Source organism: Amaricoccus macauensis, from assembly GCF_049800915.1.
Lineage (GTDB): Bacteria > Pseudomonadota > Alphaproteobacteria > Rhodobacterales > Rhodobacteraceae > Amaricoccus > Amaricoccus macauensis_A.
In genome coordinates, this window is the sequence record NZ_JBNAFY010000004.1 from 513,985 (window position 1) to 569,439 (window position 55,455).

Below are 55,455 nucleotides of genomic sequence, written 5' to 3' on the forward strand. Positions count from 1 at the left end.
CTTTGCCTCGGTGGTCTTCCTGCTCGTCGTGACATTCTGCGCCATCTTCGGCCCAGCGCTTCTGGAGGAAGCGGCGACAAAGCAGAACCTGCGTGGCCGCAACGCACCCCCCTTCGATTTCTCCGCCAACTGGCTGTTCTGGCTCGGCGGTGATGCGCTCGGCCGGCCCCTGCTCGCACGGATCATCGTCGCGGCGCAGAACACGATCTTCGTGGCGGCTGGTGCCGTGGTCTGCTCATTGGTGATCGGCACTGCGCTCGGGCTGATCGCGGGCTACAGCTCGCGGACGGCAAGCCAGGTCATCCTGCGGCTGGCGGACGTGATCATGTCTTTCCCGTCGCTGCTTCTCGCGGTGATCGTGCTCTTCATGCTGCAATCTTCGGCATGGAACCTCGTGCTGGTTCTCGCCATCACCCGCATTCCGGTTTACCTGCGGACCTCACGCGCGGAGGTGCTGGAGGTGCGCGAACGGATGTTCGTTCAGGCCGCGAAGGTGATGGGTGCATCGAACCGGCGCATCGTATTCCGCCATATTCTGCCCGTGGTGCTGCCGACTCTCGTAACGATCGCGACGCTGGATTTCGCCTTCGTGATGCTCGCCGAAAGCTCGCTCTCCTTCCTCGGCATCGGCATCCAGCCGCCCGAGATCACCTGGGGGCTGATGGTCGCGCAGGGCCGGCCGTATCTCACCACCGCCTGGTGGGTCTCTTTCTGGCCCGGCATCGCCATCGTGCTGACCACCATGTCGCTCAATCTTCTGTCGAACTGGATGCGCGTCGCGCTCGACCCCGGCCAGCGCTGGCGTCTCGAGACACGGAGGAAGAGAAATGCCTGAGCATCTGCTCGAAGTTCGCAACCTCTCGGTCGACTTCCACACATCCCACGGGACCGTCAATGCGGTGCGCAACGTGTCGTGGCATCTCGATCGTGGCGAAACTCTGGCCATTCTCGGTGAATCCGGTTCGGGCAAGTCGGTGTCGGCGTCGGCGATCATGGACCTGATCGACTGCCCGCCGGGAGAGATCGTCGCGGGCGAGATCCTTTTCGACGGCCGCAATCTCCTGGAAATGCGCGAGTCGGAGAGGCGTGCGCTCAACGGACACCGGATCGCGATGATCTTCCAGGATCCGCTGAGCCATCTGAACCCGGTTTATACCGTCGGGTTTCAGATCGCCGAGACAATGATCGCACACGGACAGCCGCGTGCCGGCACGCGGGCTCGCACCATAGAACTGCTGGCCCGTGTCGGCATTCCCGAGCCGGAGAAGAAGGTGGATTCCTATCCGCACCAATTCTCCGGAGGGCAACGACAGCGGATCATGATTGCCATGGCGCTCGCCATGGAACCCGAAATCCTGATCGCGGACGAGCCGACGACCGCGCTGGACGTTACCGTGCAGGCGCAGATCCTTGCGCTGCTGGAAGAGCTTCAGCGGGAAACCGGGATGGGGTTGTTGCTCATCACCCATGATCTCGGCGTGGTCGCGGAAGTGGCCGACAGGGTGGTGGTGATGAACGCCGGAGAGATCGTCGAGACCGGCAGTGCGGGGGAGGTTTATCGCAACCCTGTCCATCCCTACACGAAGAAGCTCATCGCCGCAGTGCCCGGATCGGGAGAACTGGCCCTGCCCCTGAGCGAGACAGCGCAGCCCCTGCTCGACATCCGGGGACTCTCGAAATCCTATCTTGCGTTCAAGGCGCTTGATGCGGTCAACCTTACCGTGCTGCCGGGTGAAACCGTAGCAATCGTGGGGGAATCCGGTTCGGGAAAATCGACACTTGCCAAGACGTTGCTTCGGCTCGTCGAGCCCTCGGGCGGACAGGCAATCTTCGAAGGGCGTGATCTGCTGACACTCTCGCCGCGCGAGCTCTTCGAGACGCGGCGCGACATCCAGATGGTTTTTCAGGATCCCACACAATCGCTCAATCCGCGTATGTCGGTCTTCGACATCATTTCGGAAGCCTTCGTCATCCACCCGGACATCTTGCCAAAAACACATTGGCGAATGCGGGTTGCGGAGCTTCTGGAGCAGGTCGGACTCAAGGCCGAACATGCCAACCGCTACCCGCACCAGTTCTCGGGCGGGCAGCGGCAGAGGATCGCCATTGCCCGTGCGCTTGCACTCGAACCGAAGCTCATCATTTGCGACGAGGCGGTTTCGGCGCTCGATGTCTCGATCCAGGCGCAGGTCACCGCGCTCCTGACCCGCCTTCAGGATGAATTGGGCGTGAGCTACCTTTTCATTGCACATGACCTGCCGCTGGTTCGGGATTTCGCTCATCGGGTCGTGGTGATGAAATCGGGGCAGATCGTCGAGCAGGGTCCGGTCGCGCAGATATTCGACGCGCCACGCGATCCCTATACGCGGGCCCTGATGGAAGCGAGCCTCAGCCCGGACCCGGACATTCAGGCCGAAAGGCGCGCGGCGCGGGAGGCACCATGCCTGGCTGTCTAGCGGAAACCGCCGCATCTCGCACAAGAACGTCAAACAGAAGGCACCACCAATTTCAGAGGTAGGTCATGACTCAACCGAACTTGAAGCCCGAGACCCGCAGGAAACTCGAAAAGGTGTCCGTCGCGACGCTGGCCACTGCGCTCTACAAGCGCGGACTTCGCCAGCAGGTCATCCAGGATGTACGGCCTCTTGCGCCGAAGGGACGGAACATGGTCGGTCCCGCCTTTACCCTGCGCTACATGCCCGCGCGGGAAGATCGCAATCAGCTCGCCGAGTTCCGCAACCCCGAGCATCCGCAGCGCAAGGCGGTGGAAATCTGCCCACCCGGCGCCGTTCTGGTGATGGACAGCCGCAAGTCTGCCACGGCGGCTTCTGCCGGTGACATTCTCGTCACACGGCTGATGAAGCGAGGCGTGGCCGGTGTGGTGACCGATGGCGGCTTTCGGGATTCGATGAATATCGCCCGGCTCGAAATCCCCACTTATCACAACCGCCCATCCAGCCCGACCAACCTCACGACCAATGAGGCCATCGACATCAATGTGCCGATCGGTTGTGGCGACGCGCCGATCTTCCCCGGTGATGTGCTCGTGGGTGACGATGACAGTGTGATCGTCATCCCGTCGGAACTGGCCGACGAGGTGGCGGACGAGGCCGTCAGCATGACCGAGTTCGAGACTTTCGTGCTGGAGCGGGTCCAGGCGGGCCAGTCGATTATCGGCCTCTACCCGGCGACGCAGGATGCAACACTTGCCGAGTTCAGCAAATGGCGGAAGACTCTCACAACCGAACAGAGCCGATGAGGGCCGGAACCTGACATGCTGGACTACTTCAAATGGGCCTTCATCGTTACCATCGCGGGCCTTTTGGGCGCGTTCTGGCTGGGTTGGTCCTACTATGGCACCATGTCCGGAGCCATGGGGTTCTTCCTGATTGGCGTCGTTCTGGCCGTGCTCGAGATTTCTCTCAGCTTCGATAACGCCATCGTCAACGCCAACAAGCTCGAACGAATGACGCCCATATGGCAGCAACGGTTCCTGACCTGGGGCATCCTGATTGCCGTCTTCGGAATGCGGATCGTCTTCCCGCTCCTGATCGTGGTGGTCGCGGCCGGGATCGGACCGTTCGAAGCCATTCATCTCGCGGCCACCGATCCCGACCAATACGCGGAGATCATCCACGGCGCGCATCTTTCGATCGCGGCATTCGGAGGCGCCTTCCTGATGATGGTCGCGCTGGGCTATTTTGTCGATCAAGGCAAGGAGGTGGACTGGATTGCGGGTCTCGAACGGCAGCTCAGGCGGGTCGGCTCGGTGAAGGGCACGGAAATTGGACTGGTCCTGCTCGTGATGATCGGCTTCTCTGCGGTTCTGCCCGAGGCGGAGAAGGGGACCTTCCTCTACGCCGCCATTTTCGGTTTGATCGTGTTTCTCGGGCTCGAATTGCTGGGCCAGATCCTCGACAAGACCGATGCTGCGAGCGAAGCGGCCCGCGGCGGTCTGGGCGCGTTCCTGTATCTCGAGGTCCTTGATGCGAGTTTCAGTTTCGATGGTGTGATCGGGGCCTTCGCATTGACCCAGAACCTTTTTCTGATCGCGATCGGTCTCGGCATTGGTGCGATGTATGTCCGCTCGATGACGATCATGCTGGTCGAAAAGAAGACGCTCGCTGAGTTCCGCTATCTCGAGCATGGTGCGTTCTGGTCGATCCTCGTGCTCTCGATCATCATGTTCGCACAGACCCTTGTGCATATTCCCGAGGTTGTCACCGGACTCCTGGGCGCGAGCTTCATCGGCTTCGCGTTGCTGCACTCGATGATGCACAACAGGTCCATCCGAAAGGAAGCCTGACAATTCATGACCCCGTGCCGGGACTTGCCCCCGGCATCGGCAACGTCTCTCCCAGGCCGGGCCCGACTGACGAGAGATCCACACGAACCACGGCCCGACGGGAGGACTGAATGAAACACTTGACGATGAGAAGCATTCTTGCGGCCGCCATAGCGGCGCTATCGCTGGGATCTGCCCAGGCACAGGACATTACCCTGCGCGGCGCGAGCATGTTTGATGAGGAACACGCCTTCACCAAGACCCTGCGCAAGTTCGAGGAGCTGGTGGGCGAGAAGTATGATGGAGACGTCACCTTCGACTTGCGCCTGAACGGCGAGCTCGGAGTCGAATCCGATTACGTGACCTATCTCAACCAGGGCGTCGCGGTCGATTACACGATCATCGCCCCATCCAACATGGCCGTGTTCTCACCCTCGATCCCGCTCATGGATATGCCCTTCCTTTTCCGCGATCAGGAGCACTGGAACGCAGTCCTGTCCTCCGACGCGCTCCAGCCACTCGAGGCGGAATTGCGCGAAACCGCGGGCATCGTGATCCTTGGATACGCGGGCGGAGGCGTGCGCAACCTCGTCTCGGCCGAACCGATCGCAAACATGGACGAACTGTCGGGTCACCGAATGCGCGTCATGGGCGCGCCCATTCAGGCACAGACCTTCGCCGCCGTTGGCGCGGCCCCCTCGGCGATCGCATACAACGAGGTCTACAACGCAATTCAGACCGGCGTGATCGCGGGTTTCGAGAACGAGGCCGCTTCCATTCAGAACCTCAAGTTCTACGAGGTCGCGCCCTATGTGACGTTGACCCAGCATACCATCACGGTGCGGCCCATCGTGATGTCCGCAAAGACTTTCGACGCCCTGCCCGAGGATCTTCAGGCCGCGGTGATGGAAGCCGGTCGCGAAGCCGGTGCGTTCGGGCGCGAGTTGGAAAGCCGCGAAGATGGCGAGAAACTTCAGCAGATGGTGGATGCCGGGCAGATCGAGGTCGTCGAGTTCGAAGGACGCGATTCGATGCTCGAGCTCGTCCGCCCGGTGCAGGACGCCTATGCAGAGGAACTTGGAGCGAGCGAACTGCTCGAGGCAACCCGCGGCATGTAACCTTGTGGCCGGCGGGGCGCTTCCGTCCCTGCCGGCCTGCCTACCCCAATTGAATCGCGACAGGCAGATTGCCCGCGAGTGTCTATCCACCGCACTGGAGCCGTTATGGTCGAACGTGTCCTCGAACGCTTCTGCAATCTGTTGCGGGTCATGCTGGGAGTGCTCATGGCAATCCTTGCCGTCCCAGTCGCGATGCAGGTCCTGTCCCGTTATACCGGGGTCATTCCGAACTACCTTTGGACCGAAGAACTCTCGACCTTCATCTTCGTCTGGATCGTGATGATCGGGTCCATGGTGGCGGTCTGGGACGGCACCCATTTCGATGTGCGTATCTTTCCCGATGCGACGACGCCGTTGGGCAAACTGCTGCAGCAGGGGGTCGTGCTTGTCCTGATTCTGCTCTTCTCGGTGCTCTTCATGATCTATGGCATTGAATACGCGCAGTTCGGCAGCAATCAGCGCTCGGTCATGATGCGTGCCAACCTGGCGATCACCTATGTCTCGGTCCCGATCGCCGGAACGGTCTGGACCCTGTTTGCCGGCTTCCGGCTCTGGAAACTTATCGCCGACTGGCGGGCCGCGAGAGGAGCCGCGTCATGATTGTCGGTACCGGACTAGCCTGCGGCCTTCTCATCGGCGGCTTCATCCTTCTCGTGATCATCCGGGTTCCGGTGGCCTTCGCCCTCGGGATCGCCACCATTCCCGTCGTGCTGCTCGAACTGCGGCTGACGCCTTTCATCGTGCTGGACCGGATGTTCCAGTCCTACAATTCCTTCATTCTTCTTGCGGTCCCGTTCTTCCTGCTGGCGGCGAACCTGATGAACTCCGGGAAGGTGACCGACAGGCTGATCGAGCTTGCCCGCGTCCTGACCGGCTGGATGCCGGGTGGCCTGGGCCATGTGAATGTCGCTGTTTCCATGCTATTCGCGGGCATCTCGGGCTCATCGACGGCTGATGCCGCCGGTTGCGGCAAGATCCTGATCCCGGCCATGCAGCGCGCGGGCTATGACACGCGCTTTGCCGTCGCCATCACCGCCTGCTCCTCGGTGATGGGCGTGATCATTCCACCTTCGATCCTCATGGTTGTCTGGGGAGGCGTGATGCAGGTCTCGGTCGGGGCGCTGTTTCTCGGCGGCGCGATCCCGGGCCTGATGATCGGACTGGCACTGATGGCCACGGTCTACGGCTATGCGAAGGTCTACGACTATCCGGTTGCCGGTCGACCAAGCCTTGCGGAGTTCTGGGCGGCACTCAAGGGGGCGGCACTCGCCATGCTGACCCCGATCCTCGTGATTGGCGGCATCATCGGCGGCATCGTGACGCCTACTGAAAGCGCGATTATCGCTGCCGGTTACGCTCTCATCCTCGGGCTGTTCGTCTATCGAACGGTGAGGCCGCGCGATCTGGGTCGGATCTTCTATGACACGGGCCGCTTCGCCGCCATCTCGCTCTTCGCCATCGGCACAGCCTCTGCCTTCGGATGGATGCTTTCCTTCTACAACGTCCCGCGGCTGATCGTCGGCACGATGACTGCGCTGGAATTCGGCCCCCTCGGCACCGGCCTTGTCATTGCGGCACTGTTCCTGATCTTCGGCCTGTTTATCGACGCCATTCCGACGATCATCATCCTCGGCACGGTTCTCATGCCGGTAGCGCAAGCCGCAGGGCTTGACCCGATTGCTTTCGCGATCATCGGGATCGTGTCTCTGGCCTTCGGGCTGGTCACGCCGCCCTATGGGCTGTGCCTGCTCATTTCAGCTGCGATCGCGGAACTCAATGTGGTGCAAGTCATGCGTGATGTGGCGATCATTCTCCTGCCCATGCTGGTGATCCTGATCCTCATCATTTCCTTCCCCGCACTCTCGCTCTGGCTGCCGCGGGCAGTCATGCCCGGCGCGTTTCCGTAAAGAAGAGCTTATGGAGGCACGCGGCTCCATGAACTAGCGGCAGAAATCGGCGCAGGCGATCATCTCCACCATGCGCCCAATACGCTGGGCAGCAGCGACTATTAATGGTCGCTGTTACCTATTTAGACATAATAGATCTTTATTACAATCGACAGATCGATAAAGTTATTCGTAGTAAATAATAGGATTTCGAACCTTGATAAATTGAATTATCAATTTCGGAAAAATACCGGAGTACATCCATCTGACTTACGAAACAATTACTCCGTAGAACGATCCGGTATTTGTCCCGGCGACATCGCCACCTGCTCCAATGTACCGAATTTGTGGTTGAACCTTATCACCAGCCCCAAGCTGTACTATCGACATCGTTGCTATACTCGTTCTTAGCGAGGCGAACTCGATTCCTCCAAGTAACGTAGTCCGGTCATTTGATGGGTTACCTCCATTCAGCGCCAAGCCAATTTTCACAAAGTTTGGCATTGGACCAGCCTCCTTGTAGACCGCATTCGCTCCGAACATGTAGACGCCGTCGACCGGCGCGGTGAATGCGCCCGTCACCGGGTCGTAGTGGTCGCCGATATTGTGGCGCACATTGTTGAAGACGAGTGACGTCCATTCGTTCTCCGCAACAGACTGCTCATCCGGTGTCGTGGCCGAGAAGCTTGCGTTGCGCGGCAACGAGACTGAACCCGTTGCGTTGTCGATAACCAGCGCCGTGGTGTAGTCCGCCCCGACCTTGATCGTGAAATCCCGCCCGCCAAGCAGTCCCAACAGCGCCTGGGTCGCGTGGCCCGACTGCAGCGCAAAGGACAGATCATCCTCATCGGCACCCTTGTTCATTACAACGTTGAGATCACCCGGATTGGTGAAGAGGCTGTTCCGCCCGGAGACCAGAAGCCGATTGTTCACGTCCGCCCCGGCACCAATGCCGATGTTTCCGTTTTGATGCGAGACGTTCAGCGCGGGAAGAAAAGTTGCACCGTCCGGGCTGACCTTCAGGCTGAAATTATCGCTTCCCATCAGCCCCATCAGCGCGCGCGAGGAATACCCGGTCTGGAAGACGATTCCCGCATCCGCAGAATCAGTCTCCTTGTTGAGCGTCGTGCGCAGGTTTCCGTCTCCGCCTTCGTCCACACCTGCGGCCGTCCAGAGCGCGGCATTCAGCTTGGCAGCGAATGGCGTTGCCGCGTCAGCCGTAGTTCCCACCCCGAGCTCGGTGAGATTCTGGGCCGCGCCTCCCGAAACCGAGCCGCCGGAAATCGAGATCCAGGCAGTGCCCGACCAAACCCGCATTTCCGAACGGTCCTGCACCCAGGCTTGCCAGCCCACCTGCGGAACCATGCGCATCCAGAAGCCGTCAACGAAATAGGCAATGCTCGCATCCCATCCCTGCCAGTCGCCACCGCCGCCTGGCGCGACGATGTATCGCGCCCCGGCATCCGGGGTCTCGGGCGGAACGCTGGCCCCTGCACTCGCGACCGAAAGCTGCACCAGCGCATCAAGAACGCGAATCGCCTCGTTGTGGGTCACATGCTTTTGCGCCTGGTTCGGCATGATGTAGGGAAGTTTGAGGTTCTCGGTTTCATCGGACATCGATTGCTGGCCTTCGGTTCCTGATGTGAGCGGTCTGCGGGCCCGGGCGTGCTGGCGCCGCCACGAACAGCGCGTGATCTTATGCGCGCCAGGCGGGCGTTGCGCCGATGGATCGAGAAGCGATTGCCCGGCTATCGCACGGGCGTTGCGCGTCTGGTCAATCCTGGCGCCGGGCGCTATCTTCCGGGGGTTGCCGATCTGGAGCACGAACGTGACCGCCGAATTCGAGGCACAGACCAGCCGCGATGCGGATCTCGCCATGCTCGCCTGGCTGGTGGAGATGGGCGCGGACGAAGCGATTGAAGACGAACCGATCGACCGGTTCGCTGCGCATATTGCTGCCGAGGAAGAAGCCGCTGCTCGATCACAGCGGCCGGCACGCGCCAAGGCGACCCGCAGCGGCGCAGCAGCGCCCCCATTGCCAGCCCAGCCCACCGCACCTGATACACGCGCAAGAGCCGCGGAATGCGCGACGCTCGATGCTTTGCGGTCCAGTCTCGAGAGCTTCGATGACTGCGCGCTGAAGAAGGGCGCGCGCAACACCGTCTTCGCCGATGGCAACCCGCAAGCCCGGCTCATGATCGTGGGGGAGGCACCGGGCCGGGACGAGGACCGTCAGGGATTGCCCTTCGTGGGTCGGTCTGGCCAGTTGCTGAACAGGATGCTCGCGGCGATCGGGTTCTCCCGCCATGCCGAAGCGCCGGAGCAGGCCGCTTATATCACCAACGTGCTCCCCTGGCGTCCGCCACAGAATCGCGACCCCTCCGCGGATGAGATCTCCATGATGTTGCCCTTCCTCCACCGGCATATCGAACTGGCTGCACCGACGGTCTTGGTGCCAATGGGCAATGCTGCGGCGAAAACGCTTCTGGAGACCACGACCGGCATCACGCGCCTCCGGGGGAACTGGTCGGAATGGCGCGGGATTCCCGTGATGCCAATGTTCCACCCCGCGGCCCTTCTGCGCGGCCCCGAAAAGAAAAGTGTCGCCTGGGCAGATCTGCTGCAAATTCGGGAAAGGCTCGACAGCGCGTGATACTCGGATTGGATATTCTCACGCTGGCCACATTTCTGCCGCTCGGCCTCGCCCTTAATCTCACCCCCGGACCGGACATGATGTTCTGCATCGCCCAGGGAATGCGATCGGGTCCCCGCACCGCCGCTGCCGCGAGCCTGGGCGTGTCGCTTGGCGCCATGGTCCACGTGACGATCGCGGGGCTCGGCCTCGGAGCCCTGTTCGCCCGAAACCCCGCCCTGCTCGACGCTATCCGCTGGATTGGCGCAGGCTATCTGCTTTGGATCGCGTGGAACGCGTTGCGCGCGCCTGCAGCCAGAATGCCCGATACCCGAATGGCCTCCAGAGCGGCGTTCCGACAGGGTCTCGTCGTCAATCTCACCAACCCGAAAGTGATCCTCTTCGTCCTCGCATTCATTCCGCAATTCGTTTCACCGCAGGGCGCGCCGGTATTCGCGCAATTCATAGCTTACGGATTGGTGATTGCTCTTGGCGGGTTTCTCGTGAATGCAGGGCTGGGCGCCGCGGCGGGCCGGGCCGGGATTCGGCTTCAGGCATCCCGTACCGCAGAGCGCTGGGTCCGGCGCTGTGCTGCCACCATTTTCGGCGCACTTGCGCTGCGCCTCGTATTCGCCAAGTCAGGTTGAAGAATGAACGACACGACAGAACCCCGAAGCTTCATTCCGGTCCGAATTGCCGTGCTTACCGTTTCGGATAGCCGGATTCTCGCGGATGACCGCTCGGGCGACACCCTGGTCGAGCGCATTGCACGTGCCGGACACCTGCTGGCCGATCGGGCCATCCTGCGCGACGAGAAGGCGCAGATCGTCGCCAAGCTCAAGGATTGGGTCAGCGACCCCGGGATTGACGCCGTGATCACCACAGGCGGCACCGGGCTCACCGGCCGTGACGTGACTGTCGAGGCGCATGAAGCCGTCTACGAGAAGACGATCACCGGCTTCGCCACACTCTTCGCCATGGTCTCTTTCAAGAAGATCGGCACCTCGGCAATCCAGAGCCGCGCCTGCGCTGGGGTGGCCCATGGAACCTACCTCTTCGCGTTGCCCGGCTCGACGGGGGCCTGCAGAGATGCCTGGGATGAAATCCTCGAACCACAGCTCGATTTCCGCCACCGTCCCTGCAACTTCGTGGAGATCATGCCCCGCCTCGAAGAGCACCGCCGGCGAAAGTGATCACCGGCGGGTTCATCGGCTTCAGTCGATCCGGTCCTTCAGACTCTCGATGACCTGCGCATACAACGCGCGCTTGAACGGGACGATATGCGCCACAAGGTCATCGGGGGACATCCAGCACCAGCGGCTGAATTCGGGATGCTTGGTCTCGATATTGATATCGGCATCGCTGCCTAGGAACCGCATCAGGTACCAGAGCTGCTTCTGACCGCGGAACCGCCCCTTCCAGATCTTCGGCACAAGATCATGGGGCAGATCGTAGGTCAGCCATTCCGGCGTACGCGCGACAATCTCGACAGCCGCCGGAGCGAGCCCGGTCTCCTCGCCAAGTTCACGGAGCGCGGCTTCCTCCGGCTCCTCACCCTTGTCGATCCCGCCCTGCGGCATCTGCCAAGCGGGGCCGGGATTGTCGATGCGCTGGCCAGCAAAGACCAATCCATCGGAATTGAACAGCATCACCCCGACGCAGGGGCGATACGGCAAGGCCAGGACCTCTTCCTCGGTCATGCCAGGCTCACTCCGATGCCCTACTCTTCCGCCTGACGGAAGGACATGCCCCGCAGGATGTCGATCGCGTAGGAAAGCTGGTAATCTTCGTTTCGAAGATCCTCGGTCTGCTCCTGGCGCTCCTGGTCTTCTTCCATCATCGCCTTTTCGTCTTCCGTCAGGCTGTCGTTCTCGAGCGAACCGCGCAGATCGGCTTCCGAGCGAACACCGGGAAGCTGATCCTCTTCGCTCTCCTCCTCGCTGCCATTCGCATCAAGCTGACGCTGTTCGACGATGATATCCGGCGAGACGCCAAGCGCCTGGATCGACCTGCCGGACGGCGTGTAGTAGCGCGCGGTGGTCAGTCGCATTGCCCCATCGTTCTGCACTGGCATGATGGTCTGGACCGATCCCTTTCCGAAGCTCTTCGTACCCACGATGACCGCGCGGCGATGATCCTTGAGTGCACCTGCCACGATCTCGGAGGCACTGGCCGAGCCACCGTTGATCACCACGACCATCGGCTTTCCTTCCGCAAGATCGCCCGGGGTCGCATTGTAGCGTTCGCTGTCGCTCGAATCCCGGCCGCGGGTCGAAACGATCTCACCCGACTCGAGGAAGGCGTCGACGACCGAAATCGCCTGATTGAGCAGTCCACCCGGATTGTTGCGCAAATCGATCACGAACCCGGACACGGCGTCGAAGCCGCCCGCTTCCTCCACCCTTTCCGCGAGTTGCTCCTCGAGATTAGGGAAGGTCTGCTCGTTGAAGGTGGTAATGCGCAGGATAACGACATCATTGACCAACCGCGACCGCACGGCGGAAATCTTGATGGTTTCGCGTGTGATCGTGACGTTGAACGGCTCGGCTTCATCCTCACGTGTAACGGTGATGGTGATGTCGGAGCCCACCGGCCCGCGCATCAGATCGACGGCGTCGTTCAGGTTCAGCCCCAGCACGCTTTCACCGTCCACATGGGTGATGAAGTCGCCGGACTGGATACCGGCCCTATCCGCCGGCGTGCCCTCGATGGGGGCCACAACCTTCACGAAGCCGCTTTCCTGCGTCACCTCTATGCCGAGCCCGCCGAACTCGCCGCGGGTCTGCACCCGCATGTCGTCGAAGTCGTCTGGCGGAAGGTAGCTCGAATGCGGATCAAGGGATGCCAGCATCCCGTCAATCGCGGCCTCGATCAGTTCCTTCTCCTCGACCGGTTCGACATAGGAAGAGCGAATGCGCTCGAAGATGTCCCCGAACAGATCAAGCTGCTCATAGACATCGCTTTCGCGTTCGGCTTCCTGCGCGACAATGGGGCCGGCAAACTGGGTGCTGAAAACCATCCCTGCGACAGCGCCCGTAATTCCGGCCAGCCAGATCTTCTTCATAGATCGTCTTCCTATCCGTTATTTCCGTCGAACCAGGCAACAGGATCGATCGGGCCGCCCCTATCCCTGACTTCTATATACAGTGCCTCGCGCAGGCCAGCGCCAGTTTCTAGATCCGGGATTTTCACATATTCTTCAACACCGGGTGAGCGTCCTCCCAGAACCCCCAGCGGGGCACCCTTCTCGATGCGCTCACCAGTGCTCACGATGAGTTCCGCGAGATTGGCAAGGATGACAAGCTCGGATGCTCCCGTTTCCAGAACGATGATGGCCCGATAGTCCAGAAACGGACCGGCATACCTCACCGTCGCATCGCCCGGTGCGCGGACCAGCGAACTCGGCGCGGCACTCAGCACGATCCCGGGCCAGAGAACCCCGGCCGCGTCCCGCTCATTGAACGCCCTCAGAACACTCTTGTCGACCGGCCAGAGGCGCGCCTCCCGTTCAGTATCCGACACTGTTCGGCCCGCGCTGCTGGGATCAAGCTCCGCGGTCAGATCCGCCAGGCTTTCCGCGCTGGAAAGCGCCTCAGTCAGCCGATGATCTGCCGGTATGCGATATTCCTGACGGAACTGCAGTTGGTCGACGAGTTCCGCCCGTGCGGAGGCAAGTTTGGCCAGCCCATCCTCGAGAAGCGCCAGCCCCTCTTCCTGCTGTCTCCCCGCGAGCTCGATCGCGTCCAGCCGCGCTTTGACTTCAACGGCTTCGTCGCTGATAGCTGGGAGAATGGCGCCGACCATCATGCGCGCACGCGCGGCACCCAGAGGGCCTTCCGGATGCAGGCCGAGCGGCCGCGCCCGGCCAAGCGACAGACTTTCCAGCATTGCGAGGAAAGTGGACATTTCTGCGGATTCACGCAGGATCTGCAACCTCACCTCGTTCTCCAGCGCACCGGCCTGCAACACGACACTGCGCACTTGAGAAAGCGAGCGGTCGTATATCGAAATGCCGTCAGCCAGTTCGACCGGCCCCACCTCGCCATCTCTGAGCTCATCCAGCGCCCGGCCCGCCTGTGCGAGCCGCGCCGCCGCGGCATCCAGATCCTCCGGCGTGGCGGCGTGAAACGGCACGCCACCGGCAAGACCGCAGAAAAGAGCAAGAATTGCGATCCGGAGCCAGTACTTCATGCAGTCTCGATCAAACTCTCGCCGGTCATCTCCGGCGGCTGCTCGAGCCCCATGAGCGCAAGCAGGCTCGGAGCTAGATCGCCCAGCTTTCCGCCCGAGCGCAGGCTCGCCCCCTCTGGGCCACCCACAAGGATGACCGGCACCGGATTGAGCGTATGCGCGGTATGCGGCTCCCCAGATTTCGGATCGACCATGACCTCACAATTCCCGTGGTCGGCCGTGACGATCACTGCACCCCCCATGTCCGAAATGGCATCCAGCGCCTGCCCGAGACCGGTGTCGACCGCCTCGACCGCCTTGATCGCGGCATTCAGATCACCGGTGTGGCCCACCATGTCCGGGTTGGCGAAATTGCAGACAATGAGCCCGTATTCACCGGAACGGATTGCCTTCACGAGATTTTCCGAGACCTCGGCCGCCGACATCTCGGGCCGCATGTCGTACGTCCGAACCCTCGGGCTGGGTGCCATGTAGCGCTCCTCACCCTCTGCCGGCTCCTCGACACCACCATTCAGGAAGAAGGTGACATGCGGGTATTTTTCGGTCTCGGCGATCCGGAACTGCTTGAGCCCCTTGCCCGCCACCCAGGCACCGAGCGTGTTGACGATATCCTCGGAGGGGAAGACCACGTCGAGGAAAGCGTTGAGCTTCGTGGAATATTCGACCATTCCGAGCGTGGCGGACCACTCCGGGCGCGTGCCGGGATCGAAACCATCGAAGGATGGATCGACCAGTGCATGAAGAATTTGCCGCGCACGGTCCGCACGGAAGTTGATGAAGAAGAGCCCGTCGCCGTCCTTGGCACCTGCATAATCGCCGATAACCGTCGGGATTACGAATTCGTCGGTTTCGTCGCGTGCGTATCCGGCCTGGATAGCTTCCGCGGCGCTCGACGCCTTTTCGCCCTGGCCCTGCAGAATGGCGGCGGTTGCCTGGCTTACACGCTCCCAGCGGTTGTCCCGATCCATCGCATAAAACCGGCCAGAAACCGTGGCAATGCTCGCGCCCTCAGGAAGATCCGCCTCAAGCGCGGCAAGCTGCTTTGCCGCGGATTTGGGCGGCACGTCGCGCCCGTCAAGGAAGGCATGGATCAGAACCGGAACGCCCTGTGCGGTAATCTCTCGGGCGGCCGCGGCAATATGGCGCTGATGCGAGTGTACACCGCCCGGAGACGCCAGCCCTGCAAGGTGCACTCGGCCGCCTGCGCTTTTCACGCTCTGAATGAACTTGCCCAGCGCCGCATTGGAGGCAAAGCTGCCGTCCTCGATCGCCTTGTCGATCTTCGGCAGATCCATCCAGACCACCCGACCGGCACCAATATTGGTGTGCCCGACCTCGGAATTCCCGATCTGCCCCTCCGGCAACCCAACGGCATTACCGCAGGCAAGCAGGGTGTTGCGCGGGCAATTCTCCCAGATACGATCGAAATTCGGTGTGCTGCCCTGTGCAACAGCATTCGCTTCGTTCGAGGGGTTCAGGCCCCAACCGTCGAGTATGATGAGAACTACCGGCCGCATGATCACCTCTGAAATGTATTCTTCAGAGCTTTATCGATCCCTAAATCCTTTGGCAAACCGCGTCTGCGCTTGCAGCAAAATACAACCCTTGCCCAACGGCACCCAGAGCCGGTCCTAAGATCCGCTGGTATCAGGCACGGCAGGGGGCAGGCGGCGCGCGGTTTCGGCCCCAGGGGGCGGCGCCTGCGTACGGGCGGAAACCACGGCGACCTTCTGCCGGTTCTGCCACGCAAGATCCTCGGCGATCAGGTCCGCGGCGCGAATACCCTGTGCCGCGACGGTCAACGCCGGTCCGGTCCCGCCGGACGACGGAAAGACCGATGCATCCGCAACCAGAATGTTTGGATGGCCATGCAGCCTGCCCTCCGGCGTCGTGACGGAGGTCGCGGGGTCGTCGCCCATCCGGCAGGTTCCCATGGGGTGCCCCCAATTCGGCAGCCCTGGCTGGGTCACGAAGAACAGCCGATATGGTGCAAAAGCGGCACGCAGTCGCGCACGCATCTCGCGCGCATGCGTGCGCAACCCTTCCGACGGTTTGTAGGACACCACGACCTTTCCGTCTTCTTCGCGCACGTGATTGCGTGCGTAGGGCAGATCCTCGGTGATCGTGGCAACGATGGGATGTTCCCCGGCGAGGCGCACACCTAGCCAGACGAGGGGGCGCAAGGCATCGAGCAGGATCAGTCCGGGGCCCCGTGCCAGCGCGGGGAGCCGCGCACGCAGTTCCGACATGACCAGCCCGGTCGAGGAATTGAACCCGGTCGACTGGATCTCGCCGAGATTGACTTCACCGTCATCGTAGAAATCGCGCAGCGCCAACCACTTCCGAGGTCCCTTATCGCGCCGCATCCCGCCGCGCCGCAGCACGATGAAAAGATCAGAGACATGAAACATCAGTCCCCGGCCCAGCATCGCCGGCTTTGCCACCTTCTCCCACAAACGCTTCGATCGCTCGAGAACAAGGGGTGAATTCAATGCGCCCGCCGCGAGTACGATCCGATGCCCTGTGACTTCCCGTGCCTGGCCGCCCTCCGTAATGTAGACCACCGTGGCAAGTCCATCATCCCGCTGGAAAATCTCGCGGACATCCGCGCCGGTTTCGACCCGGAGCCTACCCGTCTCCTCCGCCACGCGGATAGCGCGGCTGTAGCCGTCAGCCTTGCAACGCCAAGGGCAGCGCGACCCGACGCATTCCTTGCAGCCCTGTACGTAGTCGATCCCCACACGAAGCCGATAGGGGGAGTGCCCGGTGGCCTCCAGCGCCGCGATCATTCCGGCCGCACCCCGCCCGAGCAGAGGCGCCGCAAGCGGCTGGCTGTCGTCGTCCGGATCGCCGGGATCGGCATCGCCTCGGACACGAAACAGGTTCTCGACCCGCCGGTAGTAGCTCCGGAAGGTATCGAAATCGACCGGCCAGTCGTTCGGCAGAGCGTCCGGCTCACCCTCAGGCGCCGGCCGGTTCACCGTGAAATCGGACCGCCGCATTCGGCCAAGCGCTGCGGAGTAGAGTGCCGAGGACCCGCCGAGCCCACGGCCCAGCGCGATCGGAACCTCCCGCACTCCATCCCGACCGTTCGGCGTTTCCGAGAAATACGTCAGGGTTTCGCCCGTGGAAGATGCCTTGGCCCTGCCAAGGCGCTTGGCGAACTGTCGCAGAATCTTCCGGTGGATCGGATCCCGGTCCGTCGAGAGGTCCGAGGAGGGCCCCGCTTCGAGCATCAGGACGGACTTGCCGTATTGCGCAAGCTGCCAAGCGGCAAGCCCACCGCCAAGTCCACCGCCGATAACGATTACATCAACCTCGTCCGACAAAGAGAGCCTCACACACACAAAAGTTCAGGTCGGGTCCCTCTGCCGCAACGGCCCGGCGCGGTATCATGTCTACCCAAGCATCGATCCAATATCTAACTTTCTCAGGCGTTTATGTAAACAGAATGAGGCAACTATCATAATGCGATTATTTTAAATTACTCCAGAACCACAGGTTGTGATCCAGTAATATTTTAATGACAATTTACCATATTTGTTAACTGAATTGTAGCCCCGGCTTTCCTCCATCAGTGATTACATTTGAGCGACAATTTGTTTCCCAGGTATCATCAGTCGGCAGAATTCCGCCGGGTAGTAGGACGCAGCAGGGAGAGCGCATGCCTCAGACGGGCCACCGAAAGAGCCGATTCCCCCGCCATGGTTCGCTCCAGCTCGCCAACGCCCCAATCATCATCGCAAAGAAAGCGATTGGCGGAGTGCGATTCCCTCGGAAGCCATAGCGAGATGACCGTTACTCCCTCGCCTCCTGGCCTTCATGTCACCCTCAATAGAAACGCCCGCGCATCGCGCGGGCGTCGTTGCCTTGATCGGATCTGAGGTTCCTTCGTCGCTACAGGCGGCTCACGAAACATTCGACGCGGCCCGCCATCTCTTCGGCGGTCGCCTCACGGCGGAAGAACTCGACAAAACCGTGCTCGGGCAGGACGAGATACGTATATGTCGTGTGATCCACCAGGTAGTAGTCATCCTCTTCGGGATCATGCGCCTTGTAGTAGGTGCGATAGACCTTCGAGGCCGCGTCTACCTGCTCCGGCGACCCGGTGAGCCCGACCATGTCGGGGTGGAACAGATCGGTGAACTCTCCGACGACCTCAGGCGTGTCGCGCTGAGGATCTATGGAGATGAAAACCGGCTGTGCCTCAACGCCGCGTTCCTCGAGAAGCGTCACGGCTTCGGCATTGCGCCAATTGTCGAGCGGGCAGATATCCGGGCAGAAGGTATACCCGAAATAGACAAGGCTCGGCTTTGTTATCACATCCTCGTCCGTGACCGTCTCTCCGCCTTCATCGACAAGCGTGAATGACCCACCGATTTCCGCGGACCCCGCATTCGAAGCACTGCACCCGGCAAACTGATCCTCCGGTTCGCTGAACTGGGTCAGCCAGACCGCGCCCCCGGCACTTGCGGCGATCAGCACGAGCCCCGCTCCGAGCAACACCTTTTTCATCTCGAAACCATTCCTTTTCCATTCGAGGGCCCGGACTACCCCGCCCCGGCCCATCTCCGTCTCACCTAGTTCAGCACACGACGAAGCGCAGGCACGCGCGCAAGCACCAAGGCATCGAGCGCTAATACGAAAAGCAGCGCCAGCCCTGCCATCGGAAAGGCGAGCGAAACCGCCAATCCCACGAGAACCGCTCCCTGCCAGAGCGGCATGTCCCGCGGCATCGGCGGTGCGCCCAGCCTGCCCGCTCCGGAGGGACGGCGTTTCCACCACATCACAACACCGCTCGCGCAAAGAAAAATCACCGAAACACAAAAGATCGTGTTCAATGCGACGTTCCACACGCCGAGATCGCCCTCGTGAAATGCGATCCCTACAGCCATCGCCTGCCCATAGACCGAATAATCCTCGAACCCCACATCCGCGAGAACCTGCCCGCTGTAACGGTCGATATGGACGAACCGGTCCGAGGTCGGGTCGGCACTGTCATTGGACATCGAGTCGCGTGAAATCGACCAGACCCCCTCCGGCCCGCTTGGCAGGTTCAACTGGTATCGGCTATCGAAACCAAGCTCGCGCGCAAAGTCCGTCACCCTATCAAGCGTGACCGTCGCACCCGTTCCAAGCCCGGTCTCTCCAGCATTGGACCCGGATGCGGGCAAGGGTGTCTGTTCCAGAGCCCAGGGGACCTCCTTCGCGTTCCCAGCATTAAGGCTGGCATGAGTTGCATCGGAAAGCGGCACATCTTCCCACTTTTCTGCCGGAAAGGTGCTCCAGGCCTGCACGAACTTCTCGCCCCAGATTCCGGCCCAGGACAACCCGGAAACCAGAAAGACCGCCAGAAGGAGCGCAACCCAGACCCCGATCGTTGCATGCAGCGTCTTCCAGAGCGCCCGGCCACGCGCGGCGAAATTCGGCACGATCGCGCGCCAGAAACCGCTGTTTCGCGGCCACCAGAGATAGAGACCCGTTGCAATCAGGACCATGGCGAGAGAGGCGGCGATCTCGATCATCCGATCTCCCGTCACACCAAGGAGCAGCGTGCCGTGGATCTCGCTCATGAGATCGTAGAGCCCCTGCCGGCGGGGAAACTCGGCAAGCACCTCCGCAGTGTAGGGATCGACGGCAACCATCGTCGTGCCCTCCGAATCGTCCACGCGAAAGATGGCCGCGAGATCGTCGGCCCGAGGGGCGATATAGCCGCGAAGCTGACCGTCGGGCACTGCGGCCACAGCAACCTGTGACTGCTCCGAAACGGCGAGCGGCGCGCCGGTGGGCTCCACGGGGATCCATTCCCCGTCGCGACCGGAAATCACGCTTGTCCAAAGCATGACCAGCCCGGTCAACGCGAGAAGCGTGAGAAAGGGTATGACATAAAGCCCGGCATAGAAATGCCAGCGCCAGGCCGCGCGATAGAGCGCCCCCAAGCGGGCGGGCGTGTCGTCCTGGGCAACAGGACGGGGCGGGTCGATTGTGACCAATTTGAGTTCCTCCGAAAAAACTTGTCCGATTGACGTTCGTTCAGGAGAAATCTCGGTGGCGCACGCACCGGATGGGCCCGCCGGGGCATGAACCGTGCGGCACGCCGCCGTGGAGAATGGGACCTCTCACGCGCAATCCCGGCAATTCGGCCGGCAACGCCCGGCCCGGCATTCGCCAGCGCGGGCTGCATGTGGATCGACCAGACGCAGTGGTCGGGGGCATCCTCGGCAGGCTCCCCGTCCGCGCCCAGCACCACCTCGACTGGACCATCGCCGGTGCAGAGCACCACGGAAAACCCGCCCCCGGCCTCGGCGGCGGGCATGGCACCTGCCGCAAACAAGCCGGAAAAGAGCGCCGAGAGGAGCGCGATCACGTGGATCACCCCGCCCCTCCTCGCCGAGGGTCTTCCGTGGCGCCGCATGTATCCGCAGCGTCAGTGGTTCATTTCATGTCCGTCATGGCCATGATCGTGGTCGTGATCATGATCGGAATGGCCTACCGCCCCCCGGGCTTCGACATTGAACGTGATATCGAGCTCGCCGGCCTTCTCGAACACGAGCGTGGCCTCGATCTCTTCACCGACCTCGAAGGGGTCACCGTCGAGCCCCATGAACATCACGTGGTAGCCACCCGGCTCGAGCGCGACCGTCTCGCCAGCGGGCAGGTCGATCGCTGCGACATGCACCATCTTCGACACACCGTTCTCCTCGAGGGTCGTGTGAATCTCGACCTTTGGGAATTCGGCGCGAACAGCGATGAGCCGGTCATCTTCATCCCCATCGTTAGCAATGGTCATGAAGCCACCCCCGGCGCGTGCGGAAGGCGCGGTCTCGAAGGCCATCGGGTGATCGACCGTGATCCCGCCCTGGGTGAATTCATGCGCCCCGGCCATCGGCGACAAAGCGAAAAGGGCAACGGCACCAGCCGCTGCAAGGATATGCGTTTTCATGTCAGTGTGTCCCGCAAAAGATTGGATAGTCTGCTTTTTCAACCAATCCGTATCGCGGGCGGAGCACGAGGTCCCTTCGAGGGATCGCGCACGTGCCGGGGCCAATGTCGCGCACCGGCGGCCCTTCCGCTCCGTTCAATCTGAACGAGAACCTGCCGAGACATTCCGGATGGTTCCGGAAGCGGCGCGGCGCCGGCCAATCTGCAGGCATCGCAGACATCTCCCGCGACGTGATGGCCGCCACCCTCTCCGGCACAGAGATCCGAGATGGCACCGCCTGCCGCAATGTAGGCTGCAAGCTGCACATCAGGTGTTGCGATGCCCGGCCGATGCGCGAAACCGATCGCGGCCATCGCCAGCAACAAGAGGCCGACGACGGCAAGCCTTATCCGGTTATGTCCGAGCCCAGGTCGCATGGGCTATGATCTAACCGAAGGGAACGGCGCAGACCAGCGCCGTTCCACCCGAATGAGCCTCGGAGCTTTAGAGACCCATCGATCCGAGTACGATCACGCAGATCGTCGCCAGAACCGGAATGAGCACGGCGCACATGAAGATATCGAAGTAGGACTGCTTGTGCGTCAGGCCACAAATCGCCAGGAGCGTGATCACCGCGCCATTGTGCGGCAGCGCATCGAAGCCTCCCGATGAGAGCGCAGTGACACGGTGCATCAAGGCTTCGCTGATCCCGCTGGTTCGCGCCAGTTCGGCGAATTGATCACCCAGAGTCTGCAGCGCGATCGACATACCGCCCGAAGCTGAGCCGGTGATACCCGCGAGCACGTTGGTCGCCACCGCCACGGAGATCACGGGGTTGGTCGAAACGTTGAGCACAGCATCGCGCACCACGCCGAAGGCCGGAAGCGAGGCAATCACCGCGCCATAGCCCACCTCGGAGGAGGTGTTGAACACGGGCAGAAGCGAGCCCATCGTCCCGGTATTGATCGTGTCCTTGAGATGCTTGAGCCGCTGGTAGTTCAGCACGATGAGCAAGACGATCGCACTCACCAGGGCAACGATGATCGCCCAGATGCCACGCACCTTGCTCACGTCCGTTTCCCCATACTGTGCTTGCGCGAGATAGCTCGTGTCGAGATTGGGGATGATGAGATAGGTCAGCAGCGCATTGAGCACGATCACGAGAATGGTGGGCGCGACCGCGATCCAGAAGCCCGGAAGTTCGGCATCCTGATCAAGATCACTGTCAGCCGAAGTGCGCGGATGATCCCCGAAGCCTTCGCCCGCGCGCCCCGCCATCGCCACGCGGAATTTCAGCCAGTAGACACCGCCGAAGAACATGATCGCCCCGGCCAGCGTCCCCAGGATCGGCGCAGCAAAGGGTGTCGTCCCGAAATAGGGCATCGGAATCGCATTCTGGATCGCCGGCGTGCCCGGAAGCGCGGTCATCGTGAAGGTAAACGAGCCAAGCGCGATTGCCGCCGGAATGAACCGCTTCGGTATGTCCGAGCGCCGAAAGAGCGCGGCTGCGATCGGATAGACCGCGAAGGCGACCACGAAAAGCGAGACACCGCCATAGGTAAGGATCCCGCAGGAAAGAACGATCGCCACGATCGCGTTGCTCGCGCCTAACTTGGACACGCACCATTCCGCGATCGCACGGGCCGAGCCGCTGTCGGCCATCAGCTTGCCGAAGATTGCTCCCAGCATGAACAGCGGAAAGTAGGTGATGAGGTAGTTGCCCAGCGCCTGCATGAAGACCTGGGTGTAAGTAGCGAGCAGCGGGATATCACCCGACAGCAAAACAGCCAGAAGCGCCAGAAGCGGCGCCAGAATGAGCACGTTGATCCCGCGATAGGCGAGGTACATCAACAGTACCAGTGAAAGAATGATCCCAAACAGACCCATGTGTTTCCCCCAATAGAAAGTCCCGCGAGTCGATCGCTCACGGGATTCGCATTGTGGTTAACGCTTAGCACCCATTGTTGGTTACGATGCAAGCGCACATGCAGCAAAACTGCTGCATTGCAACGCTGTCGGTCAGTCGCGATCCGGCTTTCTTCGATCTGCGCCATGCGGTATTGCGAGCGCGCGAGACGGGAAGCAAGTCACGCGAGGGCACAACCGAGGCAGATCGTGACCCCGTATTGGACGAACGGCATGAGGGACTGGATCTGGACCGCGGCATTCTGCGGGTATTTCGCCTTTCACGCGGTCTACAGATGGCTCATCGGCGGAGCACTCGGGCTGGACGAGGCCCAGATGTTTCTCTGGAGCCAGTATCTCGCCTGGGGTTACGGGCCTCAGCCCCCGCTCTACTCCTGGCTCCAGTGGCTTGCGTTCCAGCTCATTGCCGATCCGCTATTGGCTCTCTCGCTCGTCAAGAACCTTTTGCTCTGCATGACGTTCCTTTGCGTCTACGCAGTCTTGCGCACGGCACATTCACCTGTTCGGGCGGGCCTCGCCACCGCCGGGCTGCTGCTCCTGCCCCAGATCGCCTGGGAAAGTCAGCGCGCGCTGAGCCATTCCGTCCTCGCCACAGCGATGGCCGCATTGGCCTGCCTGATCTTCTGGACTCGCACGCTGCCCGGAAAGCGGCTCGGCTACCTGTCTTTTGGCCTCGTTGCGGGGCTTGGGCTCCTGTCCAAGGCGAATTTCGCACTCGTGCCACCGGCGCTGGTTCTGGCGGCTCTTTCGCTACCCGAACTGCGCGCGCGGATCAGGTTCTCCGGGCTGATGTTCTCTGTCTTCGCCTCCGCGCTCATTGCCTTCCTCCCGGTGATCTGGATACTTCGCAACCGGGAGGCCGCACTCGCTTCGACCTACAAGCTTCGGATTGACGAGGAAACCGGGGGGTGGATCACCGCCCTTGAAGGGATCGGCGCAACCGCCGAAGCGGCTTTCCTCTTTCTCGCCCTGCCCTTGATCGCCGGAGCCCTGATCTTCTGGCGCTTCCGCGTAAGATCTTCCCCTGCAGTTCCACCCACGCTTCTGGATCGCTTTCTGCTACGCACCGCCCTGATCGGCGTGATGCTCACGCTTGCGGTCGTCCTCGTCACCGGGACGACCCAGGTCAAGGACCGCTGGATGCTGCCCTCGCTCTATCTGGGCGGCCCGCTTGTCGCGCTCTGGTTCCTGCCTCGAGTGACAGCGGCAGGGCATCGCTGGTATCGTCGCCTCGTTGGAACATGTATTGCGCTCGTGGCGCTCATTCTGCCTATCGAACTGCGCTTCGGCACTCCCGGAAACCCGGTTCGCGGTGGGACACCGGTCGAAGCTCTCGCGCCACAGCTGACGGAGACCTTTCCCGACGCAACGCGCGTCATAGGCGATCCCGAATGGCTCGCCGCAAGCCTCGAGTATCACCACTCCCCGTGGCAGGCCGAACCCGCACATTCCGCGCGGCTGGCTGCAGGTGAAACGGCACTGCTGATCTGGACCGAAGAGTTGGAGAGAGGTGCCAAAATCGCAGCGAGAATTGCGGACCGGTCGGGCAATATCGTGGAAATTGGCGAGCATGCCGAAATTTCCGCACCATACGTCTGGCAGTCGGAAATGTCGTTCACGATCTACGCCGCTCCACTTCTCGCGCGGAAGTCCAGCAAACGGTCCGGCCCTTTGGCCGGACACCATATTCCCCCGCCTGTTGGCGGGGCCCCGTCTGCTCGATAGGAATTCTGCCTATATGAAATCCTTTGCCGGACCGCCCGGGCCCAGCCCGCTTTCTCAAAGGAACGCCGGGATTGCGAGAAAGATGAGCGATGTCAGCGCGCCGTTCAGACCCATGGCAATGCCTGCGAATGTGCCTGCTTCTTCGCTCACCTGAAACGCACGCGCAGTTCCAACCCCATGACTTGCGACACCTGCGGCGAACCCGCGCGCCGCGTAGTCCTTCACCCGCAGTGCATTCATCAGCGGCGTGACCACGATCGAGCCGAATATGCCTGTAATCATGACTGCGACCGCCGCGAGTGATGGAATGCCGCCGATCGTTTCGGTCAGTGCCATGGCGATCGGGCTGGTTACGGACTTGGTCGAAAGGGAGGCCAGAACCGAGGGTGGGGCGCCCAGCATCCAGGCAATGCCGACAGCGGAGATTATAGCGGTCACGCAGCCCGCCACGAGGGCCACACTCATCGGCAGAAGGTTGCGCTTGACCGCCTGCCGGTTTCTCCAGAGCGGCACGGCAAGGGAAACGGTCGCCGGCCCAAGCAGGAAGTGCACGAACTGTGCACCCTCGAAATAGGTCTGGTAGGGCGTATCCGTGACGACGAGCACGACCACGAGAATGATGGCGGCAAAAAGAACTGCGCTTGCTGCCGGATGCCGGCCAAAGTGGTTCGCGATTGCATCACCGATCAGATATGCAACCAGTGTCGCCGTGAGCCAGAGCAGTGGCGTTTCGGACAGGTAGACCCAGATGCTGTAAAGCTCGACACCTTCGGTCATCCGCGGCTCCGTTCCTGAAGGAGTGCCACTGCGCGGAAGGTCATCACCGTCACGAAAAGCACAAGCAACGTCGAGACCAGCAGCGACATGACGATCGCGAGCCAGTGTTCGGCAAACAGCCGGCCTTGCTCCATCACACCGACTGTTGCAGGCACGAAGAGCAGCGTGAGGTTGCGCAGGATCGTGTCCGTCACACTACCGAGTTCCTTGCCCGTATCGCCACGCAGGAGAAGTATCGCGAAAAGGAGCGCCATTCCGAGAACCGGCCCCGGAAAGGTCAGGCCAAGCACCCGCACCGCAGCCTCCCCGGCAAGTTGGCACAGGAAAAGCACCGTCAATGCCTGCAGCATGAATCGAACTCCACGTTAACCGAGATCAGGCGCACCCTGCCCCGCGTCGCTCCCGTCCTGCAAGCTGCAGTGCACAATCAGGATGAGGTTTCTCGGTTTTCAAGCAGATGCGCAACTTTTCCCAGCGCGCCAGGGCGCCAACTGGGCAAGATAAGCCAGCGCTGGACCGCCGCCTCCGATAGCGCCCCGGGGGCCTTCGGCCCCTCTCTGTCCCGGAAGCCGAATGCCACAACCCTGTTGAACAGGTCCGGTTCGCCCGGCAGCGGCGCACCGCAGTTCCGCGCGCTCGCCCAGTTCTCCACCGAAGCTGCGGCAAGCGCCAGCCCGGCCTCTCGCGCCCCCTCCGCCACCCAGAAGAGCGCGTCGTTCGAAAGCAGATCGGAATCCGCCCCACCACCTACGCCCCCATGATCGCCAGGAAACCAGATCTGGCGATAGGGCGTGCCATCACGTCCCTCGTTGCGTGTCTCGAGATTGCTCCAGAGCGTCGGCTCGTAGGTGCGGCGTCGCTCGTCTATGGCCACCGCATGGCGTGCCGCGCGCACCGACCCCGACAAGGCAGTATCGTGAAAGGCGAGCCCCCGATTGAACAGTGACGCCAGGACCAGATGCTTCGGAATACCCAGCGAGCCGACCGTATCCCATACCCCGATGTAGGCGATCGGCGTGCGGTCCTCGACGGCATATTTCGCGCGAAAGGCCTCCGATTTCCCGGAATCCGGGTGGTCCTTTCGAGACCTGTAGAGGCGCAGGGCATCGGAAAGCTTGTGCAGGGCGTCCCGCCTCAGAACACCGCAGTTTCGGATGAGGCCAACCAGCGACCGGGCGGTGAAGGCTCCCCGCGAATAGCCGAAGATGAAGATCTCGTCGCCGGGAGAATAGTTGAAGGCGAGAAACCGGTAGGCGTCGGCAATGTTCTGCATGAGACCAAGCCCCAATGCACCGCCCAGCGCCCTGTCGATGGTCCGGGACAAACGGCCCGTTCCGCGCCCGGTCCCGACCCCATCCACCTGGCACAGGATCTGCGCCACCCCGTCCGCATCCGCAGGTTCAACCGCGCAGGCAAGCTTCTGTGCATTTGTCTGTCTTTTGGCGTCAGCCCTGTTCCAGGTGCCATCGCAGGAAATCACGATACGCTTCATCGCCCCTCCACTCGGGAACGCTCCGCACAGGGAGCGTCCCTCGGAGCGACCGCAAGTTGCAGTTTCTCGGAGAATCAATCGCGCGACGAATGGGCGCGCTTGGTGAAGCTACTCGGTATGAGTGAATTAACGATCAACGCCGGCAGCGCGTATCGGTTGCTCGAGCCCTGCGGCCAGCGCCAAAAGCCGTCGGTCGTCTCCGCTTCGCCCCATCAGCATGAAACCCACGGGCAGTTTCTCCTCTTCCTGGCAGGGAATGGAGACCGCAGGCGTATCGAGGAAATTCGCAAGCGCCGTATTCCGCAGGCAAAGCCGGTTGATGGCAACCGCGCGGTCCGGATCGTCGAGGTCGGCGATGGCCGGCGCGACGACCGCAACGGTGGGCATCACCAGCGCATCGAGCCCCTCCATCCGGGCGGCAACACTATCCCGGATGCGGGCCCGGGCCTCGAGAAGCGCGATATACTCGGCCGCTGTGACATTCTCCGAGAACGCGATCCGATCACGCACGAACGGATCGAAGCGGTCCCCGACCTCACGCAGCCTGATTCGGTGCAGGGCATGGGCCTCGATGCCGACGATCCCGCCACTGGCGTTGAGGCTTGGCAGATCGCCGAGCTCCGGGATCTCCACCTGGACCAATCGCACTCCTGCCCGGGACAAACGCCCCAAAGCCGCATCGAAGGCACTCAGGACATCGTCATCCACACCTTCGGTCACATAGTTGGACAGGACACCAAGCCGCGCCCCTTCTAGCGGCAGTGAGACCGGCTCCCCGGTTCTCTCGCCGGCCATGACGGCGTCGAGCCAGGCGACGCAGCCAACACTTCGCCCAATGGGTCCAATGGAATCGAGCGTCCTGGACAGCGGAAAGACGCCGTCTCGCGGAATACGTCGAGTGGTCGGCTTGAAACCGACCACACCACAGAACGCGGCCGGGATGCGGCAGGATCCGCCCGTATCCGTCCCGATTGCAGCCGCCGCCATACCCGTCGCGACGCTGACCGCAGCCCCGGAAGAGGACCCGCCCGGAATGCGCGCCACAACCGCATCCGCGGGGTTTCGCGGTGTGCCGAAATGTGGATTCACCCCGAGGCCGGAGAAAGCAAACTCCGTCATGTTCGTCTTCCCGATGACGATCAGCCCCGCCTGGCGGAGCCGTCGCACGATTTCCGCATCCACTCCCGCCGGCGGTTCAGAGCCAAGCACCCTTGACGCGGCGCGCGTGACCTCGCCTGCCACATCGAAGAGGTCCTTGACGGATATCGGGATTCCGGCCAGCGGTGGCAGGTCCATACCGGCGGCGCGCGCGGCGTCGAAGGCATCGGCCTCGGCGCGCGCCCGCTCCGCATAAAGGCTCAGGTAGACGCGCGCTCCCTCGCCACCGGGCGCGGAAACCCTTTCGAGGGCGGTCTCGACCAGCCCCCGGCTCGTCACCTCACCGCGTCCGAGTTGACCGGATAGTGCCGTCAGACTTTCCATTTTCTACGCCATTCTTCTTGCCAGAGCGCGCAAGACTGACAGCAGCAAACACCGATCACAACGAAAACCACCCGGGGCGCGGAGCCACCGGGCGGTTCGAATTCAAACGATGATCGTTCAGGCCAGAACGCGGTTCTGATAAGATCCTTGTGGGCGAACCTTCCAGTGCTCGGCAGGCTGGCGGCTTGCCACCTTCTCCGCTACCTCGATCTCGTCGAAGCCTACGCGGAACGCGGCGCGAAGCTGGTCCGAGACGATCGGCCCGGAGCCCCGCAAGCGCCCCTGGTAGCCGAGCGTCCGCAAACGCCGCGCCTGTGAGAAGGCGCGGCCGTCACCCATGGCCGGAAAATCCAGCCGCAAAAGCACGATCCGGTCGAGAAACGGCACCAGATCATCCACCTTCGCAGAATTCGGGACGCAAACGGCAAGGGCCGCGCCCTCTGCGCCGGGAAGGTCTTCCAGTTCGACGAACTCTATGGCGCCGGTATGCTCGGTTACACCCTCAGGGGTCACGATGAAAGTCATGTGGTCCTCGTCTCTCAGCTTGCCCGCAGGATGCGGCCGTCGGCACCGAAATGGATGCCACATTCAACCTTGTTCGATCCGCGCCAACGACCGGCGCGCGGATCCTCGCCTTCCCGAACCCGCGTGGTGCAGGGGGCGCACCCGATGGATGGATACCCCTTCGCCACCAGCGGGTGCCGCGGCAGATCGTGCCGGTCCATGTAGTCCTTGAGATCCTGCGCATTCCAGTGGGCGAGCGGATTGACCTTCAGCCGGTCGCCATCCGCCTCGAATATCTCGAGTGCGGAGCGCGTGCTGGCCTGATACCGCTTGCGCCCCGAAACCACCACCGACCAGGTATCCAGCGCACGTTCGAGCGGCCGGACCTTGCGGATGTGGCAGCAAGCATCCGGATCACGCTTGTGCAGCGTCCAGTCCGGATCCTGCTCTTCCAAGTCCTCGGAGTCGGTCCGCAGGTGGATAACGTTCGTCAGTCCGAATGCCTTGGAAAGCGTCTTCTGATACTCGAGCGTCTCCTCGAACAGCATCAGCGTGTCGATGAAGAGAACCGGCAGGCCCGTATCGACCCGCGAAGCGAGGTGTAGCAGCACGGCGGCCTCGGCGCCGAATGACGACACCAAAGCCACCTCATTGCCGAACTCGGCGCGCACTCCGGCGATCACATCCTCCGCAGACGCGTCCCTGAACCGGAGGTTTAGCATCTCGACAGCGTCGAACGGGCGCGACCGCTTCGGATCTGCCGCCTCAAGCCGCATTCGATCGGGCCTCCTGCTCCGGATAGAGCGCCGCCTTGAACGGTGCCATGCCGACCCGCCGGAAAGCCTCGATGAAGCTCTCGTCCGCGTCGGTTCGGACATCGAGATAGGCATCGACGATCCGCTCGACCGCCGGAACCACGTCCTCGGCACCGAACCCCGGCCCGGCCCGCTCGCCTATGGCCGCGTTTTCCGACCCGTCACCGCCCAGCGTGATCTGGTAGTTCTCCACACCGGCACGATCGAGGCCGAGAATGCCGATATGGCCCACATGGTGGTGCCCGCAGGCATTGATGCAGCCTGAGATCTTGATCTTCATCCCACCGATGTCGCGCTGGCGCTCCATGTCGGCGAATGCCTTCGAGATGTCCTGCGCGATCGGGATCGAACGCGCCGTCGCCAGCGCACAGTAGTCCATGCCCGGGCAGGCAATGATGTCGGAGATCAGGCCGACATTCGCGGTCGCGAGCCCTGCGTCCTTCAGCTTGGCGTAGATCGTGGCCAGATGACGCCGCGGCACATGCGGCAGGATGATGTTCTGCTCGTGGCTGACGCGGAGTTCATCATGTCCGAACTCCTCGGCCAGATCCGCCATCACCCGCATCTGCTCGGAAGTCGCATCTCCCGGCGTCTCTCCGATGCCCTTGAGCGAAATCGTCACGATCGCGTAGTGCGGCAGCTTGTGCTCGGCCACATTGGTATCGATCCAGGATTGCAGCCCCGCACCAACGCTTGGCATGATATCCGAGGCCGGTTCGAACGCGGGGTCCTTGAAGCCTTCCTCGATCCGCGCCAGCAGCGCGGCGTTCACGCCCGGAAAGACCGCGAGGTTCTCCGCGAACTTCTGTTCGACACGGTCGCGGATCTCCTCGATCCCGGCTTCGTGCACGAGGATCTTGATACGCGCCTTGTATTTGTTGTCCCGACGGCCATCGAGGTTGTAGGTCTGCAGGATCGCCTCGAGATAGGGCAGCAGATGAGCGCGCGGAAGGAAGTCGCGGATCACCTTGCCGATCATTGGCGTACGCCCCAGGCCACCACCCACGAGAACCTTGTAACCGGCCTCGCCCTCTTCGTTGCGGACGATCTGGATGCCGATGTCATGCGCCTTGATCACCGCACGGTCATGCTCCGCGCCGGTGACGGCGATCTTGAACTTGCGGCCGAGCCAGGTGAATTCCGGATGGTCAGTGGACCACTGGCGCAGAAGCTCGGCGGTCTTGCGCGGGTCCTCGATCTCTTCGGGCGTCGCGCCGGCGAAATGATCCGCGGTTACGTTCCGGATGCAGTTTCCCGACGTCTGGATCGCATGCATCTGCACATCCGCGAGCGCATCGAGAATGTCCGGAACATCCTTCAGCTTCGGCCAGTTGAACTGGATGTTCTGCCGCGTGGTGAAATGGCCGTAGCCCTTGTCCCACTTGTCCGCGATCATCGCGAACTGCCGCATCTGCCGGGAAGACAGCGTGCCGTAAGGCACGGCGATCCGCAGCATGTAGGCGTGGAGCTGAAGGTAAAGGCCGTTCATGAGCCGCAGCGGCTTGAACTCATCCTCGCTGAGCGTGCCGTCAATGCGACGCTCCACCTGGTCGCGAAACTCGGCAACACGCTCGCGCACGAAATCCTGGTCGAAATCGGTATACTGATACATTGATATCTCCTCAGGCCTGCGCAGTCGCGGAGCGACCATGCTCGGGGTAATTGCTCGGCCCCTTCAGGCGGAATTCCTCGCGGAAATGCACGGGCACCGGACGATCCGCGTCATCGAGGGCAACATTGGTCAGATAGGCGCCGACGACCTGATTCGGGAATTCTTCCGCACGCTCCAGAAGCGACGCGGCCTCATCCTTCGTGCGGGCGACGGCCGCCTCAGCCAGAACACGCGTCCAGCCGCCCTGGACCGTGAAATACACCACATCGCCTTCGAAAAGGTCGTTTCCCGTGGCGATCTGCGGAACGAAAGCCTTGGCCATTAGAAAGCCCTCCGGGGCTCGCGAGCCGGGCCACGACGAACAGCATCACACATCACGCCCCGCAATCCCACCGGCGCGGACGCCCCGCGGTTGCGAGAAACAGGGGTGAAAAGCTGGGTTGGCATGGCCGGTCCTTGCTGTTTACAGTTAGCCCTAAAGATAGGACAATATTCCTGATCCTCTCAATAACACCCTTCAAATAAGAAGAATCTTCGACTAGCTTCCGCCGCGACGGAAAAATTGACCTGGATTTCGGAGGTGCCGGGAATGGCTGTCCCCCTAGACGATCTAGACCGGAAAATCCTCTCGCTTCTGCAGCAAGATGCGGGGCTCTCGCTCGATGAAATCGCGCGCAAACTGAGTGCATCCAAGACCCCCGTCTGGAACCGGATCCGAAAGATGCGCGAAGCCGGGGTGATCAAATCGGAGGTGGCGATTCTCGACCCGGACAAGATCGGGCTGGAGACATGCTTCTTCGTCCTGATCCGCACGTCCGAACATGATGCCGAATGGCTCGAGCGCTTTCTCAAGACCGTGCGGGCCCGGCCCGAAGTGCTGGAGGCCCACCGCCTCGCCGGGGATATCGACTACATCCTCAAGGTCCGGGTGCCCAACGCCCGCGCGTTCGATACATTCTACCAGTCGCTGATCCGCGAAGTCAGCATCTTCAACGTGACGTCCAGTCTCTCTATGGAAGAGATCAAATACACCACCGCCCTGCCGCTGCCCTGACCGCACACTTACCGAAGAACCAAGGATACCCCCTCATGAACATCACCGAGATCACGCCCAGCTACTCCGTCTCGCCGCAGATCACCGTCGGCGATGTGGCAACCATCGCCGAGAAGGGGTTCAACTCCATCATGTGCAACCGTCCCAACGGTGAAGACCCGGGTCAGACCGACGTGGAGGAAATCCGCGCCGAGGCCGAACGCCTGGGGCTGACCTTTGCCTTCGTTCCTGTGGTATCCGGCAGCATCACGCCCGAGAATGTGATCGAATTCAAGGATGAGCTGGCAAAGCTGCCCACACCCGTCTTCGCCTACTGCCGCTCCGGCGGGCGCTGCCAGAATCTCTGGCTTCTCGCCGGCAACGCGCGCTGAAACCAGCTGCGCGGCAGGCCGGGCAAGGATCTCGCCCGCCCGCCGCACCGATGGAAGGATGATGATGCCTGATCTCCTCAAGCTTGCCGCCGTTGCGTCGCTCCTCACCGGGGCCAGTGCCTCCGCACCCCTCGCGCATGAGGATCACTGCACGGCCGTCAAGGCCTCCGTCGAAGAGGCCGGCTTTGCCGAGAGCGTGACAGTGGCCTGCACCCCGGATCACGCCATCATCAGTTCCGACACCTACCCGGACCATGAAATCATGACCGGCATAACCGCCACCAACGAGCAGACGGCTGTTCCGGGCCAATACGATGCGCCGATCATCTTGTCGCCGACCCTGCAAGGCACACCACTCACACGGGATGCCGCGCTTGGCGTCGCGCTCAACGGGGTTCCGATCTATGACTACACAGCCGGCGGCGAAATGAGCCTCGAGGATCTGGCGCACCACCAGGCCCAGCATGACACCTTCCAGACAGGCCAGCTCGACATTTGCGGCGGCCATGCCGGGCGCGGCGACGACTACCACTATCACGTCAAGCCGGTCTGCATGATCGAACAGATGGACAATGCCGCCGAAAACCCGATCATCGGCTGGGCCTTCGACGGGTTCCCGATCTACGGCGACGACAATCCGGACGGTTCGGAAATCGCCGCAGGCGCACTGGATGTCTGCAATGGACAGCCGGATCCGACCTTCGGCTATCGCTACCACACCTCGCAGGATGCACCCTATATCGTGCAATGCCTGATGGGCGAAGTGCCTGACTTCGACGACCTGCCCCGTGTCCGCCCCCTTGAGGCTTCGGGCAGCAGCCGAGGCACCGAGCCGGGTCGCCCACCGGAGGGAGGCGTCGAGGATCTCGTCTTCACACAGGAGACAACCGGAGAGCGCAGTCTGGATTACACTTATCGCGGTGAAGCCTACTACATCCGCTACGCCCCTTCCGACACGGCGGGCTGCTATGATTTCGTCAAGCGAACCGTGACCAGCGGCGGCGAAATCGAAACCGGCGAATACTGCCGGTAACCTGCGTTTTCCCAAGCGCCCCAGCACGGACCACGCGCAATCAACCATCCGCAATGCATTCATTTATTGAAATGTGTAGGATAATGGTCTATCTAATCTTGTGAGATCGGCCCCGCACCGCAGGCGCGATGGGTTGCCGACCTGCTGCTTGAAAGGACCCCCGAGATGACCAAGAACATCGGCACTACGGACCGTGCCATCCGCTTCGCCGTCGGCGCGCTGCTGATCCTGCTCGCGCTCACGGGCGTGATCGGAGCCTGGGGCTGGATCGGCGTCGTTCCTCTCGCCACCGCCTTTGTCAGTTTCTGCCCCGCCTACCGCCTTCTGGGCATGAACACCTGCGGGATCAAGAAAGCCGACTGATCGGCCCCATCCCCTATCGGTGCAGGCCTGCCCTTCGCCACCAAGAATGCCCTTGAGCGGGTCCGCCACGAGCGTGCTACCCTGACGCGAACTGCCCTGCGTTTTCTGAACGCAGGTTTTGCATTCGAGGGGGAGCAGAATGCTCGCAAGGACAATCGCCGCAATCTGTCTGGCTGCGGCCACATCAGCATCGGCCCAGACAGACCTTCCGGAAAGTTTCGACTATATGGGCCCCACGGTCAGCACGCTGGACGTCGCCGGCCGCACCGTGGCCTATGTCGATACCGGGCCGGACGATGCCATTCCCGTGCTCTTTCTCGGTGGGACCGGAACCAGTGCGGCAGTTGTCGGTTTGGCGGACTTCCTGCGCACCATGCGCGAGGATCTCGGGCTGCGTCTTGTGTCCGTCGGGCGCGCCGGATTCGGGCAAAGCGCTCCAGCCGAGAACTGGACATTCTCGGACTACCCCGCCGACGCGGTCGCGGTGCTCGATGAACTCGGCATCACCGGTGAGGTGAGCGTCATGGCAATCTCGGGCGGTGGTCCCTATGCCGCAGCCTTCGCCGCCGCATACCCGGACAGGATCCGCTCGGTGCATCTCGCGGCGGCGCTCGCCCTCGCCACACGTTCGCCCCTTTGCGACGATCCGGCCCGGATGAAACAGATCATGGACGACTACGCAGCCCACCCGCTCAAGTGGTGGGGTTTCCCCGAAGACAGCCCGACCCATGACATCCCCGGTTTCGGCACGGCGGCCGCGGACGATGGGGCACGAACATTCGGCATCGCAGGCCAACGGGGCAGCGGCGCGGCAGAAGTGGCGGAATACATGCGCTACTGCAAAGAGGATCTTCCGGATGTCTCCTCCGTCAACGCGCCCGTCTACATCTATCAGGGCCTTCGGGACATGACTGTTCCCCCGGCGAATGCCGACAAATGGGAAGAGGCGTTCCCGAATATCGCCGTGCGGCGCAACTACGAAAATGGCGCCCATGACGTGCAGTACCGCCATTGGGACCAGATCCTCGTCGATATGGCCCATCTGGTTGACCGGATCGTCATCTGCCACGACGGGTCCTCGATGCAGGCCGCAAGAGAAGACGCGGACGCCGCAATCGATGAGGGCGCCCGGCTCGGAATTTGTGCCTGGCCCGAATAGGCCCGTCCCGCGGATCCCGACCCCTTGCGCCCGCAGCTCTCGCGGCATGGATCGTGTCGGCGCGGCACTCGGGGCACGACAGCTGCGAGAATGGCACGAAATTGCCAACTTTCTGCGCCTAATGGCCCTGTTTCAAAAGGAATGGGACGGAAATCGCTTCTCACGATTTCGTTGCCGTTCTACACTTGCGCAGGAGCGAACGGTATTACTTGAGGAACATCAAATGAGCGTCCAACTCGAAGAACAGATCCGCGCACGAGCTCACGCCATCTGGGAACAGGAAGGCCGGCCGGACGGCAAGTCCGAGGAACATTGGCTCCGGGCCTGCGACGAGGTTTCCTTCGAGGCTGAAGCGCTGAAAAAGGCGGCTCCGAAGAAGGCGGCCCCCAGGAAGACCACTGCCCGCAAGACCGCGGCTCCGAAGAAACCTGCCGCCCCGCGCAAGTCTGGGAAGACTACGGCGAAGGCGGAAACGGCAGCTGCCGCGGAGACCACGACCGAGGCCCCAAAGCCCAAGCGCGCCACACGCGCCCGCAAGGCCGCAGCCCCTTCGGACGGAAAGACCGCCTGAACAGGCACGGATCGATGCATGGCGCGCTTATCTCCGCCGCCGTCGCGCGCCCGGCACCTTTGAGCGGAATCCGGGAGGGCGCTTCGCCACCCACGAGATGAAGCGCTCGAGTCGCGGATGCGTCCGGAGCGCTTCAAGCGTATTGTAGCTGCGGGCCAGTTCCGCCTCGCTCAGCGTGGCATGGATCTCGCTGTGGCAGATCTGGTGCAGAAGCACGACCGGCCCACCCTTGCCGCCCTTCAGCTTCGGGATCAGGTGATGCAGGCTCTGGGGTACGTCGGGCGGGATCGGCCGCCCGCACAGGCCACAGATCGGAAGATCATCCTCATACCCCGCCATATGCGAACCCGCCTCCTTCCCGACTGAATCCCGCGCCGCTCGCCGTCTGCGCGGATTGCAGGGGAAAACTAGCATTCCGGCCCGAAACCTCGAGCCTCCAGCGACACCAAACTGATCGATTTGCCGGCAGGCAATCCTGGCACAGCATGCCTCATGCGCAGTGAAGCGCCATCACGAGCTCGCACACCGCCAATCCCCTTGCGAAAGCCGCCGCCCCGACAAAGGCTGGCGCCTCCCCCACAACAAGGAGCATCAGGGTGAACAGATTTCTCTTGGCCGCCGCAATCGTCTCGACCGCGAGCCTCGCCTTGGCCGACGACGCCAGCTACATGAACTCCGGCGCGGTGTTGCCCACGACCCTGCCCTTCTCGGAACTGGTCAAAGCCGATGACACGCTCTACCTCTCAGGTCAGATCGGCAATGTTCCCGGCACGCTCGACCTCGCCGAAGGTGGTATCGCCGCTGAAAGCGAGCAGGTGATGGAGAATATCAAGACCTCGCTCGAGGCCCATGGCTACTCCCTGTCCAACCTCGTGAAATGCACGGTCATGCTCGCCGACATCGGCGAATGGGCCGCCTTCAACGAGGTCTATGCCGGGTATTTCGAAGAAGGCCGCTACCCCGCCCGCGCGGCCTTTGGAGCAAACGGTCTCGCACTCGGCGCACGCGTCGAAGTGGACTGCATCGGCACGGCCGACTGACCCGCATAAGCTGAACATCCTGCTAACGGCTCAGTCTGCAGCCGCGTGATCACAGCCAAGCCCCCCTTGCGGAAGACATGCAGTGGGGGCGGGCACACGCCTCTCGGGCGCACGAGCGCCACTTCTCAACCACATCGAAGCCGAGACGCGCCCTCCGAGCATGTTTGTGAAACTTTCATAAAGATTGAATGCCTTGCGCGTCACGAACGCACAAAAAAGTTGACAGTTCGCTTTTTCATCAACCATTCAAACACCGTGAGCCAGGTGGGAGACAGCCGCGGCACCGGCCCTCGGTTTCGCGGTCTGCCGGAAAGGGGAAGCGGTTCCGTCACGCATCGATCACACCTGCGCCTGCTCGCCCTGCAAATGTTCGGAGACGTCATGACCTACCTCAAACCCGCCCTCTCAGCGCTCGCCCTCTCGGCAGCCTTCGCCGCCCCCGCCTTCGCCGAATTCCAGCTCGGCGACCGCTACACCGATGCGGACGGCGACCTGATCGCCGACATTCCGAGCGACGAATCCGAGCTGGTCGATCCCGATACGCTCATCTTCGCCTATACCCCCGTGGAGGACCCGGCCGTCTATGCCGAGGTCTGGCAGGGCTTCCTCGATCACATGAGCGAGGTCACCGGCAAGAACGTGCAGTTCTTCCCGGTCCAGTCCAACGCCGCCCAGATCGAAGCCATGCGCGCCGGCCGCCTCCATGTCGCGGGCTTCAACACCGGCTCCAACCCGCTCGCCGTGGCCTGCGCGGGCCTGCGTCCGTTCGCGATGATGGCCGCTGCCGATGGCTCCTTCGGTTACGAGATGGAGATCATCACCTATCCCGGCTCCGGCATCGAGGAAGTCGAGGACATCAAGGGCAACCAGATGGCCTTCACCTCCGAGACCTCGAACTCCGGCTTCAAGGCTCCCTCGGCCATCCTGCGCGCCGAATTCGGCATGGAAGCGGGCACCGATTTCGACCCGGTCTTCTCCGGAAAGCACGACAACTCGATCCTCGGCGTCGCCAACAAGGACTACGCCGCCGCCGCAATCGCCAACTCGGTCAAGGGCCGCATGATCGAGCGCGAGGTCGTGACCGAAGACCAGCTCAAAGTGATCTACACCTCGCAGACCTTCCCCACCACCGGCTACGGCGTGGCGCACAATCTCACGCCCGAACTTCAGGACAAGATCAAGGAAGCGTTCTTCTCCTTCGAATGGGAAGACACCGCACTGGCAGAGGAATTCGGCAAGAGCGGTGAGGAGCAGTTCATCGAGATCACCTTCAAGGACGACTGGGAGGTGATCCGCACCATCGACGAAGCCAATGGAGTCGAATACAGCTGCCAGTAAGCAGTAGATAGACCTCGAGCACAGGCGGGCCGGCGGCTCGCCTGTGGCATATTCCGGGAATACGACCATGCTGAGACTGAGCGGCCTCTCGAAGACCTACAAGACGGGGGACGCCGCGCTGAGCGCCGTGTCGCTCGATGTGCCAAAGGGCCAGATCCTCGGCCTCATCGGCCCCTCGGGCGCGGGCAAGTCCACCCTGATCCGCTGCATCAACCGCCTCGTCGAGCCGACCGCGGGCGAAGTGCGGCTCGGGGAGATCGACCTTGTGACTCTGGGCAGCGCAGATCTGCGCCGCCAGCGCCGGCGGATCGGCATGATCTTCCAGGAATACGCCCTCGTCGAGCGCCTGACGGTGATGGAGAACGTGCTCTCAGGCCGTTTGGGCTACGTTTCGTTCTGGCGCAGCTGGCTGCGCCGCTACCCGGGCCAGGATATTCGCCGCGCCTACGAGCTTCTCGACCGGGTGGGCCTCCTGGAACACGCCGACAAGCGCGCCGATGCGCTCTCGGGCGGCCAGCGGCAACGGGTGGGCATCGCCCGCGCGCTCGCCCAGGAACCCGAGCTGCTGCTGGTGGACGAGCCCACCGCGAGCCTCGACCCGAAAACCAGCCGCCAGATCATGCGCCTCCTGACCGAGATCTGCGCCGAGCGCGGCCTGCCCGCAATCGTGAACATCCATGATGTCCCGCTGGCCCAGCAGTTCATGCAACGCATCGTCGGTCTCCGCGCGGGTCGCGTGGTCTTCGACGGCGCACCCGACCAGCTCACGGAAAGCGCGCTCACCGAGATCTACGGGGCCGAGGACTGGAACGCCATGCGCAAGGGTGACGAGGAACAGGCCGAAGCCGAGGCGGACGCCGCCCGCAGGCTTGCCCAGGTATCGTCATGAGTGCGCGCGTCGAAACCGTCAAAGCCTACCCCGACAGGTGGCGCCGCCCCCCGCAGATCGTCCGCGACCGCCGCTGGCGCGTGGCGCTCCAGATCGGCATCCTTGTCTATCTCGTGCTCGCGTTCGGTTCGATCGAGGTGAACTGGGCGCGCGTGGCCGAGGGGATGGAGCGCGGCCAGCGCTTCGTCATGGGCTTCCTGCAACCCGATTTCACCAGCCGTTGGAAGGATATCGCCCAGGGGCTGGAGGAAAGCCTCACCATGACGCTCACCTCCACCGTGGTGGGGGTGCTGATCTCCGTGCCCATCGGCATCGGGGCAGCGCGCAATCTCGTGCCGCGCCCGGTCTACATGGTCTGCCGCGCGATCATCGCCGTCAGCCGCGCGCTTCAGGAAGTGATCGTCGCGATCTTCCTCGTGGCCATGTTCGGCTTTGGCCCCTTCGCGGGCTTCCTGACGCTCTCCTTCGCCACCATCGGTTTCATCGCCAAACTGCTGGCCGACGACATCGAGGAGGTCGACGCGACCCAGGTCGAGGCGATCCGCGCCACCGGCGCCTCCTGGCTCCAGATGGTCAACTACGGCGTTCAGCCGCAGGTCATCTCGCGCCTCATCGGTCTCTCGCTCTACCGGCTCGACATCAATTTCCGCGAAAGCGCGGTGATCGGCATCGTCGGGGCGGGCGGGATCGGAGCCACGCTGAACACGGCCATCGATCGCTACGAATATGACAGCGCCGGGGCGATCCTTCTCATCATCATCGGCATCGTGATGGTGGCCGAATACAGCTCCAGCTACCTGAGGAAGTTCCTGCAATGAGCGGCCCGACGCATTATTCCGAGGTCTGGACCTTCCGCACGCCCCGCGCCCGTCTCCTGCTCTGGGCCGGCTGGCTGGCGTTGGTGGCGCTCTTCGTCTGGTGCTGGGGCATCATGACGGAGAACACCATCTGGATCTTCGTCACCGACGCCCCTCGGCAGGCGGCCGACATCGGCGGCCGGATGCTGCCCCCCGAGTGGGGCTATCTGCCCGAATTGATGCTGCCGCTTTGGGACACGATCAACATCGCCACCCTCGGCACCATCGGCGGTGTGCTCATGGCCATCCCGGTGGCCTTTCTCGCCGCGAGGAACACGACGCCCTCGGTGATGGTGCTGCGCCCCATCGCGCTCTTCATCATCGTGGCCTCGCGCTCGATCAACTCGCTGATCTGGGCGCTTCTTCTGGTGGCGATCATAGGCCCGGGCCTTCTGGCAGGGATCGTGGCCATCGCCCTGCGTTCGATCGGTTTCGTGGGCAAGCTGCTATACGAGGCCATCGAGGAGACCGATACCCGACAGATCGAGGCCGTCACCGCCACCGGCGCGAGCCCCGGACAGGTCCTGACCTACGGCATCGTGCCCCAGGTCATGCCGGCCTTCTGGGGGATCTCCGTCTTCCGCTGGGACATTAATATCCGCGAGAGCACCATCCTTGGCCTCGTGGGCGCGGGCGGCATCGGGCTCAAGATGAACGCCTCGCTCGCCATCCTCGCCTGGGATCAGGTCGCGGTGATCCTGCTCCTGATCCTCGCGACCGTTGTGCTCAGCGAATGGGTTTCCGCCCGAATTCGCCACGCGATCATCTGATCCCCGCCACACGCCGGGGCATCCCCCTCTCCGATCAGCGAGACTGGACGCCCCGCCGCGGCCCGCGTATTCCTGCGAACCCGACCGCGCCCGAGGATCTCCGATGCCCGCCAATACTGTGACCGACGCCCACAAGACCCGCGCCAGCGACTGGTTCACAGAGTTGCGCGACCGGATCTGCGCGGCCTTCGAGGCCATCGAGGATACGCAGGACTGGGGGCCCTTCGCGGGCCTCCCTGCCGGCCGCTTCACCCGCAAGGAAACCCGGCGCGCCAGCCCCGGCGAGGAGGATGCAGGCGGTGGCGTGATGTCGGTGATGCGCGAGGGCCGGGTCTTCGAGAAGGTCGGCGTCAACATCTCCACCGTCTACGGAAACCTCGGCGAGCGCGCGCAGAAGAGCCTCACCGCGCGCAAGGAAATCCCCGGCCTTGATGCCGATCCCCGCTTTTGGGCCGCCGGCATCAGTCTCGTCGCGCACATGCGTTCGCCCAAGTGCCCCGCCGTCCACATGAACACCCGCATGTTCTGGACGCCCGGCGCCTGGTGGTTCGGCGGCGGTGCGGATCTCAACCCGATGATCGAGGATGACGCCGACACCGCCGCCTTCCACGCCACGCTTCAGGCCGCCTGCGACACCCACGATCCGGACTACTACCCCCGCTTCAAGGCCTGGGCAGATGACTACTTCATGATCCGCCACTGGAACGAACCGCGCGGGGTCGGCGGCATCTTTTACGACGACCTCTGCACCGGCGACTGGGAGGCGGATTTCGCCTTCACCCGATCGGTGGGCCGCGCCTTCCTCGACGCCTTCCTCCCCATCACCGAACGCCACCTGAAGGAACCCTGGACCGACGCCGACCGCGAGATCCAGCTCGTCAAACGCGGCCGCTACGCCGAGTTCAACCTGGTCTACGACCGCGGCACCCAGTTCGGCCTCCACACCGGCCACAACCCCGAGGCCGTGCTGATGTCCCTGCCCCCGGTCGCGAAATGGCCGTGACGCCCCGAGCCGGAACCGCCTGAACTCCGGCGAGCAACCTAGAGCCGCTTCTCCATCCAATCGCAACTCAGGCGGCCATCGCAGCGCGACCCGCAGCCGCCCGAAGCCACATACCCGCGACGCTCGTAGAACCGCCGCGCCGTCGCCGTGCTCTCGAGCCGACAGACACCCCGCCCCGCGGCCCGCGCCTCGGCCTCAAGCGCATCCATCAGCGCGCCGCTCACCCCCCGGAACCGCGCCTCGGGATGCACGTAGTTCAGCAGCACCTCGCCATCGGTGCGAACCATCCCCACCCCGGCCAGTTTGCCGCCGACCTCGGCCACGAACACCGCCCCTGCGGGATCTCCGATCCACCGCAGGACGTTCTCCTCGGTCTTGTTCTCGATCCAGCCCGAAACGAGCGCCGGCTCGCCGCGATGGTCCGCCGCGCAGAGCTCCACGATGGAACGCCTGAGCAGAAGCGCCGCCTCCGCCGCATCGCCCGAAGACGCACGCCGCACCGTCACCTTGATTGCCTCACCCATGGCCATCCGCTCTGATGTGTAGAATCGGCCCGTTCCGCCCGGCGCCACCAACGAGGCTAGGCCAGCCACGGCACCCCCGCAAGCGCCGCGGACTGGACGACGCCCCGCCCCTGCCCTATCCCCGACCCCATGACCACCCGCATCGCCATCCTCGGCTGGGGCTCGCTCCTCTGGGATCTCGACGATCTCGCCCCCCGCGTCACCGGGCCCTGGGCCATGCGCGCCGGGCCCCGCCTGCCGATGGAATTCAGCCGCATCAGCATCAAGCGCAAGATGGGCCTCGTGCTCTGCCTTGACCCCGCCGTGGGCAGCAATTGCGCTACCCATGCCATCCCCTCGATCCGCCAGACTATTGCCGCCGCCCGCACGGATCTCGCCGCCCGGGAACGCGCGCCCGTGGACCGGATCGGCTGGGCCTCGGCTGATGGCACCGGCGAGAGCCGCCTCGGCCCCGTTCCGCCCCTCATCGCCGCCTGGTGCCGGGAGAATGGATGGGCCGGGGCGGTCTGGACCGATCTCGAACCGAATTTCCTGGAAACGACGGGCACGCCCTTCAGCATCGACGCAGGCCGCGCCTACCTGCGCACGCTTGAAGGCGAAAGCCTCGAAGAAGCCCATCGCTACATCCGCAATGCGCCTTGGACCACCCGCACGCCGCTCCGCCGGGCGCTCTCCCGCGATCCCTGGTGGCGGGGCCTGCGCGCGGGAAGCCGCTGAGGGGCATTCCGTCCCGATCCACCACACACTATATCTCCGGGCAACAGCCGACACGGAGCCACGATGGTTGATGAAAAGGTCCGACTGGATCGCCAGATCGATGCCATGCTGCGCGGGTTTCCCGCCGCGCGCCGGATCGCCGATCCCCTCCTGCACGGAAAACTGCGCAAGGCCCGCCTGCCCATCGCCATCGCGCTGATCCTCGGAAGCTTTCTCGCGATCCTGCCGGTCTTCGGCGTCTGGATGCTGCCGCTCGGCCTGCTTTTGCTCGCACTCGACGTGCCGCGCCTCAGGCCGATGGTCTCCGGATCACTGATCCGCGCACGCCGCCGGATCGCCCTCTGGCGCCGACGGAGCCGCAGGGACTGAGCGGCGTCGGTATGCCTCAATACCAGGTGGCAGGGATCACGAAGTTGACGCCGAAATTGATCGCATGGGTGAAAAGATCGGATTCAAGCGAGCCGCCGCCATCCATGTCCACGTCGAGCGCCGCGTAATTGCCCTCATACTCGGCGAAAGCCTGCCAGCGATCATTGAACGCGTAGGCCGCCCCGGCCCGGATTTCCGCCGCAAACCCACCGAACTGATACCCGAACGTATCCTCGCTTGCCGCCGGAGAGCGCGTCTCCACATGCGGATAGGTAAAGCCGAGGCCACCGCCGAGATAGGGCACGAGGCCGTTCTGCATGGGAAAGCGCTTTTGCACCCCCACGGTCAGGACGTTCAGGCCGTCGGTGAATTCGAGCCGGTCGAAGCCCGCGTCCTCCATCGATCCGTCGTCGGCATAGAGCTTCACATGGGTGAAATCGACATACCCACCCCAGTCGTCCTGCCGCCAATAGGCATAGCGCACTCCCCAGTAGGGCGGCGCATCGAAGGACTTGCCCTCCCAGTCCACGTCGAAATCGAGGTCGGTGCCATCGGTATCCTCGCCGGTCATGTCGCCGGTCTGGGCGAACTGATAGCCGCCATAGACACTCACGACATGTTCGGCGAACACGGGCGCGGGCAGGAGAACGAGGGTGAGGGCGGCAGACAGGGCTCTGGTCATGACGGCTCTCCAGTGAGCTGACGGAACGCATCCGTTTCCCCGTCAGAACTAGGCCCACCGCCACGTGAAGTTAAGGCCCCGTGATCAGCCGGGCAGGACATGTGCTCCCGACGCCACGCGAGGCGCGCACCCGGTAAGGCCTCAGGAGTGTTCCTTCATGATCCGCGCCTTCTGCCGTTGCCAGTCGCGTTTGGCGGCGGTGGCGCGCTTGTCGGCCATCTTCTTGCCCTTCGCGAGGCCGAGCTGGAGCTTCGCGCGTCCGCGCTCGTTGAAATAGAGCTTCAGCGGAACCACCGTCATGCCCTCGCGCGCCGTGGCATTCCAGAGCTTCGCCAGCTCGCGCTTGTTCACCAGAAGCTTGCGCCGGCGCCGCTCGTCATGCCCGAAGGTCTTCGCTTGGGCATAGGCCGGGATGTAGCCGTTGATCAGCCACAACTCTCCCTCCTCGACCGAAGCATAGCTCTCGGCGATATTGGCCTTGCCGTTGCGCAGCGACTTCACCTCCGAGCCTTCAAGCATGATGCCCGCTTCGAGATCATCCTCGATGAAGTAGTCGTGCCGTGCGCGCCGGTTCTCGGCGACAATCTTCTGAGTGGGTCCGGTATTCTTTGCCATGATCGAACCCAGATAATGCTCCCGCCGGTCCGCGTCCAGTCACGCGCGGCGTCATTAACGAAACACTAACGACGTACTTCCCGAAGACGTAAATGAGAGGTTAAAACTCTCGTCATGCGGGTGGCCCTGCTCGATGAGCAAGAATGCCACTTTCATGGGGTTTGGCGATGGCGGAGGGGCTCGATGGATGTAGTGATAAGTTTTCCGGTGGAGCGCGCGCGCAGACCCGGCGAGGATGTACCTGCCATCGTGGCCGTGCGCGGCTGCGAGATCCACACGCTCGGTGAACATCTCGCCGCCCGGCGGACACCGCTCTCCCAGGAACCCGTCGCCGAACCGGCCTCCTCGCTCGATTTTCCCGGCTTCTCCGAAAACCCGCCGCGCCCGCGGCGTCGCATGCGCTCCCTGCCGCCACTCTCTCCCGTCCTGCCCGACGAACAGAAGGCCGAGCCGCTTGCACGGGTGAACAACCTCACCGCCGAGGAAACCCGATTCGAGATCGCCCGCCTCATCGAGGGCCATGACCACGATCATATCATCCAAACCCTCGTGCAGCTCATCGGCGCCAGCAACACGCACAAGCCGCTGCCCTACGGCTGGCCCAAGATGATGTATGCGATCCGCGGCCGACTCAGCCTCTTCGTCGCCTGCAACCGGACCGACACCGACCAGCTGATCGATGCCATCCGGCGCATCCTCTCCGAGGAAGGCACCACGGCCTGGGCATAGCTCCCGCGGCACTCTCCATGGATCTGCCTGGCGGTAGCCCCCTTGGCGGGGCTTCCCATAGCGGTCGCCCGATCTTTCCCGTGAGCCAGCAGATCCGTGGCGGCAATCGGTCGAGTTCTTGAACGCAACTGCACAATCGCTGCCACCCTCCCTTTGAAACTGCGTAAAATTTCCGCGAAATCCGTGAACACAGCCAATTTCGTATTTTGCATGAATAATTATATCTTGAGTTCACCTCGCCTCCGCCGAACATCGCACCGGAATAGACGGGAGCGAGAAAATGAATTCCACCGGGCCGAACTGGCTGGCCGAAATCGTCGATACGGATGAGAGTCTGAAGGCGTTCGTCCGAACCGCCGACGACCTGCCGGAAGAGAAACCGGCGATCCGCCTCGGCGTCAAGGACATCATCGACGTGGCGGGGCTCCCAACCGAATGCGGTTCTCCGATCTGCACCGGAGCCATGCCAACCCGAACCGCGCCCTGCGTCGAACGCCTGATCCAGGCCGGGGCGACAGTGGTCGGCAAGACGGTGACCACGGAGTTCGCCACCACCTATCCCGGCCCGACGCGCAACCCGCTCCTGCCCAGCCATTCGCCGGGCGGATCCTCCTCCGGATCGGCGGCCGCCGTTTCCTCGGGTGCACTCGACTGGGCAATCGGCACCCAGACCGCGGGATCGGTCATTCGCCCCGCGGCCTTCTGCGGGATCATCGGCATCCTGCCTTCCGCCGGCATCGTGCCGCGCGAGGGTGTCCGCATCATGTCGCCCACTCTCGACCGTGTCGGCTTCTTTGCCCGCGACATGAGCGGCATCGAGGCCATGATGGCAGCCTTCGGCGACTGGATTCCCCTCCCCGCCCCGGAACGGCCCATGCGCATCGCGCTGATGCCCGAGGCGGTCTGGGGCGAGGCCGACCCCGCGACCCGCTCCGGGATCGTCCAGGCCGTGGAAGTCATCCGGCAGACCGGCGACAAGGTGATCGAACTGACCGATCCCGAACCCTTCATCTCGGCGCTGGAAGCCCAGAAACTGGTGATGGGATACGAAATCCCCCGTTCCCTCGCGCATGAACTTTCCGAACACGCCGATCTGCTCTCGGACGAATTGCGCGCCTTCTGCGACGAAGCGATGCATATCACCCGCGACGCTTATGCCACCGCGCTCGAAACCGGCGACCGCTTCCGCAGATGGGCCGCCCGATTGTTCCAGGACGGCGCCGATGCCGTGCTCGGCCCCTCCGCGGCGGCGCTGGCACCCGAAGGCCTGTCATGGACCGGCGACCCGTTCGTGAACCGCATCTGGTCGCTCTCCAAGCTCCCGGCGATCAGCCTGCCCACGGGCGCGACATCGAACGGCCTCAAATCCGCCATCCAGCTCAATTCCGGGCTTGGCCGCGACGAGATGCTCTGCGCCATCGCCCGCCGCTACGCCCCCCTCATTGCCGGGATCAGACCCTGACCCGGCCGAACCGGGCACACGCCCCGGTTCCCCGCATCCTTCCCCCCAGACGCAACAGAAAGCGAGGTTGCCCCATGACATGCCTGCCGAAACTGCCCAATCCGATCAAGGCCGCGGCCCTGTGCTCCGCCATGGCCCTCTCCGCGCTGCCGGCCGCCGCCCAGGACTTCAAGTGGACGGTCCAGACCGCCTACGCCGCCGGTGACGACCTGCACATGTCCTTCGTGACCCTCGCCGAAATGGTCGAGGCCATGTCCGGCGGCCGGCTGGTGATGGAAGTCAGCCCTGGTGGTGCCTTCGTTCCGGCCTTCGACGTGCTCGACGCGGTGAATGACGGCGTGATCGACGCCGCCGGCGGCGATGCCGACTACTGGGTCGGCAAACACCCCGCAGGCAGCCTCTTTGCCTCCGCGCCCGGCTTCGGCATGCCCTCGATCGACCTCATGGGCTGGATGGAATACGGCGGCGGCAAGGAGCTCTTCGCCGAATACATCAACGACACGCTCCAGTATGACAACGTCACGTCATTCCTGCTCAGCCCCGCTCAGGCGCAACCCTTCGGCTGGTTCGAGGAACCCGTCACCTCGGTCGAGGATATCCAGGGCATGAAATATCGCACCCCCGGCCTGCCGGTGGACGTGATGCGCGAGATGGGCGCCGCGGTGGTGACGGTGCCCGGCTCCGAAGTGGTGCCCTCGCTCGAACAGGGCGTGATCGAGGCCGCCGAATATTTCGGCCCCAAGGCCGACATGATCCTGGGCCTGCCGGACGTGCGCAAGACCTACATGATGCCCAGCTACCTCCAGCTCGGCCTCATCCAGAACTTCTTCATCAGCAAGGAGCGCTGGGATGAACTGCCCGACGACCTCCAGGCAATCGTGACCTATGCGGTGATGGCCGAATCCGCCGACTTCTACTGGAAGGGCCTCGACGAGAACTCCAAGGCGCTCAAGCAGATGGAAGAGGAAATGGGCGTGACCGTCGCCGAGACCCCGCGTGACGTGATGACCGCCCAGCTCGAAGCCTGGTCGGCGGTGCTCGACCGCTACGCCGCGGAAGATGAATTCTTCGCCAAGGTTCTCGACAGCCAGCGGACCTTCGCGGAGCGCGTCGTTCCGCTCAAGGCGCGCCTCAACCCGCCTGCCGATATCGCGCTGGAGCATTTCGGCTTCGAATAACCCCCGACCATACCACAAGGCGCGGCCCCCTCCGGCCGCGCCCCACTTCCCGAATTCACCAGCCGGCCCGTGGGCCGAAGGATCGCTCATGGCACCAGACAAGGATGACGACCTGCTGAAGGCCCTCGCCCAGGACGAGGACCTCCCCGACATTACCCGCGCGCGCCAGACCATCCCGAACATCCCCCGCCCCTGGCAGGGCGTGGTTATGCGCATCGACCGGTTCGCCGATCTCTACGGCTACGCCCTCTCCTGGCTGGTGCTGGCACTGGTCGCGATCGTGGTGATGGAAGCGATCCGGCGCTACGCCTTCAACAACCCCAGCATCTGGGCCTACGACCTGAGCTACATGCTCTACGGCACGATCTTCATGCTCGGCGCGGGAACGACGCTGCGGTTCGGCGGGCATATCCGCACCGACCTCTTCTTCAAGGACTGGTCCCCCCGAACCCAGGCGGGCGTCGATCTCGCCTTCTACGTGGTGCTGTTCTTTCCCGGCATGGTGTTCTTCTTCTGGGCCGGCTTCGACAAGGCCCTGAGTTCCTTCATGATCTCCGAGCGCGCCGCGGCCAGCTTCTGGCGCCCGATCCTCTGGCCCTACCGCGCGGTCATTCCGGCCACCGCGCTTCTCCTGATGATCCAGGGCGTCTCCGAAGTCATCAAGGCCTGGTTCCAGTTCAAGACCGGAGAACCCGCATGAGCATGGGCGTCATTCTCGGCTTTCTTCAGCTCGCCGCGCTGCTGACCGGCATCTTCGCGGGCTTTCCCATCGCCTTCACCCTGATCGTACTCACCGTCTTCTTCGGCTATATCGGCCTGGGCGAGCGCGCCTTCGATCTCATGGTATACCAGGCCTGGGGCGTGATGACGACGGAGACGCTCGCGGCCGTGTCTCTCTTCGTCTTCATGGGCTACATCCTCGAACAGGCCGGCATCATGGAACGCCTGTTCCGCGGCTTCCAGTTCACCCTCGCCCGCGTGCCCGGCGCGCTCTACATCGGCGTACTTCTGACCTCGACGATCTTCGCCACCGCCACGGGCATCATCGGTGCCTCCGTCACCCTGATCGGAATGCTCGCCGCCCCGGTGATGACGCGCTCGAACTACGACCCCGCCCTTTCGGCCGGAACCATCACTGCGGGAGGAACCCTCGGCATCCTGATCCCGCCTTCGGTCATGCTGGTGGTGCTGGGTCCGGTCGTGGGCGTTTCGATTCCCAAGCTGTTCGCGGCCTGCATCATTCCCGGCCTCCTGATCACCGCGCTCTTTCTGGGCTACACCCTCTTCCGCTGCTGGCTCAACCCGAAGCTCGGCCCCCCCATGCCGGAGGAGGAACGCCCGGAGAACTGGCGGATCGCCGTGCGCGAACTGCTCGTGGGCATGGTGCCGATGATGGTGCTGATCGGCGCAACCCTGGGCAGCATCCTCACCGGTGTCGCCACCCCGACCGAGGGCGCGGGCATGGGGGCGGCCGGTGCCTTCCTGCTCACCATCCTCTACGGGCGGTTCTCCTTCCCGCGGCTGCAGATGGCGCTCTACCAGACCGTGATCGTCTCGAGCATGATCCTCTTCCTGCTTCTGGCCTCCAACATGTTCGGCGCGGTCTTCAACCGGCTCGGCACCGGCCCCTGGATCGCCAACACGCTGGTGGACATGAACCTGCCCCCCATGGGCGTGGTCCTCGCCCTCATGGTGGTCGTGTTCCTCTTGGGCTGGCCACTGGAATGGGCGCCGATCGTCTTCATCTTCCTGCCGATCTTCCTTCCCATCGTGCAGCAGGCCGAGTTGGACCTGCTCTGGATCAGCACGCTCGTGGCGGTGAACCTTCAAACCGCCTTCCTGTCGCCCCCCGTGGCGATGGCGGCCTACTATCTCAAGGCCGTCGCGCCCCAATGGGAGCTGCGGCAGATCTACAGTGGCATGTTCCAGTTCGTCGGATTGCAGGTCGTGGCGCTCATCCTCGTCCTGCTCTTCCCCGAAATCGCGCTATGGCTGCCGAGGGTGATGTTCGGGTGAACTCCCGCATTCCCTGCCTGCGGGAGGATACGGCCGGGGCCTTAGGGTCCCGGCCGTTTTCAGTTGGCGGCACCTTCAACGGAACGGTCGAGGGCATTCAGCGCCCCGATGCGCGCGGTGGCTTCCGCATGATGTCGAAGAAGCGCCCCGGTGCGCTCTCCGTCGCCCGCCCGGATCGCCTCGATGATCATCCGGTGATCCTGCATCGCAAGCTGCCAGTCCTCTTCGGACTTTTCCACGAGGAAGCGGCCCATGTGCATCCGGGCCAGCACGATACGATAGATCTCCAGGAGCGAGCCATTGCCACCGAACGCGATGAGCTGTTCGTGGAAGGTTTTGTTCGCTTTGCGATAGCGCGCGGGGTCCCGCGCCTCGTAGCCCGCCGCGATTTCCTCGTGAAGGGCCTCGAGATCGCGCAGGATCGCGTCCCGATCGGGCGCGTCGGCGATCGACTTGCACAGCAGCAGACCGCCAAGCTGTTCGAGCGCCCCCATGACGGGCAGCAGTTCGTCGATCTGCTCCTTGGTCACCACCGCCACGCAGGCGCCACGGTTGGGCCGCAACGTCACGAGCCCTTCGACCGAAAGCGCCTTGAGCGCCTCGCGCAGCGGGGTTCGTGACACGTCCAGTCTCTCGCAGAGTTCGGGTTCGGCAATCTTGGAACCCGGCTTGAGTTCACCGTCCAGAATCAGGTTTCGAATTTCCCCGACAATTTCCTCGTGCAGCGAACGCCGTCCCATGAACTCAATACCTTTCATTTTTAATACATTATGCAAACTTCAAAACGCTTGTCCATAATGCGTCTCGACGGCCGGGCCCGGCTTCAGACCCGGAACAACGACATGTTCCACGCCAAGGCGGGCATTTGCCATACTTTAGCCATATCGAATCCATACGTTTTCCATACGGATTCCATACGTCGGAATTTCGCTCGAAATGTGTTCTGAAGGCGCCGGAGCCCCGGCGTGGGGGCTGCCTATTTCGGCAGCGACAGTTGGCCGTCTTCGCCCAGCGCGAGGCCCGGCGCATCGTCCTTGAGACCCGTACCGGTGAGCTTCAGGCGGAGCGCTTCCCGCGCCAGCCAGGCGATCTTCGCCGCCGCCTGATCGTAGCTCAGCCCGCCATTACCGTGGATGTTCGAGATGCAGTTTCTCTCGCTGTCCCGTCGTCCCGCTCGCGGCCCGAATGTCAGATATGCGCCGAGGCTGTCGGCAACTGTGAGGCCCGGACGCTCCCCGATCAGCATGACGACCAGCGCCGCACCGAGGCACGCGCCGACCTCATCTCCGATTGCCACACGCCCTTGAAGTACAAGGAAAATCGGCCCGATCGACAGCCCCGCCAGCGCGGGCTCGCAGGCCTGGATCACCGCGGCGGCATGTGCCTGAACCGCATCGGCCGAGAGCCCATCTGCCACCACGAATACGATGTCGGGGGGCTCGCCGCCTGCGATCTTTTCCGCCTCCCCGGACGCAAGCTTGCGCCCCAGGTCCGGGCGGCGAAGGTAGGTCGCGCGATCCCCGGCGGCGCTTTCAAGAACGTGCGTCTCGCGGGGCGACAGTTCGGCAACGAGGGCATCGAAATTCACGGCCCGGTGAACGGCATCGCGCGCACGGGCATGTGCGAACTGGAACTCCAGATTGGCTGATGTCGGCAAACCCGCACCGGATCGCCCAAGCCCGATGCGTGCCGGAGTCGCGGCACGCAAACGCGCCCAAAGATCCTTCGCCGGCGTGTCGTTCATGCCGCTCCCTCGAGGAGCTTGAGCGATGCCGCATCTCCCTCCGGCAGCCGCCCCTGCGCGTCGGTAAGGCCATGTTTTTCAAGCCAGATTTCAAACTCTGGGGCAGCACGCAGGCCAAAACTATTGCGCAGATAGGCAATGTCGTGAAAGCTGAGACTCTGGTAATTCAGCATGATGTCGTCCGCCCCGGGCACCGCGATCAGGAAGGTGCAGCCCGCATCCGCGAGCACCGTCATCAAGACGTCCATGTCGTTCTGATCGGCTTCGGCATGGTTGGTGTAACAAACATCCACTCCCATCGGCAGCCCCATGAGCTTGCCGCAGAAATGGTCCTCAAGCCCCGCCCGTATGATCTGTTTGCCATCGTAGAGATACTCCGGACCGATGAAGCCCACGACCGTATTAACGAGAAGCGGCTTGTAGCGTCGCGCCACCGCATAGGCACGCACCTCGAGCGTCTGCTGGTCCACGCCGTGGTGCGCGTCGGCCGACAGCGCTGAACCCTGCCCCGTTTCGAAATACATCACGTTCTGGCCAACTGTGCCCCGGCCGAGCGAAAGGCCCGCGTCATACGCCTCATCGAGGATCGACAGGTTGACCCCGAACCCGTCGTTGGCGGCCTCGGTTCCGGCCACGGACTGGAAAACAAGATCGACGGGGGCGCCACGCGCAATCATCTCGATGGAATTGGTCACATGCGTCAGCACGCAGGTCTGGGTCGGAATCTCATAACGCGCGCGCAGATCGTCGAGCATTTCGAGGAGCGCGATCGCGTTTGGAATATTGTCGGTCGCGGGATTTACGCCGATTACCGCATCGCCCACCGCGAAGCTCAACCCGTCAAGCGTACTGGCGGCGATTCCCCGCAGATCATCGGTCGGATGGTTCGGCTGAAGTCGGCTTCCCATACGTCCGGGCAGGCCGAGGGTCGATCGAAATGCGCTGATGACGCGGATCTTGCGAGCAACCGAGATCAGGTCACGGTTGCGCATCAGTTTTGACACGGCGGCGACCATCTCAGGCGTAAGGCCGGGGCCCAGCGCCGCCAACCGCTTATGGCTCGCCTCGTTCGAGAGAAGCCAGTCCCGGAACCCTCCGACGGTGAGGTGACGGATCGGCGCGAAGGCCTCTGCGTCATGCCTCTCAAGGATAAGCCGCGTGACCTCATCCGTCTCACCTGGGATCACCGGCTCTTCAAGGAAGACGCCAAGCGGAAGATCAGCAAGCACAGATTGCGCCGCGACGCGCACGGCTTCGGAGGACGCGGCAACGCCAGCGAGTTCATCACCGGATCGCTGCGGGGAGGCGGCGGCTAAGGTCTCGCGCAGGCTTCCAAAACCGAAACGCTCGCCACCAATGGTCGTGCGATACATTGCCACCGGAAACGCCCTCCCCTTAGTTGCGGCGGTGAAGGCCGGACCTGCAGCGGCACGGTCCGGCGTTCTTTTTTAGCGGTAAGGATAGCCCGCCTTTTCCATTGTCGCGGCATAATCCTTGAAGATCTGGACTACGCGCCCGGCACGATCCGATGAAGCCGCGATCTCGTCCCAGAACTCCTCGGCATCGCCGGTCACCTGCGCCCATTCCTCGGGTGGTATCGAGGTGAGTTCCATCTTCTCGCCTTCGACGCGCAGCTTTGCTTCTCCACCCCAGTACCAGATATTCCGGTAGTAGTGGGACTGGTCGATGGTGGAGAGATAGAGCTGTTGGAGATCGGCGGGCACCTTCTCCCAGCTTTCGGTATTGGCGAAATAGGAGCCGAACCATGCCCCCGTAACCGAGTTCGTAAGCGCGTAGTTGCACAGGTCGGCCCAGCCGACCTCGTAGGCTTCGGTGAAGCCGCACCAGGCAACGCCGTCGAGTTCACCGGTTTGAAGCGCCACTTCCACGTCATCCCAAGGCACTGTCACCGGAATGAGGCCGTAGCGGGAAAGGAACCGGCCAGCCGTCGGCACTCCGAAAACACGCTTGCCTCGCATGTCTTCGAGAGAACGGATCGGTTCCTTTGTGAAGATGTGAAGCGGGTCCCAGGCACCGGCAGAAAGCCAGGTGACATTGTCCACTTCCCCGTAGGCTTCCTTCCAGATCTCGTCGAGACCGTAGTACATGAACATCGCGCCCACATCGAGCGAGTAGCGGGTCGCAAACGGGAAATAGCCACCGAAGACCGAGATATCGACCGGCGAGGCCATGGTGGCCTCATCGGATTGAACGGCGTCGATTGTGCCGTTCTGCAGCGAGCGGAACAGTTCGGCCGTGGGGACGAGTTGGTCCGCGTAGTAGAGTTCGATCTCCATCTCGCCGCCAGCTGCCGCATTGAAAGCATCGATCTGCGGCTTGATCACATGTGCGCCAAGCGGCGCACCCGAATAGGTCTGAAGCCGCCAACGGATCGGGCCGGATTGGGCAATTACGGCAGGAGCTGCGAGCGTGGCCGCCGCACCGACGGTCGTTCCGGTCAGGAACTTGCGACGCGAGGCGAGGATCTTCTCGGACGGGCTCTGCTTGGAATTGTCGGTCATCGTGTCACCTTCTGATCGATCGGATTGAAGTCGTTCGGGTCTCAGCCACGGGCCAGCTCCGGCAGCCAGAGCGCGATCTGCGGAAAGATCATCACCAGCGCGATGGTGAGCGCCATCATCAGCACGAATGGCCAGATCGAGCGGTATATGTCGGGAAGCGTCACGCCATCCGGGGCCATGGCCCGCATCAGGAACAGGTTATAGCCGAATGGCGGCGTGATGTAGGCGATCTGGCAGGTGATCGTGTACAGCACGCCGAACCAGATGAGCTGATTGTCGAAGCCCAGGTCCAGCAGGCGCACGAGCGGCACGTAGAGCGGCGCGACGATGACCAGCATGGCCGTGTCGTCGAGAAACGTTCCCATCACGATGAAGCTGAGTTGCATCATGATGATGACCTGCCAGGGCCCCATCTGCCAGTTGTTAATGAACAGGTTCTCGATCGCCCGCACCGCCCCCAGCCCGTCGAAAACCGCACCGAATGCCAGTGCCGCGAGAATGAGCCAGAGGAACATGCAGGAAATCGCGAGCGTCTTCCGCGCGGTTTCGTGGATGAGGCTGAAGGTAAAGCGCCCCTTGAGGATGGCGGCAAGTGTCGCCGACGTCGCGCCTACAGCAGAGCTCTCTACGAGGCTGGTGTAGCCCATCACGAAGAGCCCGGTCATCAGGAAGAAGATCAGGAAGGGAATGATGCCAAAGCGCAGGAGCTTGAGCTTTTCGCTCATCGGCATATTCAATTCTTCTTCGGAAACGAGAGGCGCAAGCTTCGGGTTCATCCGGGCGCGCACGATCACGTAGACGATGAAGAATGCCGCCATCATGAGGCCAGGAATGACACCCGCGAGCCAGAGTTGGCTTACCGGCTGGCGGGCGATCATGCCGTAGAGCACCATTACGACCGAAGGCGGCACGAGAATTCCGAGCGACGACCCGCCCTGCACCACCCCAGTGATGAGGATCTTGTCATAGCCCCGTCGCAGCATCTCGGGCAGGGCAATTGTCGCCCCGATTGCCATTCCCGCTACGGAGAGTCCGTTCATCGCGGAGATGATGACCATAAGGAAGATCGTGCCGATGGCGAG

Annotated in this window: 58 protein-coding genes (2 of these 58 cut by a window edge); 31 read left to right on the plus strand and 27 right to left on the minus strand. The window is 62.8% G+C overall.

Annotated elements, in window-relative coordinates; all coding sequences use genetic code 11:
* From ACP15W_RS13010 to ACP15W_RS13040, 7 genes are all read left to right on the plus strand, one after another.
* On the plus strand, positions 1-835 hold the 3' portion of the coding sequence (locus tag ACP15W_RS13010) for an ABC transporter permease (protein ID WP_424933326.1). It extends 95 nt beyond the left edge of the window; the window shows 835 of its 930 coding nt (coding positions 96-930); the start codon falls outside the window, past its left edge; the stop codon is at positions 833-835.
* Complete coding sequence (locus ACP15W_RS13015; RefSeq protein ID WP_424933327.1) at positions 828-2,456, plus strand: ABC transporter ATP-binding protein; 1,629 nt, start codon at positions 828-830, stop codon at positions 2,454-2,456. The genes ACP15W_RS13010 and ACP15W_RS13015 overlap by 8 nt, the downstream gene beginning before the upstream one ends.
* A 65-nt stretch (positions 2,457-2,521) precedes the next feature.
* Positions 2,522-3,259 (plus strand): ribonuclease activity regulator RraA, encoded by a 738-nt coding sequence (locus ACP15W_RS13020; RefSeq protein WP_424933328.1) that lies wholly within the window; start codon positions 2,522-2,524, stop codon positions 3,257-3,259.
* A 15-nt stretch (positions 3,260-3,274) separates the two neighbouring features.
* Positions 3,275-4,306, plus strand: a complete 1,032-nt coding sequence (locus ACP15W_RS13025; RefSeq protein ID WP_424933329.1) for a DUF475 domain-containing protein — start codon at positions 3,275-3,277, stop codon at positions 4,304-4,306.
* 110 nt (positions 4,307-4,416) lie between these two features.
* The gene (locus tag ACP15W_RS13030) at positions 4,417-5,403 is read left to right on the plus strand and encodes a TRAP transporter substrate-binding protein (RefSeq protein WP_424933330.1); all 987 of its coding nucleotides are present in this window, start codon (positions 4,417-4,419) and stop codon (positions 5,401-5,403) included.
* Positions 5,404-5,508: 105 nt separating this feature from the next.
* The gene (locus ACP15W_RS13035; protein WP_424933331.1) at positions 5,509-6,003 is read left to right on the plus strand and encodes a TRAP transporter small permease; all 495 of its coding nucleotides are present in this window, start codon (positions 5,509-5,511) and stop codon (positions 6,001-6,003) included.
* Positions 6,000-7,310: a TRAP transporter large permease gene (locus ACP15W_RS13040; protein ID WP_424933332.1), complete on the plus strand. Its 1,311-nt coding sequence runs from the start codon at positions 6,000-6,002 to the stop codon at positions 7,308-7,310. The genes ACP15W_RS13035 and ACP15W_RS13040 overlap by 4 nt, the downstream gene beginning before the upstream one ends.
* 249 nt (positions 7,311-7,559) lie before the next feature.
* On the opposite strand, the gene ACP15W_RS13045 is transcribed toward ACP15W_RS13040, so the two are convergent.
* Entirely contained in the window at positions 7,560-8,906 is a 1,347-nt protein-coding gene (locus ACP15W_RS13045; RefSeq protein ID WP_424933333.1) for a DUF2793 domain-containing protein, read from the minus strand.
* A gap of 259 nt (positions 8,907-9,165) precedes the next feature.
* Between ACP15W_RS13045 and ACP15W_RS13050 the strand changes: the two genes are divergently transcribed.
* From ACP15W_RS13050 to moaB, 3 genes are read left to right on the plus strand one after another with little or no spacing between them, the layout of a single operon-like run.
* On the plus strand, positions 9,166-9,942 hold the full coding sequence (locus ACP15W_RS13050; RefSeq protein WP_424933412.1) for a uracil-DNA glycosylase: 777 nt from the start codon (positions 9,166-9,168) through the stop codon (positions 9,940-9,942).
* An 8-nt stretch (positions 9,943-9,950) separates the two neighbouring features.
* Positions 9,951-10,568: a LysE family translocator gene (locus tag ACP15W_RS13055; RefSeq protein WP_424933334.1), complete on the plus strand. Its 618-nt coding sequence runs from the start codon at positions 9,951-9,953 to the stop codon at positions 10,566-10,568.
* 3 nt (positions 10,569-10,571) lie between these two features.
* Positions 10,572-11,114: a molybdenum cofactor biosynthesis protein B gene (moaB, locus tag ACP15W_RS13060; protein WP_424933335.1), complete on the plus strand. Its 543-nt coding sequence runs from the start codon at positions 10,572-10,574 to the stop codon at positions 11,112-11,114.
* 21 nt (positions 11,115-11,135) lie between these two features.
* Here moaB and ACP15W_RS13065 read toward each other — a convergent pair whose 3' ends face one another.
* From ACP15W_RS13065 to ACP15W_RS13100, 8 genes are all read right to left on the minus strand, one after another.
* Complete coding sequence (locus tag ACP15W_RS13065; RefSeq protein WP_424933336.1) at positions 11,136-11,621, minus strand: RNA pyrophosphohydrolase; 486 nt, start codon at positions 11,619-11,621, stop codon at positions 11,136-11,138.
* A gap of 20 nt (positions 11,622-11,641) precedes the next feature.
* The gene (locus tag ACP15W_RS13070; RefSeq protein ID WP_424933337.1) at positions 11,642-12,985 is read right to left on the minus strand and encodes a S41 family peptidase; all 1,344 of its coding nucleotides are present in this window, start codon (positions 12,983-12,985) and stop codon (positions 11,642-11,644) included.
* A gap of 11 nt (positions 12,986-12,996) precedes the next feature.
* Entirely contained in the window at positions 12,997-14,112 is a 1,116-nt protein-coding gene (locus ACP15W_RS13075) for a murein hydrolase activator EnvC family protein (RefSeq protein WP_424933338.1), read from the minus strand.
* Positions 14,109-15,629: a 2,3-bisphosphoglycerate-independent phosphoglycerate mutase gene (gene gpmI / locus ACP15W_RS13080; protein WP_424933339.1), complete on the minus strand. Its 1,521-nt coding sequence runs from the start codon at positions 15,627-15,629 to the stop codon at positions 14,109-14,111. The genes ACP15W_RS13075 and gpmI overlap by 4 nt, the downstream gene beginning before the upstream one ends.
* Positions 15,630-15,743: 114 nt before the next feature.
* The gene (locus ACP15W_RS13085) at positions 15,744-17,441 is read right to left on the minus strand and encodes a GMC oxidoreductase (RefSeq protein ID WP_424933340.1); all 1,698 of its coding nucleotides are present in this window, start codon (positions 17,439-17,441) and stop codon (positions 15,744-15,746) included.
* A gap of 568 nt (positions 17,442-18,009) precedes the next feature.
* Positions 18,010-18,627, minus strand: coding sequence for an SCO family protein (locus ACP15W_RS13090; protein ID WP_424933341.1), 618 nt, complete (start codon positions 18,625-18,627; stop codon positions 18,010-18,012).
* 65 nt (positions 18,628-18,692) lie between these two features.
* Positions 18,693-20,096: a PepSY-associated TM helix domain-containing protein gene (locus ACP15W_RS13095; RefSeq protein WP_424933413.1), complete on the minus strand. Its 1,404-nt coding sequence runs from the start codon at positions 20,094-20,096 to the stop codon at positions 18,693-18,695.
* Between the two features lie 443 nt (positions 20,097-20,539).
* Complete coding sequence (locus ACP15W_RS13100; protein ID WP_424933342.1) at positions 20,540-21,055, minus strand: copper chaperone PCu(A)C; 516 nt, start codon at positions 21,053-21,055, stop codon at positions 20,540-20,542.
* 104 nt (positions 21,056-21,159) lie between these two features.
* Between ACP15W_RS13100 and ACP15W_RS13105 the strand changes: the two genes are divergently transcribed.
* Positions 21,160-21,480, plus strand: a complete 321-nt coding sequence (locus ACP15W_RS13105) for a hypothetical protein (RefSeq protein WP_424933343.1) — start codon at positions 21,160-21,162, stop codon at positions 21,478-21,480.
* A gap of 58 nt (positions 21,481-21,538) precedes the next feature.
* Here the strand turns inward: ACP15W_RS13105 and ACP15W_RS13110 are convergent, their stop codons facing one another.
* Positions 21,539-22,921, minus strand: coding sequence for a GntP family permease (locus tag ACP15W_RS13110; protein ID WP_424933344.1), 1,383 nt, complete (start codon positions 22,919-22,921; stop codon positions 21,539-21,541).
* 252 nt (positions 22,922-23,173) lie between these two features.
* Between ACP15W_RS13110 and ACP15W_RS13115 the strand changes: the two genes are divergently transcribed.
* Positions 23,174-24,685, plus strand: coding sequence for an ArnT family glycosyltransferase (locus ACP15W_RS13115; RefSeq protein WP_424933345.1), 1,512 nt, complete (start codon positions 23,174-23,176; stop codon positions 24,683-24,685).
* A 54-nt stretch (positions 24,686-24,739) separates the two neighbouring features.
* On the opposite strand, the gene ACP15W_RS13120 is transcribed toward ACP15W_RS13115, so the two are convergent.
* From ACP15W_RS13120 to ACP15W_RS13155, 8 genes are all read right to left on the minus strand, one after another.
* Entirely contained in the window at positions 24,740-25,462 is a 723-nt protein-coding gene (locus ACP15W_RS13120) for an LrgB family protein (RefSeq protein ID WP_424933346.1), read from the minus strand.
* The gene (locus ACP15W_RS13125; RefSeq protein ID WP_424933347.1) at positions 25,459-25,812 is read right to left on the minus strand and encodes a CidA/LrgA family protein; all 354 of its coding nucleotides are present in this window, start codon (positions 25,810-25,812) and stop codon (positions 25,459-25,461) included. Before ACP15W_RS13125 ends, ACP15W_RS13120 begins: the two co-directional genes overlap by 4 nt.
* Positions 25,813-25,889: 77 nt before the next feature.
* Positions 25,890-26,954, minus strand: a complete 1,065-nt coding sequence (locus ACP15W_RS13130) for a DUF2235 domain-containing protein (RefSeq protein ID WP_424933348.1) — start codon at positions 26,952-26,954, stop codon at positions 25,890-25,892.
* Positions 26,955-27,080: 126 nt separating this feature from the next.
* Positions 27,081-28,436 carry an amidase gene (locus tag ACP15W_RS13135; RefSeq protein ID WP_424933349.1) on the minus strand — a complete coding sequence of 452 codons (1,356 nt, stop codon included), beginning with the start codon at positions 28,434-28,436 and terminating at the stop codon, positions 27,081-27,083.
* 117 nt (positions 28,437-28,553) lie between these two features.
* A complete protein-coding gene (locus tag ACP15W_RS13140) occupies positions 28,554-28,961 on the minus strand; it encodes a DUF934 domain-containing protein (RefSeq protein ID WP_424933350.1) in 408 nt (135 codons plus the stop codon).
* A gap of 14 nt (positions 28,962-28,975) precedes the next feature.
* A complete protein-coding gene (locus ACP15W_RS13145; RefSeq protein WP_424933351.1) occupies positions 28,976-29,716 on the minus strand; it encodes a phosphoadenylyl-sulfate reductase in 741 nt (246 codons plus the stop codon).
* Positions 29,706-31,367: a nitrite/sulfite reductase gene (locus tag ACP15W_RS13150; protein WP_424933352.1), complete on the minus strand. Its 1,662-nt coding sequence runs from the start codon at positions 31,365-31,367 to the stop codon at positions 29,706-29,708. Before ACP15W_RS13150 ends, ACP15W_RS13145 begins: the two co-directional genes overlap by 11 nt.
* 10 nt (positions 31,368-31,377) lie before the next feature.
* Positions 31,378-31,689: a DUF2849 domain-containing protein gene (locus tag ACP15W_RS13155; RefSeq protein ID WP_424933353.1), complete on the minus strand. Its 312-nt coding sequence runs from the start codon at positions 31,687-31,689 to the stop codon at positions 31,378-31,380.
* A gap of 267 nt (positions 31,690-31,956) precedes the next feature.
* On the opposite strand from ACP15W_RS13155, the gene ACP15W_RS13160 reads away from it, so the two are divergent.
* The 6 genes from ACP15W_RS13160 (at position 31,957) to ACP15W_RS13185 (ending at position 35,918) form a co-directional block, all read left to right on the plus strand.
* Positions 31,957-32,421 (plus strand): Lrp/AsnC family transcriptional regulator, encoded by a 465-nt coding sequence (locus ACP15W_RS13160; protein WP_424933354.1) that lies wholly within the window; start codon positions 31,957-31,959, stop codon positions 32,419-32,421.
* Between the two features lie 35 nt (positions 32,422-32,456).
* Entirely contained in the window at positions 32,457-32,792 is a 336-nt protein-coding gene (locus ACP15W_RS13165; protein ID WP_424933355.1) for a TIGR01244 family sulfur transferase, read from the plus strand.
* Between the two features lie 58 nt (positions 32,793-32,850).
* Complete coding sequence (locus ACP15W_RS13170) at positions 32,851-33,825, plus strand: YHYH protein (protein WP_424933356.1); 975 nt, start codon at positions 32,851-32,853, stop codon at positions 33,823-33,825.
* Between the two features lie 165 nt (positions 33,826-33,990).
* Entirely contained in the window at positions 33,991-34,188 is a 198-nt protein-coding gene (locus tag ACP15W_RS13175; protein ID WP_424933357.1) for a YgaP family membrane protein, read from the plus strand.
* A gap of 139 nt (positions 34,189-34,327) precedes the next feature.
* On the plus strand, positions 34,328-35,347 hold the full coding sequence (locus ACP15W_RS13180) for an alpha/beta fold hydrolase (protein WP_424933358.1): 1,020 nt from the start codon (positions 34,328-34,330) through the stop codon (positions 35,345-35,347).
* Positions 35,348-35,570: 223 nt separating this feature from the next.
* Positions 35,571-35,918: a DUF2934 domain-containing protein gene (locus ACP15W_RS13185; RefSeq protein WP_424933359.1), complete on the plus strand. Its 348-nt coding sequence runs from the start codon at positions 35,571-35,573 to the stop codon at positions 35,916-35,918.
* Between the two features lie 27 nt (positions 35,919-35,945).
* Here ACP15W_RS13185 and ACP15W_RS13190 read toward each other — a convergent pair whose 3' ends face one another.
* Positions 35,946-36,257 carry an HNH endonuclease gene (locus ACP15W_RS13190; protein WP_424933360.1) on the minus strand — a complete coding sequence of 104 codons (312 nt, stop codon included), beginning with the start codon at positions 36,255-36,257 and terminating at the stop codon, positions 35,946-35,948.
* Positions 36,258-36,514: 257 nt separating this feature from the next.
* Here ACP15W_RS13190 and ACP15W_RS13195 point away from each other — a divergent pair, with 257 nt between their 5' ends.
* The 6 genes from ACP15W_RS13195 (at position 36,515) to hemF (ending at position 41,815) form a co-directional block, all read left to right on the plus strand.
* Entirely contained in the window at positions 36,515-36,958 is a 444-nt protein-coding gene (locus ACP15W_RS13195; RefSeq protein WP_424933361.1) for a Rid family hydrolase, read from the plus strand.
* 381 nt (positions 36,959-37,339) lie between these two features.
* Positions 37,340-38,296 carry a phosphate/phosphite/phosphonate ABC transporter substrate-binding protein gene (gene phnD / locus ACP15W_RS13200; RefSeq protein WP_424933362.1) on the plus strand — a complete coding sequence of 319 codons (957 nt, stop codon included), beginning with the start codon at positions 37,340-37,342 and terminating at the stop codon, positions 38,294-38,296.
* Positions 38,297-38,363: 67 nt separating this feature from the next.
* On the plus strand, positions 38,364-39,185 hold the full coding sequence (gene phnC / locus ACP15W_RS13205; protein ID WP_424933363.1) for a phosphonate ABC transporter ATP-binding protein: 822 nt from the start codon (positions 38,364-38,366) through the stop codon (positions 39,183-39,185).
* Positions 39,182-40,003 (plus strand): phosphonate ABC transporter, permease protein PhnE, encoded by an 822-nt coding sequence (gene phnE / locus ACP15W_RS13210; protein ID WP_424933364.1) that lies wholly within the window; start codon positions 39,182-39,184, stop codon positions 40,001-40,003. The genes phnC and phnE (ACP15W_RS13210) overlap by 4 nt, the downstream gene beginning before the upstream one ends.
* Positions 40,000-40,812: a phosphonate ABC transporter, permease protein PhnE gene (gene phnE, locus ACP15W_RS13215; RefSeq protein WP_424933365.1), complete on the plus strand. Its 813-nt coding sequence runs from the start codon at positions 40,000-40,002 to the stop codon at positions 40,810-40,812. The genes phnE (ACP15W_RS13210) and phnE (ACP15W_RS13215) overlap by 4 nt, the downstream gene beginning before the upstream one ends.
* Before the next feature lie 103 nt (positions 40,813-40,915).
* Positions 40,916-41,815: an oxygen-dependent coproporphyrinogen oxidase gene (gene hemF / locus ACP15W_RS13220; RefSeq protein WP_424933366.1), complete on the plus strand. Its 900-nt coding sequence runs from the start codon at positions 40,916-40,918 to the stop codon at positions 41,813-41,815.
* Positions 41,816-41,853: 38 nt separating this feature from the next.
* Here the strand turns inward: hemF and ACP15W_RS13225 are convergent, their stop codons facing one another.
* Positions 41,854-42,408 carry a GNAT family N-acetyltransferase gene (locus ACP15W_RS13225; protein WP_424933367.1) on the minus strand — a complete coding sequence of 185 codons (555 nt, stop codon included), beginning with the start codon at positions 42,406-42,408 and terminating at the stop codon, positions 41,854-41,856.
* A 60-nt stretch (positions 42,409-42,468) separates the two neighbouring features.
* Between ACP15W_RS13225 and ACP15W_RS13230 the strand changes: the two genes are divergently transcribed.
* Both ACP15W_RS13230 and ACP15W_RS13235 read left to right on the plus strand, forming a co-directional pair.
* Positions 42,469-43,056 carry a hypothetical protein gene (locus tag ACP15W_RS13230; protein ID WP_424933368.1) on the plus strand — a complete coding sequence of 196 codons (588 nt, stop codon included), beginning with the start codon at positions 42,469-42,471 and terminating at the stop codon, positions 43,054-43,056.
* A gap of 63 nt (positions 43,057-43,119) precedes the next feature.
* Positions 43,120-43,425 (plus strand): tryptophan synthase subunit beta, encoded by a 306-nt coding sequence (locus ACP15W_RS13235; protein ID WP_424933369.1) that lies wholly within the window; start codon positions 43,120-43,122, stop codon positions 43,423-43,425.
* Between the two features lie 16 nt (positions 43,426-43,441).
* Here the strand turns inward: ACP15W_RS13235 and ACP15W_RS13240 are convergent, their stop codons facing one another.
* Together ACP15W_RS13240 and smpB are read right to left on the minus strand one after the other, a co-directional pair.
* Positions 43,442-44,107: an outer membrane protein gene (locus ACP15W_RS13240; RefSeq protein ID WP_424933370.1), complete on the minus strand. Its 666-nt coding sequence runs from the start codon at positions 44,105-44,107 to the stop codon at positions 43,442-43,444.
* 141 nt (positions 44,108-44,248) lie between these two features.
* Positions 44,249-44,722, minus strand: coding sequence for an SsrA-binding protein SmpB (smpB, locus tag ACP15W_RS13245; protein ID WP_424933371.1), 474 nt, complete (start codon positions 44,720-44,722; stop codon positions 44,249-44,251).
* 183 nt (positions 44,723-44,905) lie between these two features.
* Between smpB and ACP15W_RS13250 the strand changes: the two genes are divergently transcribed.
* The 5 genes from ACP15W_RS13250 to ACP15W_RS13270 all read left to right on the plus strand — a co-directional run bounded on the left by ACP15W_RS13250 (position 44,906) and on the right by ACP15W_RS13270 (position 50,107).
* On the plus strand, positions 44,906-45,451 hold the full coding sequence (locus tag ACP15W_RS13250; RefSeq protein WP_424933372.1) for a hypothetical protein: 546 nt from the start codon (positions 44,906-44,908) through the stop codon (positions 45,449-45,451).
* A 280-nt stretch (positions 45,452-45,731) separates the two neighbouring features.
* On the plus strand, positions 45,732-46,913 hold the full coding sequence (locus tag ACP15W_RS13255; RefSeq protein WP_424933373.1) for an amidase family protein: 1,182 nt from the start codon (positions 45,732-45,734) through the stop codon (positions 46,911-46,913).
* Positions 46,914-46,987: 74 nt separating this feature from the next.
* On the plus strand, positions 46,988-48,091 hold the full coding sequence (locus ACP15W_RS13260; RefSeq protein ID WP_424933374.1) for a TRAP transporter substrate-binding protein: 1,104 nt from the start codon (positions 46,988-46,990) through the stop codon (positions 48,089-48,091).
* A gap of 88 nt (positions 48,092-48,179) precedes the next feature.
* Positions 48,180-48,791, plus strand: a complete 612-nt coding sequence (locus ACP15W_RS13265; protein ID WP_424933375.1) for a TRAP transporter small permease subunit — start codon at positions 48,180-48,182, stop codon at positions 48,789-48,791.
* Positions 48,788-50,107 (plus strand): TRAP transporter large permease, encoded by a 1,320-nt coding sequence (locus ACP15W_RS13270; RefSeq protein ID WP_424933376.1) that lies wholly within the window; start codon positions 48,788-48,790, stop codon positions 50,105-50,107. The genes ACP15W_RS13265 and ACP15W_RS13270 overlap by 4 nt, the downstream gene beginning before the upstream one ends.
* Before the next feature lie 59 nt (positions 50,108-50,166).
* On the opposite strand, the gene ACP15W_RS13275 is transcribed toward ACP15W_RS13270, so the two are convergent.
* The 5 genes from ACP15W_RS13275 to ACP15W_RS13295 form a co-directional block, all read right to left on the minus strand.
* The gene (locus tag ACP15W_RS13275) at positions 50,167-50,847 is read right to left on the minus strand and encodes a GntR family transcriptional regulator (RefSeq protein ID WP_424933377.1); all 681 of its coding nucleotides are present in this window, start codon (positions 50,845-50,847) and stop codon (positions 50,167-50,169) included.
* Between the two features lie 236 nt (positions 50,848-51,083).
* Positions 51,084-51,851, minus strand: a complete 768-nt coding sequence (gene eutC, locus ACP15W_RS13280) for an ethanolamine ammonia-lyase subunit EutC (protein WP_424933378.1) — start codon at positions 51,849-51,851, stop codon at positions 51,084-51,086.
* Entirely contained in the window at positions 51,848-53,224 is a 1,377-nt protein-coding gene (locus tag ACP15W_RS13285; protein ID WP_424933414.1) for an ethanolamine ammonia-lyase subunit EutB, read from the minus strand. The genes eutC and ACP15W_RS13285 overlap by 4 nt, the downstream gene beginning before the upstream one ends.
* 75 nt (positions 53,225-53,299) lie before the next feature.
* The gene (locus tag ACP15W_RS13290) at positions 53,300-54,373 is read right to left on the minus strand and encodes a C4-dicarboxylate ABC transporter (protein WP_424933379.1); all 1,074 of its coding nucleotides are present in this window, start codon (positions 54,371-54,373) and stop codon (positions 53,300-53,302) included.
* A gap of 41 nt (positions 54,374-54,414) precedes the next feature.
* Positions 54,415-55,455 carry the 3' portion of a TRAP transporter large permease gene (locus ACP15W_RS13295; protein ID WP_424933380.1) on the minus strand. The gene runs 291 nt beyond the window's last position, so the window shows 1,041 of its 1,332 coding nt (coding positions 292-1,332); the start codon falls outside the window, past its right edge — the gene reads right to left on this strand; the stop codon is at positions 54,415-54,417.

Excerpts from the sequence above, each read along its gene's own strand:
- ACP15W_RS13090 (WP_424933341.1), bottom strand. The coding sequence starts at position 18,627 with ATGAAAAAGGTGTTGCTCGGAGCGGGGCTCGTGCTGATCGCCGCAAGT.
- ACP15W_RS13145 (WP_424933351.1), bottom strand. The coding sequence starts at position 29,716 with ATGCGGCTTGAGGCGGCAGATCCGAAGCGGTCGCGCCCGTTCGACGCT.
- ACP15W_RS13050 (WP_424933412.1), top strand. The coding sequence starts at position 9,166 with ATGCTCGCCTGGCTGGTGGAGATGGGCGCGGACGAAGCGATTGAAGAC.
- ACP15W_RS13070 (WP_424933337.1), bottom strand. The coding sequence starts at position 12,985 with ATGAAGAAGATCTGGCTGGCCGGAATTACGGGCGCTGTCGCAGGGATG.
- ACP15W_RS13255 (WP_424933373.1), top strand. The coding sequence starts at position 45,732 with ATGAATTCCACCGGGCCGAACTGGCTGGCCGAAATCGTCGATACGGAT.
- ACP15W_RS13020 (WP_424933328.1), top strand. The coding sequence starts at position 2,522 with ATGACTCAACCGAACTTGAAGCCCGAGACCCGCAGGAAACTCGAAAAG.
- ACP15W_RS13075 (WP_424933338.1), bottom strand. The coding sequence starts at position 14,112 with ATGAAGTACTGGCTCCGGATCGCAATTCTTGCTCTTTTCTGCGGTCTT.
- ACP15W_RS13270 (WP_424933376.1), top strand. The coding sequence starts at position 48,788 with ATGAGCATGGGCGTCATTCTCGGCTTTCTTCAGCTCGCCGCGCTGCTG.
- ACP15W_RS13290 (WP_424933379.1), bottom strand. The coding sequence starts at position 54,373 with ATGACCGACAATTCCAAGCAGAGCCCGTCCGAGAAGATCCTCGCCTCG.
- ACP15W_RS13045 (WP_424933333.1), bottom strand. The coding sequence starts at position 8,906 with ATGTCCGATGAAACCGAGAACCTCAAACTTCCCTACATCATGCCGAAC.
- eutC (WP_424933378.1), bottom strand. The coding sequence starts at position 51,851 with ATGAACGACACGCCGGCGAAGGATCTTTGGGCGCGTTTGCGTGCCGCG.
- ACP15W_RS13150 (WP_424933352.1), bottom strand. The coding sequence starts at position 31,367 with ATGTATCAGTATACCGATTTCGACCAGGATTTCGTGCGCGAGCGTGTT.
- phnC (WP_424933363.1), top strand. The coding sequence starts at position 38,364 with ATGCTGAGACTGAGCGGCCTCTCGAAGACCTACAAGACGGGGGACGCC.
- gpmI (WP_424933339.1), bottom strand. The coding sequence starts at position 15,629 with ATGCGGCCGGTAGTTCTCATCATACTCGACGGTTGGGGCCTGAACCCC.
- ACP15W_RS13275 (WP_424933377.1), bottom strand. The coding sequence starts at position 50,847 with ATGGGACGGCGTTCGCTGCACGAGGAAATTGTCGGGGAAATTCGAAAC.
- ACP15W_RS13260 (WP_424933374.1), top strand. The coding sequence starts at position 46,988 with ATGACATGCCTGCCGAAACTGCCCAATCCGATCAAGGCCGCGGCCCTG.
- ACP15W_RS13185 (WP_424933359.1), top strand. The coding sequence starts at position 35,571 with ATGAGCGTCCAACTCGAAGAACAGATCCGCGCACGAGCTCACGCCATC.
- ACP15W_RS13105 (WP_424933343.1), top strand. The coding sequence starts at position 21,160 with ATGTCGCGCACCGGCGGCCCTTCCGCTCCGTTCAATCTGAACGAGAAC.
- ACP15W_RS13160 (WP_424933354.1), top strand. The coding sequence starts at position 31,957 with ATGGCTGTCCCCCTAGACGATCTAGACCGGAAAATCCTCTCGCTTCTG.
- phnE (WP_424933365.1), top strand. The coding sequence starts at position 40,000 with ATGAGCGGCCCGACGCATTATTCCGAGGTCTGGACCTTCCGCACGCCC.
- ACP15W_RS13125 (WP_424933347.1), bottom strand. The coding sequence starts at position 25,812 with ATGCTGCAGGCATTGACGGTGCTTTTCCTGTGCCAACTTGCCGGGGAG.
- moaB (WP_424933335.1), top strand. The coding sequence starts at position 10,572 with ATGAACGACACGACAGAACCCCGAAGCTTCATTCCGGTCCGAATTGCC.
- ACP15W_RS13115 (WP_424933345.1), top strand. The coding sequence starts at position 23,174 with ATGAGGGACTGGATCTGGACCGCGGCATTCTGCGGGTATTTCGCCTTT.
- ACP15W_RS13155 (WP_424933353.1), bottom strand. The coding sequence starts at position 31,689 with ATGGCCAAGGCTTTCGTTCCGCAGATCGCCACGGGAAACGACCTTTTC.
- ACP15W_RS13030 (WP_424933330.1), top strand. The coding sequence starts at position 4,417 with ATGAAACACTTGACGATGAGAAGCATTCTTGCGGCCGCCATAGCGGCG.
- ACP15W_RS13035 (WP_424933331.1), top strand. The coding sequence starts at position 5,509 with ATGGTCGAACGTGTCCTCGAACGCTTCTGCAATCTGTTGCGGGTCATG.
- ACP15W_RS13015 (WP_424933327.1), top strand. The coding sequence starts at position 828 with ATGCCTGAGCATCTGCTCGAAGTTCGCAACCTCTCGGTCGACTTCCAC.
- phnD (WP_424933362.1), top strand. The coding sequence starts at position 37,340 with ATGACCTACCTCAAACCCGCCCTCTCAGCGCTCGCCCTCTCGGCAGCC.
- ACP15W_RS13040 (WP_424933332.1), top strand. The coding sequence starts at position 6,000 with ATGATTGTCGGTACCGGACTAGCCTGCGGCCTTCTCATCGGCGGCTTC.
- ACP15W_RS13065 (WP_424933336.1), bottom strand. The coding sequence starts at position 11,621 with ATGACCGAGGAAGAGGTCCTGGCCTTGCCGTATCGCCCCTGCGTCGGG.
- ACP15W_RS13190 (WP_424933360.1), bottom strand. The coding sequence starts at position 36,257 with ATGGCGGGGTATGAGGATGATCTTCCGATCTGTGGCCTGTGCGGGCGG.
- ACP15W_RS13135 (WP_424933349.1), bottom strand. The coding sequence starts at position 28,436 with ATGGAAAGTCTGACGGCACTATCCGGTCAACTCGGACGCGGTGAGGTG.
- ACP15W_RS13240 (WP_424933370.1), bottom strand. The coding sequence starts at position 44,107 with ATGACCAGAGCCCTGTCTGCCGCCCTCACCCTCGTTCTCCTGCCCGCG.
- ACP15W_RS13265 (WP_424933375.1), top strand. The coding sequence starts at position 48,180 with ATGGCACCAGACAAGGATGACGACCTGCTGAAGGCCCTCGCCCAGGAC.
- smpB (WP_424933371.1), bottom strand. The coding sequence starts at position 44,722 with ATGGCAAAGAATACCGGACCCACTCAGAAGATTGTCGCCGAGAACCGG.
- ACP15W_RS13230 (WP_424933368.1), top strand. The coding sequence starts at position 42,469 with ATGACCACCCGCATCGCCATCCTCGGCTGGGGCTCGCTCCTCTGGGAT.
- ACP15W_RS13170 (WP_424933356.1), top strand. The coding sequence starts at position 32,851 with ATGATGATGCCTGATCTCCTCAAGCTTGCCGCCGTTGCGTCGCTCCTC.
- hemF (WP_424933366.1), top strand. The coding sequence starts at position 40,916 with ATGCCCGCCAATACTGTGACCGACGCCCACAAGACCCGCGCCAGCGAC.
- phnE (WP_424933364.1), top strand. The coding sequence starts at position 39,182 with ATGAGTGCGCGCGTCGAAACCGTCAAAGCCTACCCCGACAGGTGGCGC.
- ACP15W_RS13250 (WP_424933372.1), top strand. The coding sequence starts at position 44,906 with ATGGATGTAGTGATAAGTTTTCCGGTGGAGCGCGCGCGCAGACCCGGC.
- ACP15W_RS13285 (WP_424933414.1), bottom strand. The coding sequence starts at position 53,224 with ATGTATCGCACGACCATTGGTGGCGAGCGTTTCGGTTTTGGAAGCCTG.
- ACP15W_RS13180 (WP_424933358.1), top strand. The coding sequence starts at position 34,328 with ATGCTCGCAAGGACAATCGCCGCAATCTGTCTGGCTGCGGCCACATCA.
- ACP15W_RS13025 (WP_424933329.1), top strand. The coding sequence starts at position 3,275 with ATGCTGGACTACTTCAAATGGGCCTTCATCGTTACCATCGCGGGCCTT.
- ACP15W_RS13120 (WP_424933346.1), bottom strand. The coding sequence starts at position 25,462 with ATGACCGAAGGTGTCGAGCTTTACAGCATCTGGGTCTACCTGTCCGAA.
- ACP15W_RS13110 (WP_424933344.1), bottom strand. The coding sequence starts at position 22,921 with ATGGGTCTGTTTGGGATCATTCTTTCACTGGTACTGTTGATGTACCTC.
- ACP15W_RS13175 (WP_424933357.1), top strand. The coding sequence starts at position 33,991 with ATGACCAAGAACATCGGCACTACGGACCGTGCCATCCGCTTCGCCGTC.
- ACP15W_RS13100 (WP_424933342.1), bottom strand. The coding sequence starts at position 21,055 with ATGAAAACGCATATCCTTGCAGCGGCTGGTGCCGTTGCCCTTTTCGCT.
- ACP15W_RS13235 (WP_424933369.1), top strand. The coding sequence starts at position 43,120 with ATGGTTGATGAAAAGGTCCGACTGGATCGCCAGATCGATGCCATGCTG.
- ACP15W_RS13165 (WP_424933355.1), top strand. The coding sequence starts at position 32,457 with ATGAACATCACCGAGATCACGCCCAGCTACTCCGTCTCGCCGCAGATC.
- ACP15W_RS13130 (WP_424933348.1), bottom strand. The coding sequence starts at position 26,954 with ATGAAGCGTATCGTGATTTCCTGCGATGGCACCTGGAACAGGGCTGAC.
- ACP15W_RS13140 (WP_424933350.1), bottom strand. The coding sequence starts at position 28,961 with ATGACTTTCATCGTGACCCCTGAGGGTGTAACCGAGCATACCGGCGCC.